Source organism: Streptomyces liliiviolaceus, assembly GCF_018070025.1.
GTDB classification, from domain to species: domain Bacteria; phylum Actinomycetota; class Actinomycetes; order Streptomycetales; family Streptomycetaceae; genus Streptomyces; species Streptomyces liliiviolaceus.
The window spans coordinates 1,657,447-1,715,117 of record NZ_JAGPYQ010000001.1; the positions used below are offsets into that span (position 1 = coordinate 1,657,447).

General features: G+C 71.6%; 47 protein-coding genes and 1 pseudogene (1 of these 48 running past the window's edge). 21 read left to right on the forward strand and 27 right to left on the reverse strand.

Going from position 1 to position 57,671, the window contains the following annotated elements:
- The 6 genes from J8N05_RS07315 to J8N05_RS07340 form a co-directional block, all read right to left on the reverse strand.
- Positions 1-1,651, reverse strand: the 5' portion of a protein-coding gene (locus tag J8N05_RS07315; protein WP_210881642.1) for a putative baseplate assembly protein. The gene continues 308 nt to the left of window position 1, outside the view; only the first 1,651 of its 1,959 coding nucleotides appear in the window; the start codon lies at positions 1,649-1,651; the stop codon falls past the left edge of the window.
- Positions 1,651-2,097, reverse strand: a complete 447-nt coding sequence (locus tag J8N05_RS07320; protein ID WP_210881643.1) for a GPW/gp25 family protein — start codon at positions 2,095-2,097, stop codon at positions 1,651-1,653. The genes J8N05_RS07315 and J8N05_RS07320 overlap by 1 nt, the downstream gene beginning before the upstream one ends.
- A 106-nt stretch (positions 2,098-2,203) precedes the next feature.
- The gene (locus J8N05_RS07325) at positions 2,204-4,105 is read right to left on the reverse strand and encodes a VgrG-related protein (RefSeq protein ID WP_210881644.1); all 1,902 of its coding nucleotides are present in this window, start codon (positions 4,103-4,105) and stop codon (positions 2,204-2,206) included.
- On the reverse strand, positions 4,105-4,827 hold the full coding sequence (locus J8N05_RS07330) for a CIS tube protein (RefSeq protein WP_210881645.1): 723 nt from the start codon (positions 4,825-4,827) through the stop codon (positions 4,105-4,107). Before J8N05_RS07330 ends, J8N05_RS07325 begins: the two co-directional genes overlap by 1 nt.
- Positions 4,828-4,843: 16 nt before the next feature.
- On the reverse strand, positions 4,844-5,266 hold the full coding sequence (locus tag J8N05_RS07335) for a phage tail protein (protein WP_107018038.1): 423 nt from the start codon (positions 5,264-5,266) through the stop codon (positions 4,844-4,846).
- 101 nt (positions 5,267-5,367) lie between these two features.
- Positions 5,368-6,231 (reverse strand): extensin, encoded by an 864-nt coding sequence (locus tag J8N05_RS07340; RefSeq protein ID WP_210881646.1) that lies wholly within the window; start codon positions 6,229-6,231, stop codon positions 5,368-5,370.
- A gap of 91 nt (positions 6,232-6,322) precedes the next feature.
- Here J8N05_RS07340 and J8N05_RS07345 point away from each other — a divergent pair, with 91 nt between their 5' ends.
- Positions 6,323-9,313 (forward strand): hypothetical protein, encoded by a 2,991-nt coding sequence (locus J8N05_RS07345; protein WP_210881647.1) that lies wholly within the window; start codon positions 6,323-6,325, stop codon positions 9,311-9,313.
- Here the strand turns inward: J8N05_RS07345 and J8N05_RS07350 are convergent.
- From J8N05_RS07350 to J8N05_RS07365, 4 genes are all read right to left on the reverse strand, one after another.
- On the reverse strand, positions 9,262-9,420 hold the full coding sequence (locus J8N05_RS07350) for a DUF6760 family protein (RefSeq protein WP_188114298.1): 159 nt from the start codon (positions 9,418-9,420) through the stop codon (positions 9,262-9,264). The two genes, J8N05_RS07345 and J8N05_RS07350, sit on opposite strands and share 52 nt — an antisense overlap.
- Positions 9,417-9,926, reverse strand: coding sequence for a hypothetical protein (locus J8N05_RS07355; protein WP_210881648.1), 510 nt, complete (start codon positions 9,924-9,926; stop codon positions 9,417-9,419). Before J8N05_RS07355 ends, J8N05_RS07350 begins: the two co-directional genes overlap by 4 nt.
- Positions 9,926-10,369 (reverse strand): phage tail protein, encoded by a 444-nt coding sequence (locus tag J8N05_RS07360; RefSeq protein WP_107018041.1) that lies wholly within the window; start codon positions 10,367-10,369, stop codon positions 9,926-9,928. Before J8N05_RS07360 ends, J8N05_RS07355 begins: the two co-directional genes overlap by 1 nt.
- A gap of 114 nt (positions 10,370-10,483) precedes the next feature.
- Entirely contained in the window at positions 10,484-12,085 is a 1,602-nt protein-coding gene (locus J8N05_RS07365) for a phage tail sheath subtilisin-like domain-containing protein (RefSeq protein WP_210881649.1), read from the reverse strand.
- Between the two features lie 234 nt (positions 12,086-12,319).
- On the opposite strand from J8N05_RS07365, the gene J8N05_RS07370 reads away from it, so the two are divergent.
- The 3 genes from J8N05_RS07370 to J8N05_RS07380 all read left to right on the forward strand — a co-directional run bounded on the left by J8N05_RS07370 (position 12,320) and on the right by J8N05_RS07380 (position 16,990).
- Positions 12,320-13,942 (forward strand): eCIS core domain-containing protein, encoded by a 1,623-nt coding sequence (locus J8N05_RS07370; RefSeq protein ID WP_210881650.1) that lies wholly within the window; start codon positions 12,320-12,322, stop codon positions 13,940-13,942.
- A gap of 84 nt (positions 13,943-14,026) precedes the next feature.
- Positions 14,027-15,460 (forward strand): RICIN domain-containing protein, encoded by a 1,434-nt coding sequence (locus tag J8N05_RS07375; protein ID WP_210881651.1) that lies wholly within the window; start codon positions 14,027-14,029, stop codon positions 15,458-15,460.
- A gap of 90 nt (positions 15,461-15,550) precedes the next feature.
- A complete protein-coding gene (locus J8N05_RS07380) occupies positions 15,551-16,990 on the forward strand; it encodes a hydrolase (RefSeq protein ID WP_210881652.1) in 1,440 nt (479 codons plus the stop codon).
- Between the two features lie 99 nt (positions 16,991-17,089).
- Here the strand turns inward: J8N05_RS07380 and J8N05_RS07385 are convergent, their stop codons facing one another.
- From J8N05_RS07385 to J8N05_RS07400, 4 genes are all read right to left on the reverse strand, one after another.
- A complete protein-coding gene (locus J8N05_RS07385) occupies positions 17,090-22,561 on the reverse strand; it encodes a hypothetical protein (protein WP_210881653.1) in 5,472 nt (1,823 codons plus the stop codon).
- 219 nt (positions 22,562-22,780) lie between these two features.
- Entirely contained in the window at positions 22,781-24,781 is a 2,001-nt protein-coding gene (locus J8N05_RS07390) for an ATP-binding protein (RefSeq protein ID WP_210881654.1), read from the reverse strand.
- The gene (locus J8N05_RS07395) at positions 24,778-25,497 is read right to left on the reverse strand and encodes a DUF4255 domain-containing protein (protein WP_210890054.1); all 720 of its coding nucleotides are present in this window, start codon (positions 25,495-25,497) and stop codon (positions 24,778-24,780) included. Before J8N05_RS07395 ends, J8N05_RS07390 begins: the two co-directional genes overlap by 4 nt.
- 245 nt (positions 25,498-25,742) lie before the next feature.
- Positions 25,743-26,411: a helix-turn-helix transcriptional regulator gene (locus tag J8N05_RS07400; protein ID WP_107018048.1), complete on the reverse strand. Its 669-nt coding sequence runs from the start codon at positions 26,409-26,411 to the stop codon at positions 25,743-25,745.
- 242 nt (positions 26,412-26,653) lie between these two features.
- On the opposite strand from J8N05_RS07400, the gene J8N05_RS07405 reads away from it, so the two are divergent.
- Positions 26,654-29,857: a helix-turn-helix transcriptional regulator gene (locus tag J8N05_RS07405; RefSeq protein WP_210881655.1), complete on the forward strand. Its 3,204-nt coding sequence runs from the start codon at positions 26,654-26,656 to the stop codon at positions 29,855-29,857.
- An 84-nt stretch (positions 29,858-29,941) separates the two neighbouring features.
- Positions 29,942-30,475: a GNAT family N-acetyltransferase gene (locus J8N05_RS07410; RefSeq protein ID WP_210881656.1), complete on the forward strand. Its 534-nt coding sequence runs from the start codon at positions 29,942-29,944 to the stop codon at positions 30,473-30,475.
- Between the two features lie 282 nt (positions 30,476-30,757).
- On the opposite strand, the gene J8N05_RS07415 is transcribed toward J8N05_RS07410, so the two are convergent.
- Complete coding sequence (locus tag J8N05_RS07415) at positions 30,758-33,046, reverse strand: heterodisulfide reductase-related iron-sulfur binding cluster (protein WP_210881657.1); 2,289 nt, start codon at positions 33,044-33,046, stop codon at positions 30,758-30,760.
- Positions 33,047-33,717: 671 nt separating this feature from the next.
- On the opposite strand from J8N05_RS07415, the gene dnaK reads away from it, so the two are divergent.
- The 5 genes from dnaK (at position 33,718) to J8N05_RS07440 (ending at position 38,785) form a co-directional block, all read left to right on the forward strand.
- Positions 33,718-35,583 carry a molecular chaperone DnaK gene (gene dnaK / locus J8N05_RS07420; RefSeq protein ID WP_107018051.1) on the forward strand — a complete coding sequence of 622 codons (1,866 nt, stop codon included), beginning with the start codon at positions 33,718-33,720 and terminating at the stop codon, positions 35,581-35,583.
- Entirely contained in the window at positions 35,580-36,263 is a 684-nt protein-coding gene (grpE, locus tag J8N05_RS07425) for a nucleotide exchange factor GrpE (protein WP_107018052.1), read from the forward strand. Before dnaK ends, grpE begins: the two co-directional genes overlap by 4 nt.
- 87 nt (positions 36,264-36,350) lie before the next feature.
- Entirely contained in the window at positions 36,351-37,553 is a 1,203-nt protein-coding gene (dnaJ, locus tag J8N05_RS07430; protein WP_210881658.1) for a molecular chaperone DnaJ, read from the forward strand.
- A gap of 7 nt (positions 37,554-37,560) precedes the next feature.
- The gene (locus J8N05_RS07435) at positions 37,561-38,034 is read left to right on the forward strand and encodes a heat shock protein transcriptional repressor HspR (RefSeq protein ID WP_107018054.1); all 474 of its coding nucleotides are present in this window, start codon (positions 37,561-37,563) and stop codon (positions 38,032-38,034) included.
- A gap of 178 nt (positions 38,035-38,212) precedes the next feature.
- A complete protein-coding gene (locus tag J8N05_RS07440; RefSeq protein WP_247706184.1) occupies positions 38,213-38,785 on the forward strand; it encodes a hypothetical protein in 573 nt (190 codons plus the stop codon).
- 10 nt (positions 38,786-38,795) lie between these two features.
- Here J8N05_RS07440 and J8N05_RS07445 read toward each other — a convergent pair whose 3' ends face one another.
- Positions 38,796-39,569, reverse strand: a complete 774-nt coding sequence (locus J8N05_RS07445; RefSeq protein WP_210881659.1) for a class I SAM-dependent methyltransferase — start codon at positions 39,567-39,569, stop codon at positions 38,796-38,798.
- Positions 39,570-39,836: 267 nt separating this feature from the next.
- On the opposite strand from J8N05_RS07445, the gene J8N05_RS07450 reads away from it, so the two are divergent.
- Positions 39,837-40,055, forward strand: a complete 219-nt coding sequence (locus tag J8N05_RS07450; RefSeq protein ID WP_210881660.1) for a DUF6243 family protein — start codon at positions 39,837-39,839, stop codon at positions 40,053-40,055.
- Between the two features lie 205 nt (positions 40,056-40,260).
- Positions 40,261-40,893 carry a Uma2 family endonuclease gene (locus J8N05_RS07455; protein WP_247706185.1) on the forward strand — a complete coding sequence of 211 codons (633 nt, stop codon included), beginning with the start codon at positions 40,261-40,263 and terminating at the stop codon, positions 40,891-40,893.
- Between the two features lie 25 nt (positions 40,894-40,918).
- Here the strand turns inward: J8N05_RS07455 and J8N05_RS07460 are convergent, their stop codons facing one another.
- From J8N05_RS07460 to J8N05_RS07475, 4 genes are all read right to left on the reverse strand, one after another.
- Complete coding sequence (locus J8N05_RS07460; RefSeq protein ID WP_210881661.1) at positions 40,919-41,173, reverse strand: hypothetical protein; 255 nt, start codon at positions 41,171-41,173, stop codon at positions 40,919-40,921.
- Between the two features lie 190 nt (positions 41,174-41,363).
- Positions 41,364-41,609, reverse strand: coding sequence for a helix-turn-helix domain-containing protein (locus tag J8N05_RS07465; protein WP_210881662.1), 246 nt, complete (start codon positions 41,607-41,609; stop codon positions 41,364-41,366).
- Complete coding sequence (locus J8N05_RS07470; RefSeq protein WP_210881663.1) at positions 41,606-42,118, reverse strand: hypothetical protein; 513 nt, start codon at positions 42,116-42,118, stop codon at positions 41,606-41,608. Before J8N05_RS07470 ends, J8N05_RS07465 begins: the two co-directional genes overlap by 4 nt.
- The gene (locus J8N05_RS07475; protein WP_210881664.1) at positions 42,115-42,264 is read right to left on the reverse strand and encodes a hypothetical protein; all 150 of its coding nucleotides are present in this window, start codon (positions 42,262-42,264) and stop codon (positions 42,115-42,117) included. Before J8N05_RS07475 ends, J8N05_RS07470 begins: the two co-directional genes overlap by 4 nt.
- A 243-nt stretch (positions 42,265-42,507) precedes the next feature.
- Here J8N05_RS07475 and J8N05_RS07480 point away from each other — a divergent pair, with 243 nt between their 5' ends.
- A complete protein-coding gene (locus J8N05_RS07480) occupies positions 42,508-42,957 on the forward strand; it encodes a helix-turn-helix domain-containing protein (protein WP_210881665.1) in 450 nt (149 codons plus the stop codon).
- A 23-nt stretch (positions 42,958-42,980) separates the two neighbouring features.
- Positions 42,981-43,286, forward strand: a complete 306-nt coding sequence (locus J8N05_RS07485) for a hypothetical protein (protein ID WP_210881666.1) — start codon at positions 42,981-42,983, stop codon at positions 43,284-43,286.
- Between the two features lie 31 nt (positions 43,287-43,317).
- Here J8N05_RS07485 and J8N05_RS07490 read toward each other — a convergent pair whose 3' ends face one another.
- Together J8N05_RS07490 and J8N05_RS07495 are read right to left on the reverse strand one after the other, a co-directional pair.
- Positions 43,318-43,917, reverse strand: a complete 600-nt coding sequence (locus tag J8N05_RS07490; protein ID WP_210881667.1) for a dihydrofolate reductase family protein — start codon at positions 43,915-43,917, stop codon at positions 43,318-43,320.
- 210 nt (positions 43,918-44,127) lie between these two features.
- On the reverse strand, positions 44,128-44,526 hold the full coding sequence (locus J8N05_RS07495) for a hypothetical protein (RefSeq protein ID WP_210881668.1): 399 nt from the start codon (positions 44,524-44,526) through the stop codon (positions 44,128-44,130).
- Between the two features lie 430 nt (positions 44,527-44,956).
- Between J8N05_RS07495 and J8N05_RS07500 the strand changes: the two genes are divergently transcribed.
- Together J8N05_RS07500 and J8N05_RS07505 are read left to right on the forward strand one after the other, a co-directional pair.
- Positions 44,957-46,027, forward strand: coding sequence for a substrate-binding domain-containing protein (locus J8N05_RS07500; protein WP_210890057.1), 1,071 nt, complete (start codon positions 44,957-44,959; stop codon positions 46,025-46,027).
- 460 nt (positions 46,028-46,487) lie between these two features.
- Entirely contained in the window at positions 46,488-47,525 is a 1,038-nt protein-coding gene (locus tag J8N05_RS07505) for a helix-turn-helix transcriptional regulator (RefSeq protein ID WP_210881669.1), read from the forward strand.
- Here the strand turns inward: J8N05_RS07505 and J8N05_RS07510 are convergent.
- Both J8N05_RS07510 and J8N05_RS07515 read right to left on the reverse strand, forming a co-directional pair.
- A complete protein-coding gene (locus tag J8N05_RS07510) occupies positions 47,485-48,468 on the reverse strand; it encodes a helix-turn-helix transcriptional regulator (RefSeq protein ID WP_210881670.1) in 984 nt (327 codons plus the stop codon). The genes J8N05_RS07505 and J8N05_RS07510 overlap by 41 nt on opposite strands.
- Positions 48,465-49,451 (reverse strand): helix-turn-helix domain-containing protein, encoded by a 987-nt coding sequence (locus J8N05_RS07515; protein WP_210881671.1) that lies wholly within the window; start codon positions 49,449-49,451, stop codon positions 48,465-48,467. Before J8N05_RS07515 ends, J8N05_RS07510 begins: the two co-directional genes overlap by 4 nt.
- Before the next feature lie 337 nt (positions 49,452-49,788).
- Between J8N05_RS07515 and J8N05_RS07520 the strand changes: the two genes are divergently transcribed.
- Entirely contained in the window at positions 49,789-50,124 is a 336-nt protein-coding gene (locus tag J8N05_RS07520) for a Rieske (2Fe-2S) protein (protein ID WP_189773067.1), read from the forward strand.
- A gap of 254 nt (positions 50,125-50,378) precedes the next feature.
- Here the strand turns inward: J8N05_RS07520 and J8N05_RS07525 are convergent, their stop codons facing one another.
- Positions 50,379-50,792 carry a pyridoxamine 5'-phosphate oxidase family protein gene (locus tag J8N05_RS07525; RefSeq protein WP_210881672.1) on the reverse strand — a complete coding sequence of 138 codons (414 nt, stop codon included), beginning with the start codon at positions 50,790-50,792 and terminating at the stop codon, positions 50,379-50,381.
- Between the two features lie 159 nt (positions 50,793-50,951).
- On the opposite strand from J8N05_RS07525, the pseudogene clpB reads away from it, so the two are divergent.
- Positions 50,952-53,537, forward strand: a pseudogene (gene clpB, locus J8N05_RS07530) (ATP-dependent chaperone ClpB); the annotation flags it as partial.
- 234 nt (positions 53,538-53,771) lie between these two features.
- A complete protein-coding gene (locus J8N05_RS07535) occupies positions 53,772-54,299 on the forward strand; it encodes a YbjN domain-containing protein (protein ID WP_210881673.1) in 528 nt (175 codons plus the stop codon).
- 26 nt (positions 54,300-54,325) lie between these two features.
- Here the strand turns inward: J8N05_RS07535 and J8N05_RS07540 are convergent, their stop codons facing one another.
- Together J8N05_RS07540 and J8N05_RS07545 are read right to left on the reverse strand one after the other, a co-directional pair.
- On the reverse strand, positions 54,326-55,522 hold the full coding sequence (locus tag J8N05_RS07540; RefSeq protein ID WP_384272208.1) for a hypothetical protein: 1,197 nt from the start codon (positions 55,520-55,522) through the stop codon (positions 54,326-54,328).
- Between the two features lie 151 nt (positions 55,523-55,673).
- Entirely contained in the window at positions 55,674-56,894 is a 1,221-nt protein-coding gene (locus J8N05_RS07545) for a pyridoxal phosphate-dependent aminotransferase (protein ID WP_210881674.1), read from the reverse strand.
- A 256-nt stretch (positions 56,895-57,150) separates the two neighbouring features.
- Between J8N05_RS07545 and J8N05_RS07550 the strand changes: the two genes are divergently transcribed.
- Complete coding sequence (locus J8N05_RS07550) at positions 57,151-57,447, forward strand: hypothetical protein (RefSeq protein WP_210881675.1); 297 nt, start codon at positions 57,151-57,153, stop codon at positions 57,445-57,447.
- Positions 57,448-57,671: the final 224 nt, after the last annotated feature.

Sequence of the window (57,671 nt, forward strand, 5' to 3'; positions counted from 1 at the left end):
CGTGCACCGTCGCGACCACCGTGATGCCCTGGTAGAACGGCGGGCCCACCGCCAGGCGCGTGCCGATCAGGCGCCGTTCGTCCAGGTGCCGGGTGATGCGGTGCAACAGCGCGTCGCCGGGCACCAGTTGCTCGAAGCGCAGCCGGCCACCGGGGTCCGGTACGGCCTGGGGGACCACCAGCACCCGTACCGCGTACGCCCCGTGCTCGCCCTCGTCGCCCTCCAGACAGGTGATGCGGGCCGTCTCGGGCGCGGCACGGCGGGCCAGCTCCTCGTAGTCGCGCAGGGTCACCGCCCGCTCCTGGGCGCGCAGCGTGATGGGCGCGCGCGTCTTCGCCTCCTCCACCGTCTCGCCGTCGACGCCGCCGCGCGCCGCCTCCCGGTTGACGACCTCGGAGACGTACGGGACGGAGGTGCGCAGCACCTGCACGGCGCCGCGCGCCACGTTCCCGGCCCGGCCGCCGCCCGTGCGGTAACGGCGGGCGCGGATGACGGCGCCCTTGGGTGCCACCGCCCCGTACTGGCGCAGGCTGCCGTCGGGCTCCCGTACCGCCGGGCCGAAGGCGATGTCGCCGGTCGCCGCGTCCAGGGTGATGTGCCGGTCGAGCGGGGTGGACGCCGAGAACGACGGGACGACCTCCCAGTCGGTCCAGCCCTCGTGCTCGGCGGTCTGCAGCAGCACCGGGGGCGTGTCGCCGACCACGGGGAAGTGGGCCAGCCGCAGCCGCTGCCCGGGCAGGCCGCTGGACTCGCCCAGCGCCTCGTCGGTCACGGTCTCGGCGTGCACGGTCGTGGTGGTGCCGCCCAGCGTGAACGCGTCCACGGAACGCACGGTCGGCGAGGTGGTGTAGAAGGGCTGGTCGGGCAGCGGCTCGGTGACGCGGCAGCGCAGCCAGCCGGCCTCCTGGCCGCCGGTGCGCGACAGGGTGTGCGCGCCGGGGATGTGCAGGACGACCTCGCCGGGCCGGTTGAGACCACCGGTGCCGTCCCGGTCGACCTCGCAGACGACCCAGCCGTCCTCGGTCCACGCCTCCCACAGCAGCGGGGGCTGCCGCGGGTCCACGCCGACACCGTCGACGCGGCTGTCCAGCTCCATCGCGACCGCGCAGTGCGGGACGGCGGTGTCCAGTCCGATCAGCATGCAGTCACCGGGCCGCGGGGACTCGGTGAAGCACATCAGGTCCTTGCCCTCGGCGAGGTCGGCGGTCCGGTCGGAGACGGGCTCGCCCTCGCGCTGCACCACGAGGTACCGCAACGAGCAGGGCACGATGGTCAGTTCGTCCTCGGTGGCGAAGACCGCGGCCTCCTCGCTCTCGGTGCGCGTGGTGGCGACCTCGGTGCCCACCGGCAGCAGCACCGGCTCGTCCTGCGGCGCGGACAGCCAGAACGTGACGTCCGTGCGCGCGGCGGAGGGCGGGAAGAGGGTGATGCCCACCAGGTCCAGGAACGCGAGGTGGTTCTTCTCCGGCACCCGGTTGAGCCGGTAGACGATCTGGTCGGCCATGTGGGCGACCGTTTCCACGAGGGTGACGCCCGGGTCGGAGACGTTGTGGTCGGTCCACTCCGGGGCCCGCTGCTGGATGTAGCGCTTGGCGTCGTCGACGAACTGCTGGAAGCGGCGGTCGTCGAGGTTCGGGGAGGGCAGTGCCATCAGCGGTCGCTTTCAGCGGAGTCGCCCGGGCCGGGGAGGTCGGGTTCCTCGTGGTAGGGGATGACGTAGAACGGGAAGACGAGGCTGCGCGGGTTGTTGGTGCCGCGGATCGAGTAGCGGACGTCGATGAAGAGCACGCCCTGCTCGGTGTCGGAGCCGGCGGTCACCTCGACGTCGCTCACCTCGATGCGCGGCTCCCAGCGGTCGAGGCTCGTGTACACCTCGTGCTGGATCCGGCCGGCGGTCGCCTCGTTGACCGGGGCGAACACCAGGTCGTGGATGGCGCAGCCGAACTCGGGGCGCATCGGCCGCTCGCCGGGCGCGGTCGACAGGACGAGCCGGATGGACTCCTCGATCTCGCGCTCCCCGCTGACCATGGCGATGCCCCCGGTGGGGCCGATGCGCAGCGGGAACGCCCAGCCTGATCCGACGAACTGCTCGGCCATCAGTGACCCACCCGCCTTCTCGTCCTCGTCGTCACGACCGTGGTGGTCACGGTCGTGACGGTCGTGTTCCTGTTCGTCACGGTCCTGGTTGTCACGGTCCTGGCCGTCACGGGATCGGGTACAGCTTCTTGTTGACCATCACGAGACCCGTGATGTCGATGTTGACGGCCCGCAGCGCCACCTGACCGATGGAGTTGACCTGCACGGTGCCGCCCGCGGTCAGCGTCGCGGCGCCGGACGCGACGAGGCGCAGGGCGCCCAGCGACTGCACGGTCGTCAGACCGCCGAGCGACTTGAGGCTGACGTTCCCGCGGCCCTCAAGGGTGAGCATGCCGCCGCTCTTGATGCTGATGTTCCGCCTGGCGTTCAGCTCCAGGTCGGTGCCCGCGTCGACGGACACCGAGGTGCCCCCCTTGATGCTGACGGCACCCTTGCTGTCCACGGTGATCTCGGTCTTGGTGCGGTCGAGATTGATGATCAGCTTGTCGTTGCCGCTGGCCACCCGGACGCCCTGCTTGCGGGCGCCGGTCTGCTGGCTGAGCAGGTCCACCCGGTTGCCGTCCCGGTCGGACAGGGTGTGCCGGATCGCCTTCTTCTTGACCGGGTCGTGCAGCGCGACGTCCTTCACGACGGTCGGCTTGTCGACGCCGTTGTAGAGGCCGCCGATGACGAAGGGGTGGTCGAGCGCGCCCCGGTCGAAGGCGACCAGCACCTCGTCCCCGACGTCCAGCGGGAAGATACCGCCACCCTTCTTGCCGCCCAGCTGCACGGTCCGCGTCCAGTCGCTGACGTAGGCGTCGTCCAGCCACGGGAACTGCAGCTTCACCCGGCCCTGCTTCAGCGGATCCTGTACGTCCGTGACGAGCGCGTTGGCCACGCTCGGCAGCCGGGGCGCCGACGCGCCGCCGCCGGACGTCAGCCCGAACAGGGAGCGCCACTGCCGGCCGCTCACGTTCACCAGCGTCTCGTAGTGACTGCCCGCGCCGAAGGTGTGCCGTACCGAGGTGACCGTGTACTTGCCCTCGAAGGGCACGCCCACGTCGGTGAGCGCGATGGCCACCCCGGGGCGCAGCACGGGGTTGCCGTGCACCGTGACCTCCAGCTCGGCGAACGACGAGGTGATGTCGTCCGCGAGGGAGGCGGCGGCGAACTTGACCTCCGGCCGGCGGTCGTACGGGGTGTCGGTCTCCACCAGCTTGGCGGCCTTGAAGGCGTTGGCCGCCTTCTGCGGAGTCGTCCCGATCGCGAAGCCGGAGTAGGTGCCCGCCTTCGTCAGTTCGACGATCTTCTTCTTGGTCGGGATGTCCCAGCCGCGCGCCTCGACCTTGTCGACCTGGTCGGCGGCGGTGACGGCGGCCCGGCAGCGCAGTACGTCGACGCGGCCCCGCAGCACCCGGGGGTTCGGGTCCTCGGGAGAGGTCGACAGGGGTGCCTTGGAGGCCGGGTCCGGCTCGGCGAACTCGAACTTCCCCTTGGCGTCCAGCGACATCACCATCTCGTTCTCGTCGGCGAGCCGCGCGAGAAAGTCCCAGTCCGTCACATTGGACTGGGAGATGAACTCGTAGACCGTCTTGGTCGTCTGGATCTTCCCGATCGCGACACCGTTCTGCGCGGCCAGCTTGCGCGCGATGTCGGAGGCGGTCTGGTTGCGGTACGCGGCCACCCGGCGCACCCGCATCAGCCGGTGGCCCGGGTCGTAGCCGCGGACGACACTGAACGTACCGGTGCCGTCGTAGTCGGTCTCCATACCGGTGACCTCGCCGGTGATCAGCGGGCTTCCCGCGCCCTGGCCGTCGGCGACGGGGGCGATGACCACCTTGGAGCCGAACCTGATGTTCAGCTTGCCGAGCACGTCCCGGTCCGGGTCGCGGAAGGTGAGCCGGAACTCGCCGGGCACGCCCGCGCCGAGGTCGGCCCAGCCGGCGACGAGCAGGTTGATGTAGTCGGGCGGGATCTTCTTGCTGTCGATGGTGACGTGGATGATGTTGGAGAAGGACGTCTTCGCCATCAGTGACGCACCTCCTCGGCGGAGGGGAGGACCAGTTCGATGCCGGTGGGCAGATGGGCGGGGTTGTCGATCCCGTTGGCCTCGGCGATCGCGCGCCAGGCGGACGCGTTGCCGTACTCGCGCCAGGCCAGCGACTGCAGGGAGTCGCCCGCGACGACCCGGTGCACCCGCTGCGCGGTGAGCGCGCCCGAGGTCGGGTTCTGGCCCTTCACCGTGCTGGGGATCTCGTGCAGCGCCACCTGGCAGGTGGCGCGGATCGGCACACCGGTCGTGCTGAACAGCGAGTAGGTGACGTCCACGGAGTTCACGTACGAGGTGAAGCGGGCGGTGGAGAACGAGCCCCACTGGAAGACCACCCAGGGCGGCGAGGGTTGCTTCGCGGCGATGCTCTTGGCCGTCACCTCGCAGCAGTCCAGCAGGGACTCCACGTTCTTCAGCACGGCGTTGCTGGTCGGCTTCGTGGACGAGTCCAGGAAGATCTCGACCGTCATCTCGCGGGGCTCGGGGCCCATGAACTCCGGGACCGTGCCGTCGCGCACGGCCGCGGCCGGCGTGGACTTCCACTGGGAGCGCCGGCTCAGCTGCAGCTGCGAGGGGTTGAAGTCGAAGTTGAACGTCTTGATGAGCCCGCCCGGGGTGGTGCTCGATCCGACGGGCGGCTCGTGAATGGCGATCGTGGCGCGTACGAGGCTCTTGCCCGCGCCCTTGCTTCCCTTGGCCATGGTGGTGTCCCGCCCCTCAGTCCGTGAACCCGTGGTGAGTGATCTCCAGGACCTCGGTCGCCACGCTCGGGTTGGCCGGGTCCAGGGAGGGCCCCTGCCAGCTCACCGGCAGCACGTCGATCAGCCCCCAGTGCGCCACCTCGGAGCCGTCCGCGCGCAGCGCGGCGATCTGCGCGGTCGGCCGCTTGATGCCCGTGGCCACGGACGAGATCCAGGCCGCGACCTTGGTGGTGTCGGGGGTCAGCGGCCGGGTCAGCCGGATGTTGGAGAAGGTGACACGGGACGGAAGCTGCCAGACGAACCCGTTGTTGCCGCCCTCCTGGCGTTGCTCGATCTCCACCGAGGACGAGAGTCCCTCGCACCCGTTGAAGTAACCGAGGCTCTCGCCGTCGATGGTCAGGGTGAAGAAGATGGTGGAGCCCGGGTCTTCGCGGGGCATCGGGGGCGGCCTTTCTGCGGACGTCGGTCATGCGGGGTGGTGCCGGATGGTGCGGGGCGGTGCGGTGCGGGCGCTGCGGGTCTCGGCCGGTCGGTGGCAGCTCAGCGACGTGGGTCGCGGAGCTTGCCGATCCGCTCCCGGTCGAGCCGCAGTTCGGTACGGATCAGCCGGGTGATCCGGCCGATCAGACGGTGCGTGAGCTCGTCGAGCTGGAAGTCGGTCAGGGAGCGGGGGTCGAACTGGCCCTTGGCGACCGCGGTGTACGCGGGCGGGGGGCCGCCCTGCTCGTAGGGCGGCGGATCGTCGCCGGAGCCCGACCCGGACGAGCCGCGCGACGAGGTTCCGTGTGCCGTGACCGTGGACACGGCGGTGGTGGCCCTCGCGGACGTCGGCAACAGGGCCTGCTGCGGGGCGCGTTGTACGGGGACGGGCGCGGGCGTGGGGAGCGGCGGGGGCGTCGGTGCCGGTGCGGGTGCCGCGGCCGTCCGGGGTGCGGCGACCGCCTGACGCTGGACGACCGCCGGCGCCGGGTACGCCTTCGGAACCGTCAGCGGCTGCGCGGGCGGAGCCGTACTGACGGGTCCGGTGGGCCCGGCGGGAGCGGCTGCGCCGGCCGCGAGGAGCGGCACGGCACGGCCCACGGGAGCACCGGGCGCGACGGCCCGCTGCACGACCGCCGGCCCGGACCGGCCGGGCGCGGACGCCGGGCGGCGCAGCGGCACGGGGGCCGGGGACACGGGGCGCTGCTGTGCGGGGGGTGCCGTGGGCGTGAGGGCCGGGGCGAGGGCACGGTCGGGGGTGAGGGCACGCATGGGCGCGGGTGCCGGCATCGGTGCGGGCGCCGACGCCGGTGCCTGTCCGCTGCTCACGGCTCTGCCGGCCGTGGCGGAGGGGACCACCGCGGAGGGCGCGGTCGCGGCGCGCTGCACGGAGAGGCCGTTGGCCGACGGGGCGGAGAGGGGCACGGCCGGGCGGCGCAGGGGTTGAGCCGGCGGTGCGGATACGGATGTGGGTGAAGGTGAGGGGGATGGTGCGGGCGCGGGGGCCTGTGCGGGTGTGGGTGCGGGTGCACGCTGCACGGAGGGCGGTCCGGCCGGGGCCGAACCGGCCGTGGACGTACGCCCGGAGAGGGGCCGCGCGTCCGCGGGCGGGGCGGAGAGGGGAGCGCCGAGCAGGGGCCGCTGCCGAGCGGCGGGCGGGGCGGGCGCGGCGGCGCGTTGGACCACCGGGGCGGACGCAGGAGCGACCGCCGCCGGGGTCGGGAGTGCCGGCGGCACGGCCGGGGTGTGCGGACGCTCGGCGGGACCGGTCGGCAGGGTCGAGGGCGGGGTGGCCGAGGTGACGGGAAGCTGCGCCGTCGGACCGGGGCGAGTGGCCGGTGCGCGGGTGACGGACGGGTCCCCCGCCGTCGGCGCGCCGAGCCCCATACGCCGTACGCCGGTGGAGGCACTGCGCTGCACCGGGTACGGGCCCGAGCCGGCCGGGGCGACCGGGGCGGTCTGGCCCGGCCCGGAAGCGGGCGGGTTCGCGGCGGCGGGGCCGGATGCCGACGGCGTCCCGTGCCCGGTGGGCCCGGCGGTCGCCCTCTGGACGACGGGTGCCGTGCCCGAAGGGGCGGTGGCCGCGGCGCTGTTGGCGGGAGCCGTGACACCGCTCGGACCGACCGGTGCCCCGGCGGACGCGCCCGCCGTACGGCTGGGAGAAGCTGCCGCCCTCTGGACGCGGACGGGGGCGCTGCCGGTAGCGGCGGGCGCGGGGGCAGGAGCGGGGGCAGAGGCGGGGCCTTGGGGGGCGGCCGTCTGCTGTCGGGCCTCTACCGCCGGGACGGGTCCGGCGGTAGCCCTCTGGACCGTGACGGGGGTGACCGCCGCCGCGGGGCCGGTGGCGGCCGAGGCCGATACCGAGGGCGTGTTCGTAGTGGGTGCGGGTGCGGGTGCGGGTGCGGGTGCGGAGGCGGGTGACGGGGCGGGCGCAGGCGCCGCGCCCCTCGAATTCGCCTGCGCACGGTGGACGTTGAGCGCGGGTCCGCTGGTACGGGTCACTGCGTGGCCGGGACCGGCAGGGGCGGCCGGGCTCTCCGTGCGGGCCGGTGTACCGGGCGAACCGGCCCTTGCCCGCTGGACGTTGAGCGCGGGCCCATGGGTACGGGTCACCGGGCTGGCGGGACCGGCTCCCGTACCCGCACCTGTACCTGCACCGGTCGTGGGCGCGGATGGGGATGCGGATGCGGGTCGTACGGGTCCTGTCGGGCTCGTCGCCGCGGCTCGCTGGACGTTGACCGCGGGTCCGCTGGTGGTGCGGGGCGCCGGGGTGGCGGGGTTGCCCTGCGTGCCGCCGGCGCCGGTCGCCGTAGCGCTGCTCGACGCGGATGCGGGGGGTACGGGACCGGGACCGGCCGGAGCCGGGTTGCCCGTGGGGGCGGGTGTTTCGGCGGGGCGGGTCGCGGGGGCTCGCTGGACATTGACTGCCGGTCCGCTGGTGGTACGGCTGCTGGAGCCGGTCGCCGCAGCTTCACCGGACGCCGATGAGGACCCGGGTCGTACGGGTCCGGTCGCGGTCGGGTTGCCCGTGGGGGCGGGTGTTTCGGTGGGGCGGGTCGCGGAGGCTCGCTGGACGTTGAGCGCCGGTCCGCTGGTGGTGCGGGGCGCCGGGGTGGCGGGGTTGCCCTGCGTGCCGCCGGCGCCGGTCGCCGTAGCGCTGCTCGACGCGGATGCCGGGGGTACGGGACCGGGACCGGCCGGAGCCGGGTTGCCCGTGCGGGCCGGTGTTTCGGCCGGGCGGGTCGCGGGGGCCCGCTGGACGTTGAGCGCCGGTCCGCTGGTCGAACGGGGCGCCGGGCTACCGGGGTTGCTTCCCGCGCCGCTGGTTCCGGCGGTACGGCTGCTGGAGCCGGTCGCCGCAGCCCCACCGGACGCCGATGGAGACGTCGACGCCGACGAGGGTGTCGACGAGGGCGCGGACGCGGGCCGTGCGGGTCCGGCCGGAGCCGGGTTGCCGGGACGGGCCGGGGTCGGTGTTCCGACCGGACCGGCCGCCGGGGCACGCTGGACATTGACCCCCGCACCCGCGGAGGGCGCCTTCACGGGTGCGCCCGCACTGGGCTCGGCGGCGCGCGACGCCGTGGAACCCGACCGCGTGACCCCCGCCGCCGGAGCACCCGACGAGACGGGACCCGACGAAGCCGGAGCCGACGGGGCGGGACCCGGCTGGGCGAGGTCAGACGAAGCGGGACCTGACGGAGCGGGACCTGACGGAGCGGGACCTGGCGAAGCTGGACCTGACGAAGAGGCACCCGACGAACTGGGCCCGGACGGAAGGGGTCCGGGCGAAGTGGCGGCGGCAGGGGCCGGAGCCGGAGCCGATGCCCGCGTGGCGGGCGCGGCCGGGCGCTGGGCCACCGGCAGAGCCCGCCGCTGTACTGCGGGCGTGGCGGGCGCCCTGGTCAGCTGGCTCTGCCGGTGGGGCCTCGGGGGTGCCGCGGTCACCCGGGGACCCGTCGGGCGGGACGCCGTGACGGGCAGGGACGCGCGCTGTACCGGTGTCGCCGCGCCGGCCGCCGGGGACGGTGCGTCCTCGGGCACGTCGGGCCCCGCCACCGGCAGGACGCGCGAGGGCGGTTCGAGTCCGGAGACGGGCCCGGCCGACGTGGTGAGCGCGTTCCTGATCAGCCCGCCCGGCGCCGCGTCGAGGACGGCGTGGGACAGGGTCCCGGTGAGGGACGGGTTCTGCCAGGTGCTCAGCCGGCCGCCGAACCCGGAGTCGGCGACCCCGGTGGGGCCCAGGGCGGACCGCTGGATCGGCGGCAGCCCCGTCCAGCCGACCACCGCGGCCGGTACCGCCCCCGCGGAGGCCGTGGCCGCGGCGGACGTACCGGTAACGGCCGCAGCGGGTACGGCACCAGCACCCGTACCCGTGTCCGTATGCGCTCCCGTGGGAGCGGGCCGTGCGGCCGATGCCGCCGTGCCGCCCCTCAGTCGGTCGAGGAACCCCACCGATCAGCCCTCCGCCCCGCCCCGGGTCACCAGGGACGCGATCTGTTCCGTATAGCGGCGCCGGTCCTGGTGTTCGAGATCCAGGATCGTCTCCAGGCTCCAGTGGAAGTGGTAGGCGACGTACGCGATCTCCTCGTGCAGCCGGTCGGTCGCGTACGTCACGATTCCCCCAGGCGGCTCCCGCCGAGTTCGACCTCGAAGGGCTCCGAGCAGTGGGGGCACTCCACGGAGGCGCGGGTGTGGCCCTCGGCGTTGACCTGCCGGTAGAAGTCCTGCAGGAACGCGAGGTCGGAGGCGAACATGTTCTCCACGATGCCGTCGTGGACCATCGCCAGTGTGCCGAGGCGGGTGATGACCCGGCCCAGCAGGACCACCGACAGATAGGCGGGGTTCTCCTGGACACGGACGTCCCGCAGCGGGATCAACTCGTCGCGGGCGGTGGCCAGACGCATCACGCCGTCCCGGTGCACCGTGCCCGCGTCGTCGACGTAGCCGCGCGGAAGCTCGAAGGGGAACTCCGTGCGCAGCGGTTGTGCCACCGGCGCGGGCGCCGGCGCCGGAGCGGCGGCGGGCGCCGGAGCAGAGAACTGCTCCGGCGCCGCCACCGGCTCCGGTACCGGTGCGTCCACGACCGGGCCCGCGCCCGCCCTGGCAGCAGTACGGCGCATTACTCGATGACCAGTTCTTCGAAGACGATGGTCACGGTCTCGGTGAGCGCCTGGGCCTCGCCGGCCTTCAGCGCGCTGGCGTCGATCTTGGAACACCAGGCGTTGCGCATGTTGTAACGCTTCACCGGGTTGTTCTGGTAATCCATCATGATGATCGACGCGTTCTTGCGGGCCGTGCTCATCTGGCCCGTGATCGAGTCGTTGATCCAGGTCGTGAAGGCCGGCGACTGCGTCATGCCGCGCACGACGGTGCACTGCCCGTCCTTCTGCACGCCGGGCATCAGGCTGACCTCGGGCCGGCCCTGCGCCGAGTTCGACAGGTGCTTGATGACGTCCTGTTCGATGCTGAGGCCGTTGACCTCGGCGAGGTACTCGACCATCACGCCGTCGATCTGGAGACCGAAATTATGTGAAGTGAGGGCGTCACCCGGGCTGAGACTCATCTGTTCTCTGTCCTTCTGAGGATTCTTGTCGTTGTCGTACGGGTCGGTGCCGTACGAGGAGGAGCAGGGGGCCGCGTGCCGGGAGGCACGCGGCCACTAGGGAGTGGGCGGTGCCTACTCCTCCAGCTCGCCGCTGCCGCTGGAGAACTGGGCCAGGCGGAAGATCACGAACTCGGCGGGCTTCACGGGCGCGATGCCGATCTCGCAGATCACGCGGCCGAGGTCGACCGACTCCGGGGTGTTGGTCTCCTCGTCGCACTTGACGTAGAACGCCTCTTCCGGCCGCTGGCCGAAGAGGGCGCCGCTGCGCCACTCGTTGACGAGGAACGCCGAGACGTTGCGCCGGATCCGGGCCCACAGGTTGTGGTCGTTCGGCTCGAACACCACCCACTGGGTGCCGAGCAGGATCGACTCCTCCAGGTAGTTGAAGTACCGGCGGACGTTCAGGTAGCGCCAGGCCGGGTCCGAGGACATGGTGCGGGCGCCCCAGACGCGGATGCCGCGGCCCGGGAAGGCGCGGATGCAGTTGACGCCGATGGGGTTGAGCAGGTCCTGCTCGCCGCGGGTGATCTGCAGCTCCAGGTCCACCGCGCCGCGCACGACCTCGTTGGCGGGCGCCTTGTGCACACCGCGCTCGAAGTCGTTGCGGGCCCAGATGCCGGCGACGTGACCGCTCGGCGGGGTCAGCCGGGACTGGCCGGACGCCGGGTCGAAGACCTTCACCCAGGGGTAGTACAGGGCCGCGTACTTGGAGTCGTAACCGGCGGTCTCCTGACGCCAGACACGGATCTCACGGGCGTTCAGGCTGGGCGGCGGGTCGATGACGGCGACGCGGTCGCCCATCAGCTCGCAGTGCGCGATCAGACCGAGCTGGACGGCCTTGACGGCCTCCAGGTCGATCGCGCCGCGCTGGTAGGCGGCCATCAGGTCGGGGACGGCGACCATGGAGATCTCGTCCACGGCCTCCAGGCCGCCGAAGCCGGTGCGGTCGGCGGAGTCGCCGAGGTACTGGGCCGGGCCCGGGTGCGATTCGTCCGACCCGGCCGGTACGGCGGGGGAGTTGGACGGGGCGGCCGACGGGGCGACCAGGGCCACCGTCTGGTTCTCGGGGCGGGCCAGCTGCGCGGTGGGCGCCGCCTCCTGCACGGTGATGAGCTTGGAGCGCTCCTTCACCTGTGTGACGACGTAGTTGCGGCCGCCCTTCTTGGCGGTCACGTCGAAGGACTCGACGGGCTTGTCGCCGTCCTTGACGATCAGCTTGAAGCGCTCGGCGGGGCCCTCGCCCTCGGGGTCCGCGACCTCGACGCTGAGCGAGCCGCCCGCGACCGCGGTCACGCTGAAGGTGCCGAGCTGCTTCGGCTCGCCGGCCGTGAGCTCGGCGCGGGCCGCGGAACCGGAGACGGCCGCCGGGGCGCCGTTCGCGGACACGCCGTTCTCCGCGGCGCCGTCGGAGGCGCCGCCGACGCGTACGACGTACGCGGCGCTGCCGCCGTTGTTGAAGAACCCGTACACGGAGTGCGCGAGGTAGTAGCCGTCGGTGAAGGCACCGAAGGCCGCGACGTACTGCGACCAGTTGGTCACCAGCGTCGGCTCGTTCAGCGGGCCGTGCGGGGCGAGCCCCACGAAGGCTGCCACCGACGTGCCCACTCCCTCGATGGGACGCGAGCCGCTGGCCACCTCCTCGACGTAAACGCCGGGCGACAGGTAGGACGGCATGCTCTGCTCTCCTCGGGGTACGAGACAGGTCTGTTCCGACTCTCACGCGCGCGGGCGTTCGTTGAAACGTCCTGCGGTACCTGATCGGGGGCAGACCACCTGCCCGCAAGGGCAGCACGAGACCCCCGTGTGCCCCCCGATCCCGTCGCCCTGCCCCTATGGGTGCCCGTACCGCTCTCCCCGCGCGGGGCCCTGTCGGGTAAAGCTGGAGGATCAGCCGTGGAGGGGAACGTCATGCGCGCGCAGGAAGCCCAGGCCGAGAAGGCCGGTGGTGATCAGGTCAAGATCCGCCCGATGACGGACCGTGGCACCACCGCGGACCGGATCCTGGCGATGCAGAGCGCGGCGGGCAACGCGGCGGTGACCCAGGCCGTGCAGCGCAGACAGCACCAGCACGGCGCGGGCTGCGGACACACCCCGGACGAGCAGCGCGAGCTGGTGGACCAGGTCGTGAAGTCCCCGGGCAGCCGGATGAACGGCTCGCTGCTCCAGGAGACGGCGAGCTGGTTCCAGGGCGAGGACTTCAGCACCGTGAAGCTGCACACGGACACGGTCGCCCTGCAGTCCGCCAAGGCGATCGGTGCCCGCGCGTACACCGCCGGCGAGAACGTGGTCTGGGACGGCAGGGACAAGCCGACGCTCATCCACGAGCTGCAGCACGTCAAGGACCAGCGCAGGGGTGCCGTCCCCGGCACCGACAACGGCTCGGGGCTGAAGGTCTCCAGCCAGGGCGACTGGGGCGAGAAGCGCGCGGAGGCGGTCGAGGCACAGGCGAGGAGCGGGCCGCCGCCGGTGCAGCGCGCGGCCGCCCCCGAGAACGCCACCGAGGGGTCCGGCGCGAGGCACGCCTCCGGCGGGTACGCGATCCAGCGCGCGATCTGGACGTTCAACGGCAGCACCCGGACGCACCACGTCGGGGGCCAGAACTCGGGTATGTGGTTCGACAGCAACGGCCAGACCAGGACCACCGCCGACCTGCAGGTCGACTCCACCTCCCTGAAACACGGCGACAAGTACGACGACGTCACCCGGCAACTGCACAGCAGCGGCGCCGTCGGCATCTCCAAGCGCGGGACCATCGCCGACCACAAGTACCCGCAGCGCGAGAACAGGACCCGCAAGGCGGTCGTCGAGGCGCAGGAGAAGATGGCCACCGCGCAGGCCCTGCTGGGCTCGGCGGGCGCCGCGCCGAGCGGTCTGCTGCTGCAGGCACTGAAGTCCGCGTTCCCGCTCTTCCAGACGGCGACCCCGCAGCAGATCGGCGAGCTCGTGCCGCGGATCTCCGAGGTGCTGCGACGGGTGCAGGTGGGCCTGAACTCCCAGGGTGCGCAGATCGCCCTGGTCGGCGAGCCGTCGATGTTCGACATCAGTGCCAAGGGGGCGACCGCGTCCGGCGCGGCCGGCTGGGTCGACCCGAGCACCAAGGACTACACCAGCAGGCTGAATCCGGACTACATGAAGAGCGAAGAGCTGCCCTCCATGGACTCGGGGCGCACCGGCCCGATCAACCTCCGCGAGGAGGGCGAGGTGGCCTGGTACGTCATCCACGAGGCGACGCACCGCTTCGCCGGAACGCTGGACTACCAGTACAGCTCGTACGACCACGAGTTGTCGGAGGACGCCGCTCAGGCGGGTCTGGCCTCGGTCCTCGACCCGGCCACCGCCGCCACGCAGGACGCCGCGATGCTCGGCAGGCGGGTCGCCCGCGACCCGTCCACCTACACGGGCGACAACGAGACACAGCGTCCGCAGAGGCAGGAGAACTGGTACGCCATGGGCCGGCGCGCACTGATGAACGCCGACTCCTACGCGCACTTCGTGATGACGGCGACCGGTTCGCCGATCCCCAGGAGCTGACGGCCCCGGCCGTGGGCCTTTCGGGCAACAGGGCGTGCACCTGGGTCTGCTGCCCACGGCCCATCCGACGGCTAGCGTTTCCGTGTGAGCCTTTGGACTTCCCTCGAACCCGCCTCCGCGACCGTGGACCCGGGTGGCAGTACGACGGTGCGGCTGCGTCTGCGCAACACCGGTGATGTGGTGGACGAGTACCGCTTCGAGGCGGTCGGTCCGCTCGCGCCGTGGGCGAGGGTCGAGCCACAGGTCCTTCGGCTCTATCCGGGGACGACGGGTTCCGTGGACATCGCGTTCGCGCCGCCGCGGACGCCGGATGCGACGGCGGGTCCGAATCCGTACGCGGTGCGGATCACGCCGACCGAGCATCCCGAGGCGACGACGGTCCCGGAGGGGAACCTCACCATCACCCCCTTCACGGAGGTGCGGGCGGAGTTGGTGCCGCCGACCGTGAAGGGGCGTTTCCGGGGGCGGCCGAAGCTGGCCGTGGACAACCTGGGCAATACGAAGCTGACGGCGTCGGTGAGTGGCAGCGACAACGGCGATCAGTTGTCCTACGACATCTACCCGTCGAACGTGCAGATCGAGCCGGGTCGTGCCGCGTTCGTGAAGACGACGCTCAAGCCGCGCCAGATCATCTGGTTCGGATCGAAGGAGTCCCGGCCCTACACCCTGGCCGTGCAGCGGTCCGGTGTGGACCCGCTGGACGTCGAGGGCACGTACGTCCAGAAGGGGTTCCTGCCGCGCTGGCTCGCGACCTTCCTCGGCATCTTCATGGCGCTCGCCCTCACCTTCGTGCTGCTGTGGATCGCCTACAAGCCCCAGGTCCGCAGCTCCGCCACGGAGAAACTGCAGGAAGCCGGCATCAGCACCCTGGCACCCTCCCCCTCACTCACCCCCGAGGCGCCGAAGGCCCCGTCGGTCGAGCCGGTGGCCTCCGAGCCCGCCGCTCCGACGACGTCCGGCGACGGCGACGGCGGTGGTGGCGGAGGCGGAGGCGGGGGAAGCCCGTCGCCGAAGCCGACGAAGAAGAGCGTCGTCCCCGCGACCGAGATCCTCCTGCGGAACCCGACCACCAAGATGTGCGCCGACCTCCCCGGCCGTGACAAGGGCAAGGCGACCGGCCGCGTACAGCAGGCCACCTGCACCGAGAACACGGATGAGGACAACCAGCTCTGGAACCTTGAGGTGCGCCAGCCGAAGGGCGGCCCCGGCGGCTCCGCCCTCTTCGTGATCCGCAACGTCAAGGACCAGCTCTGCATGGACCTGCCGAACGCCGGGGCGCAGCCCGTGCAGGTGGGGATATTCGAGTCCCCGTGCGACGGCACGACGGCCGACAACGACCTGTGGTGGATCGACAAGCAGGAGAGCGGCGCCTACTGGATCCGCAACTTCGCCAGCAACAACAAGTGCCTGGACGTCGCCGGGTTCAGCACCGGCACGGTCGACACGAACCTGACGCTGTATCACTGCTCCAACACCGATGACCAGGAGTGGCTCATCATTCATCCCAACAGGGGCTGAAACACGGGGCAGTTGGTGCCGCCTGTTCGGGCACGCATCCTGCCCCGCCGCTTCCTGACCCGGCACCGGATCCGCGTTTAAATTCTCAGAGTGAGCCTTTGGACTTCCTTGGAGCCCGCCTCCGCGACCGTGGACCCGGGTGGCAGTACGACGGTGCGGCTGCGTCTGCGTAACACCGGTGATGTGGTGGACGAGTACCGCTTCGAGGCGGTGGGTCCGCTGGCGCCGTGGGCGAGGGTGGAGCCGCAGGTGTTGCGGTTGTATCCGGGGACGACGGGTTCGGTGGACATCGCGTTCGCGCCGCCGCGGACGCCGGATGCGACGGCGGGTCCGAATCCGTACGCGGTCCGGATCACGCCGACCGAGCACCCCGAGGCGACGACGGTTCCCGAGGGGAATCTGACGATCACTCCGTTCACGGAGGTGCGGGCGGAGTTGGTGCCGCCGACCGTGAAGGGGCGGTTTCGGGGGCGGCCGAAGCTGGCCGTGGACAACCTCGGCAATACGAAGCTGACCGCGTCCGTGAGCGGCAGTGACAACGGTGACCAGCTCTCGTACGACATCCATCCGTCGAATGTGCAGATCGAGCCGGGGCGTGCGGCGTTCGTGAAGACGACGCTGAAGCCGCGGCAGATCATCTGGTTCGGGTCGAAGGAGTCCCGGCCGTACACCCTGGCCGTGCAGCGGTCGGGTGTGGATCCGCTGGGTGTGGAAGGGACGTACGTTCAGAAGGGGTTCCTGCCTCGCTGGCTCGCGACCTTCCTCGGCATTTTCATGGCGCTCGCCCTCACCTTCGTGCTGCTGTGGATCGCCTACAAGCCGCAGGTCCGCAGTACCGCCACGGAGAAGCTGCAGGAAGCCGGCATCAGCACGCTGCCGCCCAGCAGTCCCACGGCGTCTCCGCCCATACCGACCACTCCCACCGTCGCTCCCACGACTCCCCCGGCCGTTGCGGAGACGCAGGCCGCCGGTGGGGCCGCCGCCGGAGCGGGGGGCGGTGGTTCCGACGAGGAGAAGGAGACCAAGGCCCCGGAGCGGACCGCGGCGACCGCCGTCCAGGAACTGGCCGCCGAGGAACCCGACAAGAAGCACATCTGCTACCGGGCCTTCGTGAAGGACAAGGGCTGGACCGAAGCGGTCTGCGACGGCGAGACGGCGGGCACGGTGGGGGAGAACACGCCGCTGAAGAGCCTCAACATCGCCGTGTCGGGGACCAAGGGGACGGCCAGCGCGGCGTTCGTCAACGACCCCGAGACGACGAACGGGCAGGGGCACTACATCGCGCCCTGGTCGGGTGCGGCGGACGGGATCGACAACTACATCGGCAGTACGAAGAAGGACGCGCCGGATCTGCTGGGGTTCACCATCAACGTCGACAACGGGGGTGGGGCCGTGTGCCAGAACGCGCACGTGCACGACGGGGGTTGGCTGGGCCTCGGCTGCGACAAGCCGGGGGAGGGTGAAGGGTTCATCTTCGGCGGGTCGCTGGACAACAACCGCTGGTTGGAAGCGGTGAAGTTCACGGTGTGACCCACTTTGTGGGTCGGCTTGTGTGCCGGGTGCGGGCCGGTGGGGACTGACCCAAAGGATTGCGCAGTTCCCCGCGCCCCTGAAGGGGCGCGGGTTCGTTCAGGCCGTCGCTGCCGCGTTCGCCTTCTTTTCTGTCAAGTGGCCCTGAGGGTCGGTCATTTTGGACGCGTTCGCCGGGTCACGGAGCATGCGGCGGACCGCCGGTGCCGGCATCCGGACCACCACCGGTCGGGGGAGGGTGAACTCCCGTACGCCGACCGACCGCCGCCCACCCGGACCGCGTTCCGCGACCCGCGCCACCACCCGCACGTCCAGCGTGAACTGCACCAGCACCGACTCGAACTTCGGCTTGTGCAGCGGCATCGACCCGGCGGCGTTCGCATGCGCGTCCGTCACGCTGCCGCTCCCGTCGGCATTGCCGAGCAACTGGTTCATCCGGAACTCCGTGGCGTTGAGAACCCCCGCCCCGACGATCCCCCGCGCGGACTTCCCGTGCTCGGCGGACTGCTGGCTGTCCACCCCGGTGGGCCGCGGCGCGTCCAGACCGCTCTGCGCCACCGTCTCGAACGTCATCTTGTCGCCGACCCCCAGCACCCGACCGCCCCGCAGCCGCGCGTGCAGCGAGGTGCGCAGGTCCTGGCCCCGCAGACCGCTCGCGTGCACGGGCGGCAGATCCACCCCGGCGGAGGTCAGCAGGGGGAGCGCCGAGATGAGCCACTCCGTGGACACCGCCTCGCGCTGGACGTGGGCGGCGGCGTCGCCCTGCTTGCCGTACCGCTTGCTGCCGCCTGCCTCCCGCACGGTGTCGTCGATGAGTTTCCGGATGTCCGGCGCCCCCTGGAAGCCGTTGACCTGCGCCTCCATCGGCAGCGTCACCCCGCCCTCGTGCCAGGGCCCCATCCGGTCGGCACGGGCGTCCTCGCGGCCGGGCGGGGTCGGCCGCCCCGCCCCCTGCTGCCCTTGCTGCTGCTGATCCTGCTGGACCGGCTCCAGTCGGTTCAGGGCCGTGAGGTCGTTCTGCAGGATGCGGTGGGTCAGCTGCCGGCCGCTCAGCTGCGCCAGCCCCAACCGGCCCTTGGACGAGTGCAGTTCGAGCGACGCCGTGATCGGTACGTTCATGCGCACCGAGCGCGCCGAGGCCTCGGCGACGGTCTTGACGCCTAGCTGGGCACGGCCGACGGACGCGGTCTTCTGGGCGTCGCTGTACCCGAGGCCGAACCCCGCCGCGCCGCCGACGTTCTTCAGCTGGCCACCGCCGTTCTCGGGCTTCGCCGCCCCGGCGAAGACGGCCTCGACCCCGCGTGCGTCGCTCTTCTCCCGGCCGTTCGCCCGCTGCGCCGAGGCCGAGGTGATGTACTCCATGTCCCCGGGGCCCTCGTTCAGCGTCTCGGCATGGGTGCCCGGCCCGTTGCGGCTGACCTTGAACACCGCCCAGTACGGCGTCCTGCGCCCGTCCAGCAGCTCCACCGTGACGCCGCCGTCCATGGCGCCGGAGAGCAGCCCGGCGGCCCCGTCCTTGTCGAGGACCCGCAGCAACCGCTGCACGTTGTCGTTGCGGTCCTTGAGCTGCTGCCTGGGCAGCAGGTTCTCGGCCAGGCTCCTGTCCCGGCGGCCGAGGCTGCCGCGGAGCTGTTCCAGGAGGGGGACGAAGTCGGGCAGGTCCTCGATCGCGCCGAAGCCGAGGGGGAGGTCCCGGGACAGCTGGGGCCGCGGGGCCGGGGCGCCGCTCTCCCGGCCGCCCTGCTGGTCCTGCCCGTCACCGGCGGCCACTTTCCCCGAAGCCTTCTCCTGCGCCTTCTCCTGAGCCTTCGCCCCTGCTTTCGCCCCTGCCTTCTCAGGCGTCCTCTCCGGTGCCTTCTCCGCCGCCTTCTCGCCCGGTACGCGCAGCTTCGACGCCCTCAGCTGGTCCGCGGTGAGCCACACGGCCGCCGCCCCCGGCAGCGTCCGCTCGGACTTCGAGACGTACGGGCCGCCGCCGGTCACCCCCACCTCGGCGACCATCCGGACCACCAGATCGCAGTGGACCAGGTACAGGGGCCGGCTGCGCGAGGTGTGGGCGTTGCGCTCGACCGTGCCGGCCAGCGTCGACGCCGTGGACGAGCCCTCGCTCAGGGTGCGGCCCGCCGAGACGCCCTCACCGGCCCGCCAGTCGGCGCCGTTCTGCATGCCCACGACCCCGGCCTGCACCGACGTACTCGTACTCTCGGACTCCTGCCCGCTGGCCTGGTGGCCGCCGAGGACGAAGCTCTCCGTGCCCGGACCCGTGGCCTGATGCACGACCTTCGGGTTGGCCAGCGCGAACCGCGTACCCACCGCGCCGGTGAGCCCGGCGGTCCGGCGCGGGTAGCGCAGGTTCTTCACGACCCAGCCGGAGGACACCGCCTGCCGCAGCGCCGCGGTGACCGCCTGCGGGCTGAACCGCTCCTCGATCGCGAGCCGCGGCGCCAGGCCCTCGGTGGCCAGGGCCTTGTCCTCGCGCAATGCCTTGTTGCGGGCGGCGGCCCCGGCCAGCAGCTCGAACGCGAGGTCCCGGATCGGCTGCCCGTCGCCGAGGGTCTCCACCAGCGTCCAGTCCCGTACCCGCCGGGAGGCCATCGCCCTCGGCTCCATGCCCGCGAGGTCGCCGATGCCCTCGGCGGCGAAGGTCCGCCGCGGCGGCCCGTGCCCGGCGGTCCGGGCCGCGACGGAGGCGTCCAGCCGCTGCTTCTCCTCGGTGTCCATGGCGAACCCGGCCGGGGTGAGCAGGCGTACGTCCTGGTCCTCCAGCTCCACCGAGCCGATGTGCCTCGCCTCGGGCACGTCCCGGCCCGGCAGCCCCGGCGTCAGGGTGCGCTTGGCCTTGCGCTCCCTGGTCGTCATGGTGACGTCCACGTCGAGGTGCAGCGAGCCGTCGAACGCGGCGGCGTCCTCGGAGCCGTTGGTCAGGATGTCCGAGCGGGTCGTCGGACCGCCCTGGCCGCGCCGCGCGCCGGTCTTCGTCCGGTCGGCCCGCACGGAGGCGTTCAGCGCGGAGGGGATGATCCGGAACTGGCCGAGCACCATCCCGCCCACCGACCGCGAACTGGACCGTCCGCTCTGGACGTTGCTGGTGACACCGGAGTGGCTGCGGACGAGCCAGTCCTTGACGTCACCGGCATAGGTGGTGTCGCCGAGCCTGCCGGTGACCTTGATCTGCACGTCGTGCGCGTGCATCCGGGACTTGCGCCGCATCCGTACGCGGATACCGCTGGAGAGCAACTGGTCCTTGTTGACGGCCAGGTTGGTGTCGGACAGGACGGTCATCAGCTCGCGGTAGTTGCCCCGCTGCGCCTCGGCCTCCTCCGGACTCGTCTTCCCGGGCTCCCGTCCGGCGCCGAAGGCGGGCAGGTACCCGGCCAGCTGCGGGTCGGTGGCGAACAGCCGCTGGACGCCGGCGAGCAGCGGACCGGTGTCCAGCTGGCTGATCGCGACGCTCGATCCCATGGCCCCGAAGGGCAGATGGCGCTCGACGTCCGGCGCGGCCTCCCCGGACCCGGAGCCGGACCCGGAGCCGGACCCGGACCCGGACCCGGACGTAACGTCGGAGGCCCGCGCCTTGCCCTTGTCCTTGCCCTTGCCCTTGTCCCCGCCGGGGTCGGACTCGGAGTCCGTGCCGGAGCCCGTTCCCCCGGCGGGGGTCGCCTTCGGCTTCTTCACCATCTCGTCCGCGACGACGCCCGACGGCAGCGGCAGACCGAGGGCCTGCGCCTCGTCGGCCCGCAGGCTCAGCCACACGTCCATCGAGTGGGTCGCCGTCCGGTTCCCCATCCGGGCCTTCATCGCGGGCGAGAGCGGACCGGTCCCCTCGACGGTGAGCAGCACCGTGCCCCGGTAGAGCACCTTGTCGCCGCGGACCTCGGCGCCCTGCCGGCTGGAGACCGTCTGCTCCGACACGGTGAAGCGCGCGCTCTTCGCCCCGAACGTCGGCATGGCCGTGGCGCGGACCGCCGCGGCGTTCGCCAGCACCCCGACCCCGATCGCGGGGCCCACGCCGAACGTGCCGCCGCGTCCCTTGCCCGCGGTGTCCGTCACCGAGTGCTGCGCCTGCTGATGCGTACGCAGCTGGGTCTTGCCGATCTTCCACGCGGGCGTCATCGAACCGATCGCGGCCCGCATCCGGTACGTACCCACCGCGCTGCCGTCCTTGGCGGTCAGGTCCTCGCCGACGACCTCCTGGCGCAGCAGCCGGGGCATGTCCTCCAGGACGGTGGCGGTGGAGGTGGCGTCGTACAGCCGGGCGCGGCCGGGGGCGCCGGGCGAGGTCAGCGAGGGGTGCAGCACCGAACGGACCTTGTCGAACAGGCCGTTGCCGCCCTCGTGCGGGGCCGCGGAGTCGGTGACCGCGACCGGGGCCAGGCTGTCGGCGCGGGCGACCTTCCGCGCGGTGCGCGTGGACAGCCTCGCCGCCCGCGGGGGCGTACCGCCGGAGGCCGAAGCGGCGACGGAGGCGGGGACCAGGTGCTCGGTGGGGACGCGCATGGTGAGCGTGCCCGTCCCGCTGAACGACTTCACGTCGGGCGCGTCCTGCTTCTTGATCCGTACGCCGTACCGGACCTGGCGGAGCAGTTCGACGGAGCCCTTGTCGCTGCGCAGGACGCGTGGTTCGGCGACGCTCTTCTGGGTGCGTGACTCGCGTGCGGACTGGAACGGCTGGGCGTTCGCCGTGACCGCGCCGCCGAGCCAGACGCCCGGCACGACCGGCGCGAGACCGAAGGCCGTCAGACCGGCGCCGCGGCTCGCGGAGTTGCCCGCGGTGTGGCCCACCGTGGCCTGGGTGTTGTGCTGGACGTCCACCTTGGTGGCCGCGCCCTCGGCCTCGCGGGCCAGCGCGGCCCGTGCCGCCGCCCGGTCGCCGGCCCGTCCGGCCGTCTCCGCGCGCGCCTTCAGGACCGCCGCGGAGACGAAGGTCTCGGGCCGGTCCTCGGGGGCGGGGGAGATCGTGACGGTGACGTCGTACCAGTCCTTGCCGTTCGGGCCCGCCACGGAGAAGGCGCGGCCCTGCCCGTAGAAGCTCTCCGGTCGGCCCGCCAGTTCCTCCTTGATCTCGGCGACCGTTCCCTCGGAGTGGCCGATGGCGGTGGCCAGCGCGGTGCCCACGATCTCGTGGCCGGTCGGCTGCCGGGCGGTGGACAGTCCGGCCGCGGTCAGGTCCCGCAGATACGGCGGCAGGCCCAGCGGCTCCGGTTCGGGGGCGCCCTCCTCGCCCTCCGCGATGGTGGGCAGCACGGACCGCAGCCGGGTGGCGGGGGCGTGTTCGGGCAGCTCCTCGATGGACGAAAGACCGGTGGACCCGGGCGCCCGCGCGGTGGATCCGGGCGTCTGCGCGGTGCGCGAGGGGCCCGCGACGGACCGGCCGGCCTCGCCGGGCGGGGTGCCGAGCAGACGGGTCCGGTGCGGGTTCCTGCCGTGCAGTGCCTTGGACGCCGCCGCGTTCCCCGCGCTCTGCTGCAGCGCGAGCATCGCGCGCGGCTCCGGGCCGCCCGGTACGGAGGACTTCGCCGCCGTCTCGGGCGCCTTGCCCTGGTCGTTCGACGCCTGCCGCTGTCGGCGCACCGCGAGCCGTCCCCACCACGGGGGCACCCCCGCACGTCTGCCGTTCCGGATCCGTCCGAGAGGCAGCGTAACCAGAGTGATGGGTGGGAAAGGGCAGGTCACATGGGGTGTCAGCTGATCGAGGCCCCCGGCTCACCGGGTGGTCGGCCGTAGTTCACCGGGGCGTCACGAGAGGGCTCGGACGACTGTCCGTCACGTGTCGTACGAGCCTTTGTGCGCCTACCAGTTGCCCTCTCCGGGGACCAGCCGGCCCGCCTTGCGGTACTCGCGCTCCGCGCCCTCGCGCAGATCCGCCGTCGTGACCGGGGCGCCGCGTCCGGCGGCCGCGTAGGCGGCGGTGACGACCGCGCTGCGGATCGAGCCGCCCGCCAGCTCGAAGGCCTCGGCGACCGCCGACGGGTCGGTGCCCTCCTCGCACGGCACCGCGGAGAGGCTGTGCCGCCACAGGGCGAGGCGCTGCCCGGGGTCGGGGAACGGGAAGTCGATCACCAGGTCGAGGCGCCGGGTGAACGCCTCGTCGATGTTGGCGCGCAGGTTGGTGGTGAGCAGGGCGATGCCGTCGAAGGACTCCAGGCGCTGGAGCAGGTAGGCGCTCTCCATGTTGGCGTACTTGTCGTGGGAGTCCTTGACCTCGGAGCGCTTGCCGAAGACCGCGTCCGCCTCGTCGAAGAGCAGTACCGCGTCCGTGCGGTCGGCCTCGGTGAAGATCCGCTCCAGGTTCTTCTCGGTCTCGCCCACGTACTTGTCGACGATCGAGGAGAGCTGCACCACGTACAGGTCCAGGCCGAGTTCGGCGGCGACGACCTCGGCCGACAGGGTCTTGCCGGTACCGGACTCGCCCGCGAAGAGACCGAGGACCCCGCGGCCCCGGCCGCCGCCCGCGCTGAGCCGCCAGTCACCGAGGACCTGGTCGCGGTGGCGGGCGCGCAGGGCCAGTTCGTGCAGCTGCACGAGGGGCTTGTCGGGCAGGACCAGGTCCCCCCAGTCCACGTCTGGCCTGATCCGCCGGGCATGCTGCTCAAGCCCCGAGGCGGACTGCTGCCGTGCGGCGAGCCGCAGATGCGCGGCGGTCACCGGCGTGCCGTCGAAGCCGGCGAGGCTCTGGGCGGCCTGCGCGGCCCGCAGGATGCGGTCGCCGCCGAGCCGGTAGGGGGCCACCGTGGCGGCGAGGTCGAAGCCGGGCTCGTCCCGCAGGGCGGCCGACCAGACGTCCACCGCGCCGGCCCGCTGCCGGGGCGCGTCGAGGACCAGCGGGTCGTGCTCGCACCACTGCGGGTCGTACGGCCGCGACCCGGTGAGCAGCACGGGCACCCCGGAGTGGGCCAGCGCCCGCACCAGCGGCCCGGGTTTCTCCGGCAGGGCGGACGCGACGACGGCGGCGTCGCGCAGCCGGGCCTCACGCAGGAGTTCGGGTACGCGGTCCTCCGGGCCCGTGAAGTGCAGGGCCTCGTACCCCGCGGTCCGCAGGGCGGCGGCGGCACCGGCGAGCCCGTCGCCCTCGCGGTGCTCGCGCAGATAGACGGTCAGGGGCGCGGCGCTCAGCCGGGCGGCGAGCTTGTCGGCGAACCCGTCGTCGTGCGAGGGCGCGGCGGTCGCCAGCGGGTGGACGTGGCCGACGAGCGCGGGGTCCAGGGTGTCGTCGCCGAGCAGATGCGCGATGAGCCGGTCGGGTACGCGCAACGCCCGGCTGAGGAAGGGGCGTTCGGGATCCTCGACGCTCAGCAGACCGAGCGCGGTCAGCGGGGCCGAGGGATGGAAACGGGCCCGTGCCCCGGCGAAGTGCACGGGCAGCCCGCACAGGTCGAGGGCGAGCCCGGTGGTGGCCCGGCGCCTGCTGACGTCGTCGTTGAGATACCCGTACAGCGACTCGAAGGAGCGCTCCAGGTCGGGGGCGAGGGCGATCAGCAGGATCCGCAGGTCCAGCTCGGTGAGCCCGAGCCGCACCGCGAGCAGTTCCAGCCGGTCCGCGCCGCCGCCCTCGTACGCCGCCCCGTCCCCGTCCCGGCCGCCCGGCTCGTCCTCGAAGGCGGAGGGGTACGAGGTCGTCGTGGGCCCGAGCAGATGCCGTACGGCCTCGTCGGAGAGGTACAGGCCGCGCAGCGGATCGCCCGCCGTGGGGTCCTGGGCGGTGCGCTCGTCGACCAACTCGCCGACGCGGTCGCGCAGTCGGGCCAACCGGAGCAGGAGCGTGTCGGACGTGAGCGGGGCGTGGGCGGTCACTTCTGCCGTTCTCCGGTGTTCTGCCGGTCACCGGTGCTGCCGTGCTGACCAGGACCGTCGTTCTCGCGGGTACCGGTGCCCAGGGGCGAGGACTTGAGGTGCCGCGGCCGGTGCCGGCGTTCCTCCGAACCCTCCAGCGAGCCGTCGATGCCGCGGATGCGCACGCCCGCGCCCTCCGTGACCGGGGGACCGGCGTCGTACTCGGGGAAGGCCGGGAAGGGCGCGGTGACGACGAGGTCCAGGGACGGCTTCAGTTCGCCGCCCATCGCGGACCAGATCTCCGCCAGCGACCGCGACTCGGTGTGCAGTCCGGCCACCGTGAGCGGGATGGACAGGCCCAGCGCGCCGAGGGGGCCGGGCAGTTCGCTCGCGGGGATCAGCTCGTGCGGCAGCAGGGTCGCCAACGCCGCGGAGAGCAGCCGGTGTTCGTCCAGCGGCTGCTTGGTCCACGCGGTGACCAGGTAGGACAGCCGGAACCAGCGGGGCGGCTGGCGGCGGCGTACGACGATGTCGCGGTCGTCGCGGACGGCGGTGTGGCCGCGCTGGCGCCGGGAGACGTCCTCGCGGATGTCGTACAGGTAGGTGTTGATGGTCGGCGCGTTGCGCCGGGCCGCCCAGTCGCGGGTCGGGGCCTCGAAGGAGACGTCGATGCCGGAGCCGGCCAGCGCACCACCCCCGAGCAGCCGCTTGAGGACCTCGTCCACCTCGTGGATCACCGTCGCGCTCCCGCCCTGCCGTGCCGTGCCCTGCCGTACCGCCACCGGATGACGGCGCGGCTGTTTCGCGGCGACACCGCAACCGCTGTCGTGGACCGCTGCTGTCACCGCTCGACGGCTGTCGTGACCGATGACCGGTGTCGTAACCGATCGTGCCTGGGAAGGCTCCGTCTCCGCAGGCACGCCGGGGACGGCCGGCGGGCACAGAATGCTGCCCCCGCGTCCGCCTTCGGCTGCCCGTTCGATCAGATGTAGCCTTCCCGGAGGGCATGTGCCACCGCGTGCGCCCGGTTGCGCAGATGCAGCCGGGTGGTGAGCCCGTGCATCACGTTCTTGACGGTTCGTTCGGAGTAGGACAGCTTGCTGGCGATCTCCCCGGTGTCGAGCCCCTCGGCGACGAGCCTCAGCACGTCCACCTCGCGCGGCGCGAGTCCCGAGGACGGGGCCCCGGGATGGCTGCTCGCCGTGCGGTGCAGCGAACCCACCTGGCTGATCAGCCGGCCGAGCAGATCCGCGGGCAGATCTCCGTCGCCCCGGGAGGCCGCGACGACCGCCTGCACCAGCCGGTGCGCGGTGGCCTCGTGGCGCCACACGATGGCGCCGACCCCGCACTCGATGACATCGAGCAGTTCGGTCTCGCGGATCATGCTCACCACGAGGACGGCACGGGCACCCTCGCTGCGCACCAGTCTGCGCAGCCGGGAGAGCGCGGCCTCGTCCAGCGTCTCGCTGATCAGCAGGGCGACGGTGTCGGGGCCGGTCTCGGTCTCCTCGCGGAGGTCGATCACCGGGTGCTGTCTCAGCTGGCTGAGTGCTCCCTCCCGGGTGATCGGGTCCGAGGCGTGTACCGCCACCGGTATTCGGGACTCGGGCTCTGCCGTGCCCGGAGCCGCGGTCCCAAACGAGCTGCGCAACTCACTCCCCTATGTTCACGAGCCCGTCACCTCTGTGGCGTCCGTGACAGGCGTGCGGTCATCACACTTCTGGGGGCCGTGTGTTCGGCGCAATCGTGGAGCACCACGAGACACACCACGAGATCGGGAACCAGATCGGAAACGACGTTGCGTATATGACAGTGGGTCATCTCAGGCAACGGGAGCCACCCGTTCCGCCGTCCCACACAGTGGGCCGCACCACGGCCGCGAGGGAGGCAGGGATGTACGTACCACTGCTTGAGCGTCGTCAAACCCTGGAACTGGTGGCCGCCGAGGCCGCGCGCGCCCGCGCCGGGACCGGGCGGCTGGTGCTGCTGCGCGGTGCCACCGGTACGGGCCGTTCCGCGCTCCTCGAAGCCGCCGCCGAGCAGGCGGAGTCGGCCGGGATGCGGGTGCTGCGGGCCCGCTGCTCGCCCGACGACACGGCGCTGCCCTTCTCGGCCGTACGCCAACTGCTGGGCCCGAAAGCGGAGTTCGCCGAGTCCCGGGTGATACCGGACGAACGGGCCCGGGGGGCCTGGCTGTGGCGGCTGCTGCGGTCGTTCACGGCCGGGCCGCCGCTCCTGGTGACCGTGGACGACGTCCACCTCGCGGACGACGCCTCACGGCGGTGGCTCGTCGACGCCGCCCGACGGGTGGACCGCTTACCGGTGCTGCTGGTGGCGACCGAGCGCAGTCAGTACGACATCGACGCACCGTCGGCGGGCCTGGCCCACACGCTCTCCCCCGCACTGGTCCGCACGCTCACCCTCGCTCCGCTCGGGGCCGACTCCACGGCACAGCTGGTCCGTTCGGACTTCGGCTCGGTCCCGCCGTCGTGGGTGGAGGACTGCGTACGGGCGAGCGCGGGCAGCCCGCTGCTGCTGCGCGCCCTGCTGGACGACCTGCGCGGCACGCTGCCGGCCACGGTGCCGAGGGCGAGCGCCGCGCTGTACCCGGGCGCGTACCAGGCCGCGGTCTCCTGGTGGCTCGACAGCGCGGGCCCCGCCACGACGGAGGTGGCCCGCGCGCTGGCCACCCTGGACGCCACCTTCCCTGGCCCTCGGCCCCGGACACCGTTCGATGCGCCGAACGATCCGAACGTTCCGAGCGTTCCGAACAGCACGAACGGCACGCCGGTCGACGCCGGTTCCCTGGGCGGGGGCGAGGAGGGTGGGGCCGGCTCCCCGGCTGTTGCTGCCGCTTCCGCGGATGCCGGTGCCGTTGCCGGAGGCGAAGGGGCAGGCGTGCCCGTCGCGAGCCGGACCGGCGGCGGTGCGGACTGCCCGGACGCGGGCGATCCCGCCCACGGCGAACCGGCGGAGGACGGCGGGGCCCGGCCTTCGCAGACGGCCCGGCCCGCCGACGACGCCTCCATCGACGACGCCTCCATCGACGACGCCTCCATCGACGACGCCTCCATCGACGACGGCTCCATCGGCGACGGCTCCTCCGGTGACGGGTCGGTGGCGGCGGGGGTGTTCGCGACGGGGTCCCCGGACGACACCGCCGTGCACGAGCTCGCCGACCTGCTCGGTGGGGTCACCGACGCCGATCCCGCCCGGGTGGCGGGGTGGCTGACCGCCATGGCGCGGCTGGGGGTACTGCGGGTCGGGGCCGACGGGCGGCCCCGCTATGCCCATCCCCTGCTGCGCGACGCGGTGCTCAGCGGCTGGCCCGTGGCCGGGCGCCGCGCCGCGCACCGCAGGGCCGCCGAGGTCATGCTGCGGCGCGGCGAACGCGCCGAGGTCGTCGCGGGCCAGTTGCTGCGGGCCGACGCCGTCGGCGAGCCCTGGGTCACCGGCGTCCTGCTGGACGCCTCCGCCGTCGCCGTCCACGACGGCCGCACCGCCGACGCCCTCCCCTATCTGCGCCGCGCCCTGGACGAACCGCTCCCCGACGACCACCGGCAGCGGCTCCTCACCGAACTGGGCTCCCTGGAGTACGCCACCGTCCGCTCCTCGGCCGGCATACCCCGCCTCGCCGAAGCGGTACGCCTGCCCGGCGTCCCGCAGGACCGGGTGCGCGCGGCCGTCGCCCTGGGCACCGCACTGGCCGGCCGGGGCGAGGCCCGCGCCGCCGTCGACGTCCTGCGGTCGCTGGACTCGCAGCTCACGGGCCACCCCGACCTGGCCCGCACCGTGCAGATCGCCTCCGCGCTCCTCGCCGACCAGGACCACGAGATCAGGCAGGAGCTCTACCGCCGGCTGCGGGAGAGCGCCGACCGCTCACCGCGCCTGATCGGCACCGCGGGCCAGGCACTGCTCGTACGGTACGAGGCCACGGCGGGCCTGCTCTCGGCGGACGCCGCCATGAAACGCGTACGGGCCCTCCTCGCGGAGGCCGTCGAACCGCTCGCGGAGCCCTTCCTGCTGGGTACGGCCGCCGCCGTCGCCCAGTGGGCCGACGAACTGGACGAGGCCGAGCGGCTCGTCGGACGCGGCCTCGCCAGACAGCGCCCGTCCCTGCTGCACCCGATGCACCGCGCCCTGCTGAACGTCCGCGCCGACCTCGCCGCCGCCCGCGGCGACTACGCGCGCCTGCTCGCCGGCCCCGAGGCCCGCCCGTCGTCCGGCATCCGGCTGGGCCCCGGCAACGGCCAGGCGCACGCCGTGATCGCGCTCGTCGAGACCGGCCGGGTGGTGGAGGCCCGCAGACTCGCGGGCGGCTTCGACCTGCGGGAGGCGAAGGACTCCTGGGAGGTGAACCGGTTCCTGTACGCCCGGGGAGTGCTGCGGGCCGCCGGCCAGGACCCGGCGGGCGCCCTCGACGACTTCCTCGAATGCGGGCGCCGTCAGTCGGCGCGCGACGTGGTGAGCCCGGTCGTCACTCCCTGGCGGACCGCCGCGGCGGAGTGCCGGCTGGCCCTCGGCCGCCCCCGGGAGGCGCTGGAACTGGCCGAGGAGGAACTGCGCCTGGCCCAGGTGTGGAACACCCCGCGGCCGGTCGGCCGCGCCCTGCGGGTCCTCGGCACGGCGACCGGCGGCCGGCGCGGCCTGGAACTCGCCGACCAGGCCGTACGCGTCCTGCGGGACGGCTCCGCGGACGTCCCGCTCTACACGGAACTGATCCCCGCGCTGATCGCGCAGGGACGCCAGCTCACCGCCGCCGGAGAGAGGTCCCGCGCCCGCGACTGTCTGCGGGAGGCGGCCGAACGCGCCGAACGGCTGGGCGCGGTACGGCTGCGGGCCACCGCCGAGCAGGCCCTGCGCGAGGGCGGCGCCCGCCGTACTACGACGGCGCTCACCGGCTCGGGCGCGCTCACCGGCAGCGAGCGCCGGATAGCGGAGCTGGCCGCCGACGGCCGTACGAACACGGAGATCGCGGAACTGCTGCACCTCGCGCGCCGCACCGTGGAGACCCATCTGACCAGCACCTACCGCAAGCTGGGCATCCGCCGCCGGGCCGAACTGACGACCGCGCTCGGCGGGCCGCGGGGCGGCTGACGGCACAGGCGGCTGACGGCACGGGCGGCCACGCGGCCGGATATCTCTTTGCGGTGCCCCGCCGCCGCCTCCCACACTGACCCGGTGCTGACACGACGTGAGACCCCCGCCGACGTATCCGCCGCCCGTGCCGTGATCGCGGCGGCCTTCGCCAAGCCGGACACGGACACGGACGCCTCGGATCCGGTGGAGGCCACCCTGCTCGACGCACTGCGCACCTGCGAGGGCTGGCTGCCCGAGCTGTCGTACGTGGCGATCGGAGAGGGCGGCGGGAACGAGGTCGTCGGACACGTCGTCTGTACGCGCGGACACGTCGACGGCGTACCCGCCCTCGGACTCGGTCCGATCGGCGTGCGCCCCGACGCGCAGCACCTCGGCACCGGTCTCGCCCTGATGCACGCGGTCCTCGGCGCGGCGGACGCCCTCGGCGAACCGCTCGTCGCCCTGCTCGGCAGCCCCGCCTACTACGGCCGCTTCGGCTTCCGCCCCGGCACCGACCTCGGCATCCTGCCGCCCGACCCGGCCTGGGGCGCGTACTTCCAGATCCGCCCCCTGACGACGTACGACCCGAGCCTGCGCGGCACATTCAACTACGCGAAACCGTTCGCCGACGTCTGACGACATCTGACCGGCAGCGCGCCGCTTTCAGCCCCGCGAAACCGCCCGACGACATCTGACCGGCGCCCCGCCGCTTTTAGGGGCGCGGGGAACTGCGCGAACGGCCCCCACCGGCGGTCGGCCGCTTTTGGGCCCGTGAGACCGCCCGAGGACATCTGACCGGCAGCCAGCCGCTTTTAGGGGCGCGGGGAACTGCGCGAACGGCCCCCACCGGCGGTCGGCCGAGAACGAAACGAGCGGCCCCCCGCCATCTCCCGGCAGGGGACCGCTCGTTCCGGATCGCTACTTGACCGGTTCCGGCTGCGGCTCGCTCTCCGCCTCGGCCGCACCCGCCGGAGGCTCCTCCGGGAGGGTCTTGACCGAGTCGAGCAGCAGCTGGGCCACGTCCACGACCTGCACGGACTCCTTGGCCTTGCCGTCGTTCTTCTTGCCGTTGACCGAGTCGGTCAGCATGACGAGGCAGAACGGGCAGGCGGTCGAGACGATGTCGGGGTTGAGGGACAGCGCCTCATCCACACGCTCGTTGTTGATGCGCTTGCCGATCCGCTCCTCCATCCACATCCGCGCACCACCCGCGCCGCAGCAGAAGCCGCGCTCCTTGTGGCGGTGCATCTCCTGCTGGCGCAGGCCGGGGACGGCGGACATGATCTCGCGCGGGGGCGTGTAGATCTTGTTGTGCCGGCCCAGGTAGCACGGGTCGTGGTAGGTGATGAGGCCGTCGACCGGCGTCACCGGCACCAGCTTGCCCTCGTCGATCAGGTGCTGGAGCAGCTGGGTGTGGTGGATGACCTCGTAGTCGCCGCCGAGCTGCGGGTACTCGTTGCCGAGGGTGTTGAGGCAGTGCGGGCAGGTCGCGACGATCTTCTTCGCGGACTTCGGCTTCCTCGACTCCGCGGTGACCTTGCCGTCGTCGTCCATCTCCTCACCGAAGGCGGCGTTGAGGGACATGACGTTCTCCATGCCGAGTTCCTGGAACAGGGGCTCGTTGCCGAGGCGGCGGGCGGAGTCACCGGTGCACTTCTCGTCGCCGCCCATGATGGCGAACTTCACGCCCGCCATGTGCAGCAGCTCGGCGAAGGCCTTGGTGGTCTTCTTGGCCCGGTCCTCCAGGGCGCCGGCGCAGCCGACCCAGTACAGGTACTCGACCTCGGCCAGATCCTCGATGTCCCGTCCGACGACGGGGATCTCGAAGTCGACCTCCTTGGTCCACTCCAGGCGCTGCTTCTTGGCGAGCCCCCAGGGGTTGCCCTTCTTCTCCAGGTTCTTGAGCATCGTCCCGGCCTCGGACGGGAACGCGCTCTCGATCATCACCTGGTAGCGGCGCATGTCGACGATGTGGTCGATGTGCTCGATGTCGACGGGGCACTGCTCGACGCAGGCGCCGCAGGTGGTGCAGGACCACAGGACGTCGGGGTCGATGACCCCGTTCTCCTCAAGGGTCCCGATGAGCGGCCGCTCGGCTTCCGCGAGAGCGGCGGCGGGCACGTCCTTCAACTGCTCCGCGGTCGCTTTCTCCTCGCCCTCCATGTCCTTGCCGCCACCGGCCAGCAGGTAGGGGGCCTTGGCGTGCGCGTGGTCGCGCAGCGACATGATCAGCAGCTTCGGGGAGAGCGGCTTGCCGGTGTTCCAGGCGGGGCACTGCGACTGGCAGCGGCCGCACTCGGTGCAGGTGGAGAAGTCCAGCAGGCCCTTCCAGGAGAACTGCTCCACCTGGCTGACACCGAAGACGTCGTCGTCACCGGGGTCGGTGAAGTCGATCGGCTTGCCGCCGGAGGTCATGGGCTGGAGGCCGCCCAGGGCGGTGCCACCGTCCGCCTCCCGCTTGAACCAGATGTTCGGGAAGGCGAGGAAGCGGTGCCAGGCGACACCCATGTTGGTGTTGAGCGAGACGACGATCATCCACACGAAGGACGTGCCGATCTTGATCGTCGCGACGAGGTAGACCAGGTTCTGCAGCGTGCTCAGGCCGAGGCCCTTGAAGGCCAGCACCAGCGGGTACGAGGCGAAGTACGCGGCCTCGTAGCCCTCCACGTGGTGGATCGCGCCCTCCAGGCCGCGCAGCACGTAGATGGCGAGGCCGATGGTGAGGATGACGTACTCGACGAAGTAGGCCTGGCCCGACTTGGAGCCCGCGAAACGGGACTTGCGGCCGGCCCGGGAGGGCAGGCTCAGCAGCCGGATCGCCATGAGGACGGCGATGCCCAGGATCGTCATCACGCCGATGAACTCGATGTAGAGCTCGAACGGCAGGAACCCGCCGATGATCGGCAGCACCCAGTCGGCCTGGAAGAGCTGGCCGAAGGCCTGGACGAGGGTGGGCGGCAGCGTCAGGAAGCCGATGGCCACGAACCAGTGGGCGAAGCCGACGATGCCCCACCGGTTCATCCGGGTGTGACCGAGGAATTCCTTCACCAGCGTGACACTGCGCTGGTACGGATTGTCGGTGCGGGTTCCGGCGGGTACCGGCTGGCCGAGCTTGAAGTACCGGACGAACTGGCCGATGGCGCGTGCGATGAGCGCGACGCCGACCACGGTCAGGACCAGCGACACGATGATCGCGGCGAGTTGCATTTCGGGGCTCCTCGGGCCTGCGAGGGTCATTACTGAGCGGTAGCTTACGCAGTCCTACGAGACTACCCATTCCTATGACCGCACTGTAGTCAGCAGCACGGTGATCTGCGTCGCTGAGGCATACCTGGGTACGCGTGGCGGGGCGGCCGGGCTCGTCTGTCGGGTGCGGCCCCGGTGGGGGCGGGCCGCGCAGTTCCCCGCGCCCCCAAAAGACGAAAAGCAGGGGCGCAGCCCCGCTTTTCAGGGGCGCGGGGAACTGCGCGCTCAGCCCCCACGCACCCGCACCCAACCACGGCGGGACGCAGTTTTCGGGGGCGCGGGGAACTGCGCGCTCAGCCCCCACGCACCCGCACCCAACCACGGCGGGACGCAGTTTTCGGGGGCGCGGGGAACTGCGCGCTCAGCCCCCACGCACCCGCACCCAACCACGGCGGGACGCAGTTTTCGGGGGCGCGGGGAACTGCGCGCTCAGCCCCCACGCACCCGCACCCAACCACGGCGGGACGCAGTTTCAAGGGCCGTCACAGCCGAGCGGACCGCAGGTCAGAGGGCAATGTGCGCGTAAGCAAGAGATAAGAGTTGAGCCCCCACGACTCACCTCTGTTGACCACGCGGCAAGCGTCATGCACACTTGAGTCCGTTCCACTCAAGTCATTGCTGGAGGAATTGAAATGGCACGTGCGGTCGGCATCGACCTGGGCACGACTAACTCCGTCGTCAGCGTTCTGGAGGGCGGTGAGCCCACCGTCATCACCAACGCCGAGGGCGCCAGGACCACGCCGTCCGTCGTCGCCTTCGCCAAGAACGGCGAGGTGCTCGTCGGCGAGGTCGCGAAGCGCCAGGCGGTCACGAACGTGGACCGGACCATCAGGTCGGTCAAGCGTCACATGGGCACGGACTGGAAGATCGAGCTCGACGGCAAGCACTTCAACCCGCAGCAGATGAGCGCCTTCATCCTGCAGAAGCTGAAGCGCGACGCCGAGGCGTACCTGGGCGAGAAGGTGGCCGACGCGGTCATCACCGTCCCGGCGTACTTCAACGACTCCGAGCGCCAGGCGACGAAGGAGGCCGGCGAGATCGCGGGCCTGAACGTCCTGCGCATCGTGAACGAGCCGACCGCCGCGGCCCTGGCGTACGGCCTCGACAAGGACGACCAGACGATCCTCGTCTTCGACCTCGGTGGCGGCACGTTCGACGTGTCCCTCCTGGAGATCGGCGACGGCGTCGTCGAGGTGAAGGCCACCAACGGCGACAACCACCTCGGTGGTGACGACTGGGACCAGCGGGTCGTCGACTACCTGGTGAAGCAGTTCGCGTCCGGCCACGGTGTGGACCTGGGCAAGGACAAGATGGCCCTCCAGCGTCTCCGCGAGGCCGCCGAGAAGGCCAAGATCGAGCTGTCCTCCTCCACGGAGACCTCGATCAACCTGCCCTACATCACGGCCTCCGCCGAGGGCCCGCTGCACCTGGACGAGAAGCTCACGCGCGCCCAGTTCCAGCAGCTCACGGCCGACCTGCTGGAGCGCTGCAAGACGCCGTTCCACAACGTCATCAAGGACGCCGGCATCCAGCTGTCCGAGATCGACCACGTCGTCCTCGTCGGTGGCTCCACCCGTATGCCCGCCGTGGCCGAGCTCGTCAAGGAGCTCACCGGCGGCCAGGACGCCAACAAGGGCGTCAACCCGGACGAGGTCGTCGCCATCGGCGCCGCCCTGCAGGCCGGTGTCCTCAAGGGTGAGGTCAAGGACGTCCTGCTCCTCGACGTGACCCCGCTGTCCCTCGGTATCGAGACCAAGGGAGGGATCATGACCAAGCTCATCGAGCGCAACACCACGATCCCGACCAAGCGGTCCGAGATCTTCACGACGGCCGAGGACAACCAGCCGTCCGTCCAGATCCAGGTCTACCAGGGCGAGCGCGAGATCGCGGCGTACAACAAGAAGCTCGGGATGTTCGAGCTGACCGGTCTGCCGCCGGCCCCGCGCGGCGTGCCGCAGATCGAGGTCGCGTTCGACATCGACGCCAACGGCATCATGCACGTGACCGCGAAGGACCTCGGCACGGGCAAGGAGCAGAAGATGACCGTCACCGGCGGCTCCTCGCTGCCGAAGGACGAGGTCGACCGCATGCGCCAGGAGGCCGAGCAGTACGCGGACGAGGACCACCGCCGCCGCGAGGCGGCCGAGGCCCGCAACCAGGGCGAGCAGCTCGTCTACCAGACGGAGAAGTTCCTCAAGGACAACGAGGACAAGGTCCCCGGCGACGTCAAGACCGAGGTCGAGACGAGCGTCGAGGAGCTGAAGGCCGCGCTCAAGGGCGAGGACACCGCCGAGATCCGTACGGCCACCGAGAAGGTCGCCGCCGTCTCCCAGAAGCTGGGCCAGGCGATGTACGCCGACGCCCAGGCCGCTCAGGGTGGAGCCGGTGCCGAGGCCCCGGGCGCCGGCCCGGACGCCGGTGCCAAGGCCGCCGACGACGACGTCGTCGACGCCGAGATCGTCGACGAGGACCGTGACCGCAAGGACGGTGCCGCGTGACGGAGGAGACCCCGGGCTTCGACGAGCAGCCCGACGTCCCCTCCGGCGCCACCCCTGAAGACGCCGAGCCGAAGGCCGCCCCCTCCTCCGCGGAGGACGGGGCGGCCCCGGCCGGGGACACGGCAGCAGCTCAGTCAGCAGCCCAGATCGCAGGCCTGACGGCCCAGCTGGACCAGGTGCGTACGGCGCTCAACGAACGTACGGCGGACGTCCAGCGGCTCCAGGCCGAGTACCAGAACTACCGCCGCCGGGTCGAGCGCGACCGGATCGCGGTCAAGGAACTCGCCATCGCGAGCCTCCTGACCGAGCTCCTGCCCGTGCTTGACGACATCGGCCGCGCGCGGGAACACGGCGAACTGCTCGGCGGTTTCAAGTCGGTGGCCGAGTCGCTGGAGACCGTCGCGGCCAAGATGGGCCTGCAGCAGTTCGGCAAGGAGGGCGAGCCCTTCGACCCGATGATCCACGAGGCCCTGATGCACTCGTACGCGCCGGACGTCACGGAGACGACGTGCGTGGCGATTCTGCAGCCGGGGTATCGCTTCGGCGAGCGCACCATCCGCCCCGCGCGGGTGGCGGTCGCCGAGCCGCAGCCGGGAGCGCAGCCCGTCAAGGGCGACGAGACGGATGCGGGGACCGCGGCGGCCGACGACAAGGAGAGCGGTGGCCCGGACGAGGGCTGACGTGAAACAGGGCGTACGCGCGCCCCTTGGCACGGAGAACGTCGAGCGCGTACGTGACGGTGGCGTACGGAAGGAGGGGCGTCGAGGATGAGCACCAAGGACTTCATCGAGAAGGACTACTACAAGGTCCTCGGCGTCCCCAAGGACGCCACCGAGGCCGAGATCAAGAAGGCGTACCGCAAACTCGCCCGCGAGTTCCACCCGGACGCCAACAAGGGGAACGCGCGCGCCGAGGAGCGCTTCAAGGAGATCTCCGAGGCGAACGACATCCTCGGGGACCCCAAGAAGCGCAAGGAGTACGACGAGGCCCGCACCCTCTTCGGCAACGGCGGCTTCCGTCCCGGCCCGGGCGGTTCGGGCGGCTCCTTCAACTTCGACCTGGGGGACCTCTTCGGAGGCGGCCCCCAGGGCGGAGCGGGCGGTGCCGGTCCGCAGGGCGGGGCCGGCGGCTTCGGCGGCGGCATAGGGGACGTCTTCGGCGGACTCTTCAACCGCGGCGGTGCGGGCCCCGGTGCCCGGACGCAGCCGCGGCGCGGCCAGGACATCGACACCGAGGTCACGCTCAGCTTCACGGAGGCCGTGGACGGGGCGACCGTCCCGCTGCGGATGACCTCGCAGTCGCCCTGCAAGGCCTGTTCGGGCACCGGCGACAAGAACGGCACACCGCGCGTGTGCCCGACCTGCGTCGGCACCGGCCAGGTGGCGCGCGGTTCGGGCGGCGGGTTCTCGCTGACCGACCCGTGCCCCGACTGCAAGGGCCGCGGCCTGATCGCGGAGCACGCCTGCGCGGTCTGCAGTGGCTCGGGACGCGCCAAGTCGTCCCGGACCATGCAGGTCCGTATCCCCGCCGGGGTGTCGGACAGCCAGCGCATCCGGCTCCGCGGCAAGGGCGCGCCGGGCGAACGGGGCGGCCCGTCGGGCGACCTGTACGTCACGGTGCACGTGGACACACATCCGGTCTTCGGCCGCAAGGGCGACAACCTCACCGTCACCGTGCCCGTCACCTTCACGGAGGCGGCACTGGGCGGCGAGGTCCGCGTGCCCACGCTCGGGGGGCCTCCGGTCACCCTGAAGCTGCCGCCGGGCACCCCCAACGGCCGTACGATGCGGGCCCGCGGCAAGGGCGCGGTCCGCAAGGACGGCTCGCGCGGGGACCTGTTGGTCACCGTCGAGGTGAGTGTCCCGGCGGACCTGACGGGGAAGGCTCGTGACGCGCTGGAGGCGTATCGCGAGGCGACCGCGGAGGAGGATCCGCGGGCTGAGCTGTTCCAGGCCGCGAAGGGAGCATGAGGACACCATGGACGCACCCGGACGCCGTCGGCAGAACTCCTTCACCGGCAGGGCCTACGAGCTGACGGAAGAGACACCGGTGTACGTCATCTCGGTGGCCGCCCAGCTCTCCGGTCTGCACCCGCAGACGCTGCGTCAGTACGACCGCCTCGGCCTGGTCTCCCCGGACCGCACGGCCGGGCGCGGCCGGCGCTACTCGGCCCGCGACATCGAACTGCTGCGCACCGTCCAGCAGTTGTCGCAGGACGAGGGCATCAACCTCGCCGGCATCAAACGCATCATCGAGCTGGAGAACCAGGTCGCCGCACTCCAGTCCCGGGTCGCGGAACTGTCGTCGGCCCTGGAGGGCGCGGCGGCGACCATGCAGCAGCGCGAGGCCGCGGTGCACGCCTCGTACCGCCGCGACCTGGTTCCGTACCAGGAGGTCCAGCAGACGAGCGCGCTGGTGGTGTGGCGCCCCAAGCGCCCGCCGACGGACTGAGCCGGACGCGCAGTCATGCACGCCGAGGGGCCCGGAGGTTCACCACGAACCTCCGGGCCCCTTCGCCTTCTCCCGAGAAGCGGCCAACCGGGCCGGTTCTCGGTGCGCCCCGGGATGGCTGCGGGGCGCCGGGGCCGGATGCCTGGACGCTGGGGATCGCCCGAGCGAGGAGATCCCCGTGGACCATCCCGACCACCGTCCCGAAGCCGCCCAGGACGCCGCCGGCCGGGCGGGAACGGCCGGCATCGGCCTCTCCGCGGTCCTGGCCTTCGCGCTCGCGCAGGGCTCCTGGCAGTGGTTCGCCACGTACATCGGGGTGACGCTCCTCGCGGTGATCGTCTCCTCCTGCCGCCCGCCGACGCGAACAGCGGGCCCCCGATCCGCGTATCTGCGCGACCTGACGGCGTACTCCCTGGTCATCGGCCTGTGCGCGGCGATCGCACTGGCCCCGATGCTGCAACGCTGGAAGTGGCTGCTCCCGATGCCGGGCACCCGCGCCGGCTGTCCCGCGCTGGGCACGTACGAGAGCATGCGCACGGAAGCGGCACTGGCCGACCTGGCGGCCCGCGACACGGCGTCCCTGTCCCAGGCCCGGCACACCCGCAGCCACGAGGCCGTGGCCGACTGCCTGTCCGCGACGACGACCCTGTGGCTACCGGTGTACGCGGTGGGGGTGGCGGCGCTGGTGGGGCTGGGCGTGTGGGGCTTCGGCCGGTACCGGTCGCGGAGGGGGACGACCGAGCCGGCCTGATGGCCCGAGGTCAGGAGTCCGCTTCCGGCCGCTGCGCGACGAAGACGAACTCGCGGCCCGGCCGGTCGGGGGCGTCGCGGACGTCCCGTACGACATAACCCTGGGCCCGCAGATCCGACTCGATCTCCCGCCGTTCGCGGAAGCGCAGCGTCGAATCGGACGTCAGCTCCTGCCCGTCCTCGGCGAACACATAGGTGTGCCGGAAGGACACCAACTGCCCACTGACCTCGCCCAATTGGACCCAGCTCTCGACCGCGCCGACGCCCGGGATCTCCGTCACGGCGTACGTGGCCTCGCGGTTCCACTCCTCCCAGGCGCGCCGGGCCGGGTCCCGGGTCTCGAAGACGAGATGCCCGCCGGGCCGCAGGGCATCGTGGGCGCCCCGCAGGGTGCCCTGCCACGCCTGGTCGTCGACGATCTGCTGGGCCACGTTCGCCGTCATCGTCGCGAGGTCGACGCGCAGGGGCGGGAGCGTGGTGGCGTCCCCGTGGAGCCAGCGCACCTGCCCGCCGCCGGGTTTCGCGCGGGCCACGTCGAGGGACGCCCGCGCCGGATCGACCCCGACGACCTCGATCCCGCGCCCGGCGAGCAGCAGCGCGAACACACCGGTCCCGCACCCGATGTCGAGCACGCGGCGCGCCCCGAACTCCGCGACGACACGGACGTACGCGTCGAGGTCGCCGCGATCGGGATCGAGCGGGTCGTAGACGGCGGCGAGGCGGGGGTGCGCGAAGGCCTCGTCGGCACCGCCGAAGGACTGCTTCCGCCGGTCGGGCTCGGGCACGTGTGCCTCCCTGGAGGGTGTGGAGGAGACGCTGGACGAGGGACCGACGATACGTCGACGGGGCGTGAGGCCCCCGTCGTGCCCGTCGGGGCGGTGAAAATCCTGGTGTGCGGGGCCGACGGGACCGGGTAACGTCCTCGGCATGTTCTTCCAGACGCCGATTTACGAGTGAGAGCGTGACGGGCCCCCGCTGACGTCCTTCGATGTCGCCGCCCGTCCCCCACCGACGAATCCGTAGATCACCTCACATCAGCACCGGGAGAACCCGTGACCGTCAGCAAGAACATCAACAACCCCGTGGGCCAGGGCGGCGGCCAGCGCAAGAAGCAGTCCCGCACCGAACGGGCGAACAACGGCCCGTACCGCAACCTCGACCGGCAGGGCGCGGCCGAGCAGAAGGCGGAGCTGGTGCGCAAGATGCGCGAGAAGGCAGCCGCGGCCGAGGCCGCCCGCACGTCGGACGACGACGACAGCGCACAGAGCTGACGCAGCTCGGACGGACGGACAGGTAGACGGACGGACAGGTAGACGGACAGACAGCAGGGTCCGGGCCGCGCATCGCGGTCCGGGCCCTGCTGTCGTGTCAGGTCGTGTCAGGGCTCGGCCGCGGTGTGTCGTTTCTGCTTCGCCGGTTCGGGTGAATCGACGGCGTTTTCCCAGGTGAGACCGTATTCGCGAGACACTTGTGATCATGACCGAGACCAGGACCGAGCCTCCCTGCCCGCCCGAGAACGGGGCCGGCCTCGACGAGGTCCGGTGGCAGGCATGGGAGGCCATGGAACTCCCCGAGGGCTACCGGGCCGAGATCGTCGAAGGAGCCATCGAAGTGTCACCCACGGGCCGCTACGCGCACAGCCAGACCGTCTTCCTCCTCAAGGAGGCGCTGGGAGGCTTTCTGAAGGGCGGGGACTTCGCCGCCCGGAACGACACGAACGTCGTGCACGCGGGCTGCGTATGGGTACCGGACCTGTTCATCGTCCCCAGGGACACGGAGCGGTACGTCACCGCCGACGGCGTGGGCATCACCGCGGCCGCCGTCCGGCTGGTCGCGGGCGTCGTCTCCCCGGACGGGCCCCGCCAGGAGCGCGACCGCGTCAGGAAGCGCCGCGAGTACGCCCGCGCCGCCATCCCCGTGTACGTCGTCATCGACGCCCACGACGACCAGGGCACCGTGACCGTCCTCACCGAACCCCGCCCCGACCGGGCCGACTGGGTGGGAGTCCACCGCGTGCCCTTCGGCACCGAACTCACCGTCCCCGAGGGCCCCGCCAAGGGCTTCGTCATCACGGAAGCGATCACGGGACCTCCGCGGGCCAAGCAGTGACCGGCCGGCCGCGGCCAGGAGGTGGTCAGCGGCCCGTCGTCTGCCACACCGTGAGCGCCAGGGCCAGGCACGACGTGGCCGCCGCCAGGGACGGCAGCGGCCAGCGCGTGCGTTCCAGGGCCTCGATCCGGGCCTCGTGTTCGGCGAGGGCCTTGTCGGTCTGCTCGACGCGGTGGAGCAGGAGCGCGAGGTCGCCCCGGGTGGTGGCGAAGCCGACGTCGACCGCACGACGCAGGCGCTCCAGCTCCAGGACGACCTCCTCGGTCTCGGTCGTCGTCATCGGGTACCTCCGGTGTTCGTCGTACGTCAGGGGGGAAGGGGGGCAGGAGCCAGGGGGCACGGGTCAGGGCCGGATGTCAGGGGACCGGAGTCTCCGGGCAACACGAAGCGGCAGGTCCGCCGCCCGTCCGCCGGGCGCAGCTCTGCCGCTGCGTCCAATGTGACACCGGCGGGCGGAACGTGCAACCGGCTTATGCCAAAGGCCTGTTCGGGCCTGCGGGGCGCCGGGCGCGGTACGTCGTCCGCTCGGCCGCGAAGACGTCCTCCAGGCGGAAGAGGTGTCGCCGCCCCTGGCTGCCCGCGGACCGCAGATGCCCGCGCTGCACCCACTTGCGGATGGTCGCGGTCGTGACACCGGCCTCGTCGGCGGCCAACTCGGTCGTGATCAAAGCGGTGTTCGGAGTGCTGTGCCGGGTGCTGCGCGGCGTTCCGTTCATGAGTGCTCGGCCCCCAGCACCCGCCCGCACGCGGGATTGACGCATCTGATCTCGGCCCGTTCCGGGAGCGCCCGCAGAGAGACGCAGTCGCACACGGGGCAGCGGCCGGGCAGCCGTACGAGCTGCTCCGGATCGCCGAGCGCGCGGGCGCAGCGTGCGGCCATCCGCCGGGTCTCGTCCTCGACGTGCGGCGCCAGCAGCGGGTCGGCGGCGATGCGGTCCAGCAGCCCGGCGATACGCCGCAGCCGTACCGGTACGGGAGCCGGTGACACCGGGCGCAGACCGAGCCGTTCGCGCACGGCCTCCTCCAGCTCGACGACCCCGTCGGTGATGTCCCGTACGGCGTCCGAGACATGGAGACGGACCGGAGCGGTCGTACCGCCGACGGGTCCGCCGCCGTGCCGTTCCCGCAGTGCGTCGCGGCCCGCGGGGGACAACTCGTCGATGAGATCCGGCCACCGGCGGACGAGCGAGGCGATCCACACGGCCCCGGCCTGGTCCCCGCTCATCGGGTGACCTCGCGTCCGTCGCGCCACAGGCGGCCACCGCCGATCCCCGAGCGGGCGCGGGCGGCCCCTCTGCGCCGGTCCGGCGGTCCGGGTGTGCCGGATGTGCCGGGTGCGGTGACGGTGGCCTCGGACGATGGGTTGTGCACGTGCAACCCCTCCTCATGTATGGGAACATGTGTTCGACAGTTGCGAGCGAGCGGACAGGGTTGCATGTTGCGAGCGCGTACGCAAGTGATTACGTTCCGTGGGGGTCTGGTGTGCTGACAGCGCCTCAAGCGCGTTTACGTGACGCAGAGTTGCGAAATCTCCACAGTTACGCGCGAGCGCGCACACGTCCTGGTGCGTGTGCGATCGATACGCTGCCCCGGCGACGAGGGGAGAGCCGACACATGGCTTCGAGCGCGCGGGCCGGGGCCCGTACGGATCAGACGTACCGGGCCGCGGGGCTGCGGGAGTTCGCCGGCTGGATCGAGGAGCTGCTGCGCGCCCGGGGCTACGACATCGACAGCCCGCGCGGCGGCGGCCGTTCGAAACTGGCCGACGACGCCGGGGTGCACCGGGCCGCCGTGAGCAGGCTGCTCCAGCGGCAGTCCATGCCCGACCTGGAGACGATGCGGCGCATCGCGGCCGTACTCGGCGTCCCCCTGCGGGAGATGCTCATCCGCTCGGGCCGGCTGACCGAGGACGATCTGCCGCTCACGGGCGCGGGCCGCCCCGTGGACGGGGAGGAGTCCTTGTGGCTCAGCCCCGAGGAGGCGGCCTGCCGGATGGGGGTCCCGCCCGAACTGCGGGAACTGTTCGCCAGGGTGGCACGGCAGTTCCTGCCGGAGGGCGCTTGACGGCGGAGGGAACGGAGCACGACATGGGTGAACCGGGAGGCGGCCGTGGGGCCGAGGCCGAGAGCGTCGCCGACGTCGTGGAGACCGTGGGCGAACTCCTCGGCGTACTGGCCGAAAAGGTGCGGGCCGCGGGCCCGGACGGCGTCCGCGTGCTCACCGAGGAGGAGTTGCAGCGGCATCAGCTGAGCTGGTTCCGCGCGGGCTGGGAGGAACACGCCAGGGCGTCCGGACAGGAGGACCTGGTGGGCCCGGACCGGCCACCGGCCCGCCTCCTCCCCTTCCCCGAACGCCCGCGGGGCCACGAACACCCCTCGGACGAGGGCGGTTGAGGACGACCCGGGGCGGCTGAGGGGAGTCGGCTCAGACGGACTCCGCCCGTGTCCGCGCGGCCCGTTCCGCGCCCTCGCGCGTGTAGTGCAGCAGCACCACCCCGTTGTCGAAGCTGCGGGACTCGACCAGGCGCAGGTGAGCGAGCGCGTCGGTGTCGCGGAAGAGGGGGCGGCCGTGTCCGAGGAGCACCGGGTGTACGTAGATCAGGTACTCGTCGATCAGGTCGTGGCGCCGGAACTCCGCCGCCAGTTCCGCCCCGCCGACCGCGAGGTCCCCGCCCGGCTGCTCCTTGAGCGCCCTGATGACATCGGGCGCCACCTCCCGTACGACGGTCGCGTTCCAGTCGGCCTTGTCCAGCGTGCGTGAGTAGACGATCTTCGGCATGGTCCGCCAGATCTCGGCGAACGCGCGGACGGGCTCCGGGGCGTCGGGGTCCTGGTCGGCGGTGGGCCAGTACTCCGCCATCAGTTCGTGGGAGACGCGGCCGGTCAGGAAGCCGCCCAGGGTGCCGATGCGTTCGTTGAGGTGCCGGTGCAGTTCGTCGCTGATCAGATGCCAGTCGATCTCGCGGTTCGGGCCCTCGAAGAAACCGTCGAGGGAGACGGACATGCTCAGGACGATCTTTCGCATCGCGGACCTCACCTGGAGCGGGGGCGGGGGAACGGGAGCGGGCTGGGACAGACGGTAGCCCAAGCCCCCTCCCGCAGCCCCCTTCCGCGACGGTCCGCCGGCCCAGGTGGGATTCGAGGATTCGAGAATCCGTATTCTCGGAATGCGAGAAGGCCCGAGAACGTGCGAGAAGCTGCGAGAAGGCTTTATCGCAGCGTCACGGAGTTCGGATCACGGAGTTCGCGTCACGGAGTCCGACGGCCGGCATGCCGTGGGCTCCTGGAAGAGTTCGGCCAGATCGCAGGACAGGTTGGTCGCCCAATTCCCGGAGTCGGCCCCCGTCCAGTCCTCCTTTTCCTGCCCCTGTTCCTGCTGCTCTGCGGGCGGTTTCGGCGGGGTCTGGAGCCAGCTGTCGAGGTCGCGTTCCGTATAGGCCTCGACGCAGGCGACGATCGCCTCCTGCAGGGTGCCGGTGCCCGTGATCCCGGCCAGCTCGGCCCAGTCGACGGCGCAGGCGGCAGGGACCGGATCGGGCGCGGGCCGGGGGGCGGCCGCCGCGGACGTGCCTGCCGTCAGGGCGAGGCAGCCCGCGGCCAGCGCAGTTATGAGGGACCGGGAGAAAGCGCGCATGAGAACTCCGTGGTGAAGGAGGAGACGGTCGGAACGTGGTCGGAACGGGTTGTCTGGTCCCAGCAAGATCCGGGAGCCGTCCCACCGCAATCCGTGCGCCGCCGATCAGGTACTCATGCTGACCCGGACGTGGTGTTCTGCCATCTTTCACCCTCATTCAAGAGCTTCTGTCGCGTCTGTCGTGCGAGGGGGCGAACGCGCCACGAAGGGGGGAGTGAGGGAAGTGCGCGGGTGGTGTGGATTCTCACTCCACGCATCCGCCCGACTTCGGCCCCGTCTCTTCACAGGCTTCTGTTGCGAGGTCGTTAGCAGTTACTCCTTGACGCCCCGAGAACCCCCGCGTTGGCTTTTTGTCACCTGGGCCCGCACTGTCGCCCTCGTACGGAAGGCACCTGAAGTGAAACGCGCCACACGTCGTACCGCCCTGGCCATGACCGTCTGCTCCATGACCCTGACCCTCGCCGCGTGCGGGAGCGGTGACGACGGAGCCGAAGCGAGCCCCACCAAGGGCGACGACATCACGGTGGGCCTGCTGCTGCCGGAGAAGGCGAACTCCCGTTACGAGAAGTTCGACTACCCCATCATCAAGAAGAAGGTCGGCACGCTCACGGACGGCAAGGGGAAGGTCGTCTACGCGAATGCCGAGCAGGACGCCTCCGAACAGAGCCGGCAACTGCAGAAAATGGTGGACGACAAGGTCGACGTGCTGATGGTGGACGCCGTGGACTCCAATGCGATCGCCGCCGGTGTGAGAAAGGCCAAGAAAGCCGGAATTCCCGTCATCGCGTACGACCGGCTGGCCGAGGGCCCGATCGACGCGTACATCTCGTTCGACAACGAGGAGGTCGGGCAGGTGCAGGGCCGGGCGCTCGCCGACCGGCTGGACGGCGACAAGACCCAGAAGATCGTCATGATGAACGGCGCGGTGACGGACCCGAACGCCGCCCAGTTCAAGTCGGCCGCCCTCAGCGAGCTGAGGAACAAGGTCACCATCGCCAAGACGTACGACACGAAGGACTGGAAGCCGGCCAACGCGCGCGCCAACATGATGGCGGCCATCTCGTCCATCGGCATCGACAACATCGCCGGGGTGTACTCCGCCAACGACGGCATGGCGGGCGGCATCATCTCCGCGCTCAAGGCCGCGGGCGCCACCAAGCTGCCGCCCATCACCGGCCAGGACGCCGAACTGGACGCGGTGCAGCGCGTCCTCGCCGGCGAGCAGTTCATGAGCGTCTACAAGCCGTACCCCGAGGAGGCGGAGGCCGCCGCCGAGATCGCCGTGGCCCGTGTCCGCGGCTACGGCATCGAGTTCGACTCGCTCACCCCCGACCGGGTCTCCAGCCCCACCGACAAGAGCATCCCCGCCAGCCTCGTCCAGGTCACTTCCCTGACCCGCAACACCATCGAGTCGACGGTCGTCGAGGACGGCATCTACTCGGTGGAGGAGATCTGCACGGCGAAGTACCGCGCGGCGTGCGAGGAACTCGGCATCAAGTAGCCCGCGCTCCCGCTTCCGGCGGCCCCACCGTGCGGACCGACCGCCCCCACCTCGCGGACCGGCCGAATTTCGGCCGGTTCCGTCGGTTGCGGCGCGGCGGACGCCTGCCCCCGGACCGCCCCGGCCCCGCCGGGTGCTCCGGCGTCCCGCCCCGCGCACCGGGCAACGTGTACGAGCCACACCGGTTTTCCGTGCCCCGGCGCGCGCCCTGACGTCGGACGCTGCCCGCGACCCGGCGCCCGCCCGACGGTTTCCGGCAGCTCACGCGGGCAACGTCCCTTGTGAAGGGGGTGCGCGCCACCGCCTTCTTCAGCTTGTCGCAACGAGTCACACGGCCGTGTGCGCAAACGCGGATCAAGTGGTGCGATGGGGGGCATGGAAGCGGGGGAGCCGTGTTGCGGAGGCGGGGGACGCCGCGCATAGTTGCGCTCCGAAGAGGCTGGAACCGGGGGTTGGGGAGATGGCCGGGCACACGACGGAAGCGCATCCACACGGTGCTGACCGCCTGTGCGATGCCGGAGACCGGGTCTACTCCCGTGCGGTGCGGCGCGGCCGGGTGTCCCGGAAGGACGCCGAGTCGGTGCCCTGCCTGGTCGAACTGGCCCTGCTGCACCCCGACCCCGACGACATGGGCTGGCTGGTTCCGACCTCGCCGCAGGAGGTCATGACGCGGCTGCTGCGGGAGATGCACGAGCACGTCGTCGCGACTCAGTCGCGCATGGGCGAGGCGGTGTCCGCCTTCGAGTGGTACGCGGCCCTCGGCGGCGACGCCCGCGCGTCCGCCGGGGGAGTGGCGATCCGGGTGCTCGACGGGCTGCCCCGCATCCGGGCCGCCATGGACGAGGCGACCGAGGCGTGCACCTCCGAGGTGCTGGCCGTCCAGCCGGGCGGCATCCGCCGCGAGGACGAACTCTCCGAGGGGCTGCACCGGGCGCTCGCGCTGCGCCGCCGCGGGGTGCGCATGCGCGACCTGTACACGCACGTGGCCCGGCACGGCCAGGGCCTGCGGAACTACATGGAGCTGATGGAGGAGGCGGCGGAGGCCCGCACGCTCGACGAGGTCACCGAGCGGCTCATCGTCTTCGACCGCACGGTCGCGTTCATCCCCGCGAGCCCCGACCGCACCATGGCCCTGGAACTGCGCCACCCGGCGCTGGTGGGCTACCTGGTCACCGTCTTCGAACGGCTCTGGCGGCTGGCGATCCCCCTCACCGCGCCCCTCCCGGACACCGGCATCGAGGGCATCACCCACCGCGAACGCTCCATCGCGGCGCTGCTCGCCGAGGGCCACCAGGACGCGGTGGTCGCGGAGCGCCTCGGCATCAGCGTCCGTACGTGCCGGGCGCACATCGCCCGGCTCTCGGAGACGCTGGGGGCCGCCAGCCGTACGCAGTTGGGGGTGCGGATAGCCCAGGCCGGCCTGGACGGCCCGCCGCGCGCCGCGGAACTCCAGCCGCTCACCGTTCCCGATCGTCCAGGATCCCCGAGCGACCGATGAGATAGCCGAGCTGGGCGCGGCTCTCGCTGCCCAGGGTTTCGGCGAGTTTGGCGATGTGCGCCCTGGCGGTGCGTACGTTCAGGCCGAGCCGTTCGGCGACGGCCGCGTCGGTGTGCCCCTCGACGAGGAGGGTGGCGATGGCCCGCTGACGTGGGGTGACGCCTTTGAGCGAGGGCCGCCGGACGGCTTCGGGGTACATGGGCGTGGCCAGGCGCCAGAGACGGTCGAAGGTGGTGACGAAGTAGCCCACCAGCGCCGGGTGGCGGACTTCCAGGGCGAGGCTGCCGTCCTTGTCCGCGGGGATGAAGGCGACGGTGCGGTCGGTGACGATGAGCCGGTCCGTGAGTTCGTCGAGGGAGCGGGCCTCGACGTCGCCCTTCAACTGCTCGTACCGGGCGAGAACGGTGGGCGAGTGGCGCACGGTGTGCTGGTACAGGGTCCGGATGCGGGCGCCGCGGTCCAGCAGGGCCTGGTCACGGTCCATGGCGATGGCCTCGGCCTGGTAGCGGCGCTCGCCGGTGTGGGTGTGGGGCTGGACGGTGAGGAGTTCGCCCGACGCGAGGGCCATGGCCTCGGTGATGGCCTGGTTGATCCGCTTCGAACCGCTGAGGACGCTGATCATCGGCATGTCCGCGCCCGCCGCCCGGCCGTCGACCCGCATCAGCGGCTCGAACGCCGCGGCCAGCCGGGCCTCGCGCCGTCGCTCGTCGGCTATGCGTTCCCCGGATCCGCGCAGCAGCCGGTGGAGGACGACGACCGGCGCGACGGGTTCCAGCAGGACCGGATCCTCAAGAGCCGGCTGCAGCAGCCCGAAGTCGACGAGACAGGGCACACCTTCGGCCTCCCCGCTGGGCACGCGCCCCTCACGCAGGGCCCGTTCGTACAACTGCGAGCCGGCCGCGCACAGTTCCTCCACACTGTGTGCGAGGTGCGGAGCCGTCACTCCGCGGCGTCCTGCTTCAGGATCCCCGACTCGGCGATGAGGTAGCCGAGTTGTGCCCGGCTGCCGCTGCCCAGGGCCGTGGCCAGCTTCGCTATGTGCGCGCGGCACGTTCGTACGTTCATGCCGAGCCGACGGGCTATCGCCTCGTCGACATGGCCCTCCACCAGGAGTTTGGCGATCGAGTGCTGGATGTTCGTGATGCCGTCGGAAGCGGTCTCGTACGGGGCGCCGGCGCTCAGCGGGACGGCCCGGCCCCAGACGAACTCGAAGACCTTGATCAGGTAGCGCACGAGGCCCGGGTGGCGCAGCTCCAGGGCGACCTGCTGGTCGTCGCGCGTGGGGATGAACGCGACCGTCTCGTCGCAGATGATGAGACGTTCCACCAGCTCGTCGATGGTGCGGTACTCGACCTTGCCGTTGGAGAGCTGGTCCACGTAGGCCAGCTTCTCCTGGCTGTAGCGCGCCGTGTGCTGGTACAGGGTCCTGATCCGGACACCCCGTTCGGTCAGCGGTCTGTCGCGTTCCAGCCCGTGCATGAGGTTGCGTTCGGAGATGCGGTTGCTCGGCTGGATGGTGAGGACCTCGGTCTGGCACTGGGCCGTGGCCAGGTTGAGTGCAGCGTTGATCCGGTCGCTGCCCTCCAGCACCGTGATGGAGTGGGTGGGCGCCGTCGCCTGGGCGCTGAGCGTCATGAACGGCTCGAAAGCATCGGTCAGTTCGATCGACATCCGCCGGTGCGCCGTGATTTCGCGCTCTATGGGGTTGAGTCGCTGGGCCAGGGCGACCGTCGGAGGTACCGGGCGCAACCAGCTCGCGTCGTCCGGATCGGGGTGAAGAAGGTCGAACTCCATCAAGCAGGGAGCGGACTCGACTTCCTCACGGGCGATACGTCCCGTGCGGAGTGCATTCGCATAGAGACGGCCGCCTTCCTCGCACAGCTCGGTCACCGCGTGAGGATGTGTCGGTTTATGCCTGTTCGCCATCAAATCTCCACCCCCCAGGGTCCTGAACGTGCAGGAACATGATGCATCGATTATGTGGCCATGATGTGCCCGAATGAGCCATCGTCGTATCCGACGGGGGAGAGGGACCTTCAAGTGAGGACGAAGCCGACTATGGGTAAGAAAATGCTTCGCTCGGTGCTTGTCGCCGTCTTCTCCGCCGTTGTGGCCTTCGGAGCACTGGATGGCCTCTCCGACGCGAAGGGTGACGTTCGAGCGGACACGAGCTGGCCGTCGGCCGGCCAGAGCGGTGAGGCTGCTGTCCCCCCTGACACCAGCTGGCCCGTGGCACCGATAGACGGCAGCATCGGAGGCTGACATGAGCACTCCTCCCGATGACCGGTCATTCCGCAGAGAAATGGCCACGGCCTACCGCTCCGGCTGGCACTTCATCGACCTGGCCACCGCCATCCCCCACAGCGGTGACTCGTTGATGGTGACCGTCTTCGGAGAGCCGGTCGTGGTGACCCGGGACGACGAGGACGACGTACGGGCGTACCGGTGTCTGCGGCGGCCTCGGGGGGCGCCGCAGCCGGTCCGGTGTGCCATTCGGTACGGAATGATCTTTGTGAACCTCGATCAGCGCGACCATCGGCTGGACGAGCCGGAGGCCCCGGACGTACGAACCATCGCAGCCACCCCCCGCAGTGCCTGAAGCGATTCCCCCGTCGTTGTAAATCGCTCAGGCGCTTCCCCCCCGCAGCGGCGTCACCGTGACCTGAACACGGTGACGCCGCTGCAGTTTTCAGGCAAGTTCCGGCAGACATGTTTCAGCAGGCATGCTTCATGCCTCCCCCGGGCCTCCACAAGGGTGAAAACCGGCCTCGTGCCGCGGCGTCGCCCTCGGAGTGCCCTCCGCGCGCCCCCGGAGTGCCTTCGCGTGCCCGCCGGGACTTCCTGCTGCCCACGTCAGCAGTTGCCCATCCCGGCCGTCAGGGCGATCTCGATGACCACCCGGGCCGGATTGGGCGACGGCGTCCTGCTGTAGCGCTCGGCATAGCGGCGCTCCGCCTCCGCGACCCGCTCCGGGTCCCCGGACACCGTCGCGCGCCCCTCCAGCGTCGCCCACCGCCGCCCCTGGAACTGGCAGACGGCGACCCGCATCCCGTCGGGCCCCGCGGCCAGTACGTTGCGTACCTTCTTGCTGGACTTGGAGGCGATGACCCGAGCCAGACCGGCCTCGGGATCGTATGTAACGCCGACGGGCACCACGTGCGGGGTGCCGTCGGGACGGAAGGTGCTCAGGGTGCACACATGGCGTTCCCGCCAGAAGGCGAGATAGGAGTCGCCGGGATCGCGCGGGTTCACGGGGTACGAGGCCATGGACCGGAACCTAACCCGTCGAAGGCTCTGCGGCCCCCGGAGCCCCCCGAGCCTCCTTGAGTGGAATAGACTCAACTTTGTGTACGTTGGTTGGGTCAGCCAACACCGCACGGGTACGAGCGTGAGTACGAGCCTGAGCACGAGGAGGAGAACGCGAACGTGGACGCCGAGCTGACCAACAGGAGCCGGGACGCCATCAACGCGGCCAGCAGCAGGGCCGTGTCCGAAGGTCACCCCGACCTCACCCCCGCGCACCTGCTGCTCGCGCTGCTGGCCGGGCAGGAGAACGAGAACATCACCGACCTGCTGGCCGCGGTCGAGGCCGACCAGGCCGCCGTACGGGCCGGCGCCGAGCGCGTCCTCGCCGCGCTGCCCAGCGTGACCGGCTCCACCGTCGCCCCGCCGCAGCCCAACCGCGAGCTGCTGGCGGTCATCGCCGACGCGAGCGAGCGGGCCAAGGAGCTGGGGGACGAGTACCTCTCCACCGAGCACATCCTGATCGCGATCGCCGCCAAGGGCGGCCAGGTCGGCGACATACTCTCCCAGCAGGGGGCCAGCGCCAAGAAGCTGCTGGACGCGTTCGAGAAGAGCAGGGGAGGGCGCCGGGTGACCACCCCGGATCCCGAGGGCCAGTACAAGGCACTCGAAAAGTTCGGTACCGACTTCACCGCCGCGGCCCGGGACGGCAAGCTCGACCCGGTCATCGGCCGCGACCAGGAGATCCGCCGCGTCGTACAGGTCCTGTCGCGGCGCACCAAGAACAACCCCGTCCTCATCGGGGAGCCCGGCGTCGGCAAGACCGCCGTGGTGGAGGGCCTCGCCCAGCGGATCGTCAAGGGCGATGTGCCCGAGTCGCTCAAGAACAAGCGGCTGGTCTCGCTCGACCTCGGCGCGATGGTGGCCGGGGCCAAGTACCGCGGTGAGTTCGAGGAGCGCCTGAAGACCGTCCTGGCCGAGATCAAGGACTCCGACGGCCAGATCATCACCTTCATCGACGAGCTGCACACCGTCGTCGGCGCGGGCGCGGGCGGTGACTCGGCCATGGACGCCGGGAACATGCTCAAGCCCATGCTGGCCCGCGGCGAACTGCGCATGGTCGGCGCCACCACCCTCGACGAGTACCGCGAGCGGATCGAGAAGGACCCGGCGCTGGAGCGGCGCTTCCAGCAGGTGCTGGTCGCCGAGCCGAGCGTCGAGGACACCATCGCCATCCTGCGCGGACTCAAGGGCCGCTACGAGGCCCACCACAAGGTGGTCATCGCGGACAGCGCGCTGGTCGCCGCCGCGACCCTCTCCGACCGGTACATCACCTCCCGCTTCCTGCCCGACAAGGCCATCGACCTCGTCGACGAGTCCGCGTCCCGGCTGCGGATGGAGATCGACTCCTCGCCCGTCGAGATCGACGAGCTGCAGCGGGTCGTCGACCGGCTGCGCATGGAGGAGCTGGCGCTCGACAAGGAGACCGACGCGGCCTCCAAGCAGCGGCTGGACAAGCTGCGCCGCGACCTCGCCGACAAGGAGGAGGAGCTGCGCGGCCTCACCGCCCGCTGGGACAAGGAGAAGCAGTCCCTCAACCGCGTCGGTGAGCTGAAGGAGCGGCTCGACGGACTGCGCGGCCAGGCCGAGCGGGCGCAGCGCGACGGCGACTTCGACACCGCCTCCAAGCTCCTGTACGGCGAGATCCCCACCCTGGAGAGGGACCTGGAGGAGGCCTCCGAGGCCGAGGTGGAGGCCGCCAAGGGCACGATGGTGAAGGAGGAGGTGGGCCCCGACGACATCGCGGACGTGGTCGGCGCCTGGACCGGCATCCCCGCCGGCCGCCTCCTGGAGGGCGAGACGCAGAAGCTGCTGCGCATGGAGGAGGAGCTGGGCCGCCGCCTGATCGGCCAGAGCGAGGCCGTACAGGCCGTCTCCGACGCCGTACGCCGTACGCGCGCCGGGATCGCCGACCCGGACCGGCCCACCGGTTCGTTCCTCTTCCTCGGCCCCACCGGTGTCGGCAAGACCGAGCTGGCCAAGGCCCTCGCGGACTTCCTCTTCGACGACGAGCGGGCCATGATCCGCATCGACATGTCGGAGTACGGCGAGAAGCACAGCGTGGCCCGCCTCGTCGGCGCGCCTCCCGGCTACGTCGGCTACGAGGAGGGCGGCCAGCTCACCGAGGCGGTGCGCAGGCGCCCGTACAGCGTCGTGCTCCTCGACGAGGTGGAGAAGGCGCACCCGGAGGTCTTCGACGTCCTGCTCCAGGTCCTGGACGACGGGCGGCTCACCGACGGGCAGGGCCGGACGGTCGACTTCCGCAACACCATCCTGGTCCTCACCTCGAACCTGGGCAGCCACTTCCTGGTCGACCCCGTCACGAGCGAGCAGCAGAAGAAGGAACAGGTCATGGAGGTGGTGAGGGCTTCTTTCAAGCCGGAATTCCTCAACAGGCTCGACGACCTCGTGGTCTTCTCGGCGCTGAACAAGGCGGAACTGGAACGCATCGCCAAGCTCCAGGTCGGCCGTCTCGCGAAGCGGCTCGCCGAGCGCCGGCTCACCCTGGAGATCACCGACGAGGCGCTGGCCTGGCTCGCGGACGAGGGCAACGACCCGGCGTACGGGGCCCGGCCGCTGCGCCGGCTCGTCCAGACCGCCATCGGTGACCGGCTCGCCAAGGAGATCCTCTCCGGCGAGGTCAAGGACGGCGACACGGTCCGCGTGGACGCCTTCGGCGACGGCCTGATCGTCGGCCCCGCGACGGGGCCCGTGACGGTCGCGGCGGAGGGCCCGGCGACGGGTGCCGCCGAGGGCCCGGCGAGCGGTCCCGCGGACGGTCCCGCGGACGGTCCTGCGAGCGGTCCGGCGGGCGGCCCGGCGGGCGGCCCGGCGTCGGGCAAAACGCTCTGAGCGGAATTCCGTCACCGGCGCGGGCGGGGGTTGCGGGCCCCCGCCCCGCATGGGGGAGGATGGCGGAATCCGTACGAAGGGAAAATCACGGTGAGCATCGACCCGTCCTCGATTCCGAACTTCGGGGGCCAGCCAGAGCCGAACCCCGGCGGACCGGCGGGCCCCGTCGTCCCGGATCAGGACCTTGTGAAGCAGCTCCTGGACCAGATGGAGCTGAAGTATGTCGTCGACGACGAGGGAGACCTCGCGGCGCCGTGGGAGCAGTTCCGTACGTACTTCATGTTCCGCGGTGAGGACGACCAGCAGGTCTTCTCGGTGCGGACGTTCTACGACCGGCCGCACCAGATCGACGAGAAGCACCAGCTGCTCGAATCGATCGACGACTGGAACCGGCGCACGCTGTGGCCCAAGGTCTACAGCCACACGCACGACGACGGCACCGTCCGCCTGATCGGCGAGGCGCAGATGCTGATCGGCACGGGCGTCAGCCTGGAGCACTTCGTGTCGTCGACGGTCAGCTGGGTGCGGGCCGCCATCGAGTTCGACAAGTGGCTCGTCGAGCAGCTCGGCCTGGAGCAGGAGATCGACGACGCCGAGAAGCCGCAAGAGGACGAGTAGTCGTCACGGCGGCTGACGCGTAGTCGTCACAGCGGCTTGTGGGCCAGTACGACCAGATACGCCCCGTACGCGAACGAGAGCCCGGCCAGGGCACCGACCACCAGGGTCGCGTGCCACGGCCGGGCTCTCGCCGTCCGTACCAGCGCGCACGCGAGCGGCAGCAGCAGCGGGAACGCCGGCAGCAGGAACCGCGGCTTGCACTCGAAGAACCCGGCGCCGCCGGCCGCCACGAACAGCAGCACGCCCGCGTAGACCAGCAGCGGCACGGGCGCGCGGTCCGCGAGCAGCAGCCCGTACAGCAGCAGCGCCGCCGCGACGATCACCATCGACATCGGGAAGACGAGCAGGTCGCCCTCCAGCAGCAGATGCCGTACGAAGCGCAGCGCGTCCAGGCCGAAGTCGAAGCGCGAGCCCCACAGCCGCTGCACCTCGAAGTACCCGCCGAGCGGATCGCCCTGCCGCCGCCCCACCCACAGCACGTACCCCAGCCAGCCGAGCGGGGCGAGCGCCGCGCCCGTCCACAGCCTGTGGGTAACTTTTCCGCGCCGCCGGTACAGCTCGTACGCCGCCGCCGCGAGGACCGCTGCGGCGACCGCGAACCCGTTCGGCCGGGCCAGCCCCGCGCCCGCCGCGAGGACGCCCGCCCACACCCACCGGCCGGTGAGGACGGCGTACAGCGACCAGGCCGCGAAGGCGGTCAGGACCGGCTCCGTGTACGCCATCGACAGCACGACGGAGTGCGGCAGCAGGGCCCACAGGAGGACGAGGGCGGTGGCGACGGCCCGGTCGTGCAGCCGGGCCCCGATCGCGTAGATCCCGCAGGCGGCGACCCCGGCGGCCGTCCAGGACACCAGCAGCCCGGCGGCGGGCCCGCTGAGCGGTGTCAGCTCGGTGACGGCCCGCAGCAGCCCCGGATAGAGCGGGAAGAACGCCAGGTCGCTGTGGACGACGTCGGGGTGGAACCGCAGGCTGCGGCCGTAGCCGTCCCCGGCGATCCGCAGATACCAGATGGAGTCCCAGGACCGCCCGAGCAGCAGCACGGGGTGCTCGCCGACCGCCCACGCGGCCAGGGCCACGGCCGCGGCACCCAGCAGCCGGGCGGCCATGAACAGTCCGAGGGCGGTACCCATCGTGGCGGCCAGGACCGGGCGACGGCGCGGCGGACGCCCGGTCCCGGCGGGTGGCGTGACGGGGGAGGGCGCGAGGGTTTGTGCGAGGGTCACATCCGAAGATTGATCCCAATTCACACCTTTTGCGAGCAACGCGCGGCCGAGCGGGTCCGATTCACCCCGACATCAGTCCGCCACGGCGCGCCGCCGTGACAACGGGCCTCACGACAGCCCGGGGCCGGGGGCTCGGCCGGTGAGCGTCTGCTCAACCGGCGAGCGTCTTGAGGCGGCTCACCGCCTCCTCCAGTACCGACGTCTGCTTGCAGAACGCGAAGCGGACGAAGGGTGCGCCGGCGTCCCGGTGGTCGTAGAAGACCGCGTTCGGGATCGCGACGACCCCGGCGCGCTCCGGCAGCGCGCGGCAGAACGCGAAGCCGTCGCTCTCGCCCAGCGGCCGGATGTCGGTGGTGACGAAGTACGTCCCGGCGGGCGTGAAGACCCCGAAGCCGGCCTCCGCGAGCCCCGCGCTCAGCAGGTCCCGCTTGGCCAGCATGTCCGCGCGGAACGCCTCGAAGTACGTGTCGGGCAGAGCCAGCGCCTCGGCGACCGCGTACTGGAAGGGCCCGGAGGACACGTACGTGAGGAACTGCTTCGCCGAGCGGACCGCCGTCACCAGTTCGGGTGAGGCGGTCACCCAGCCGACCTTCCAGCCGGTGAACGAGAACGTCTTGCCGGCGCTCCCGATGGTGACCGTGCGCCCGCGCATCCCGGGCAGGGTCGCGAGCGGTACGTGCTCGGCCTCGTCGAAGACCAGGTGCTCGTACACCTCGTCGGTGACGACCAGCAGATCCCGCTCGACGGCCAGCTCGGCGATCGCGGTCAGCTCCTCGCGGGTGAGGACCGTGCCGGTCGGGTTGTGCGGGGTGTTGATCAGCAGCAGCCGGGTGTTGTCCGTGACCGCGTCGCGCAGCTCGTCGAGGTCCAGCCGGAACCGTCGCCGCACGGTCCCGTCGTCCCCGGTCTCCTCGTGCGGCCGCAGGGTGACCGGCACGCGCGTACCGCCCGCCATCGCGATGCAGGCCGCGTACGAGTCGTAGTACGGCTCCAGGGCGATCACCTCGTCGCCGGGCTCCACCAGGGCCAGCAGGGTGGCCGCGATGGCCTCGGTCGCGCCCGCCGTGACGAGGACCTCGGTGCCGGGGTCGCAGGTGAGCCCGTACCGGCGCTCCTGGTGCGCGGCGATCGCCGCACGCAGCTCGGGGACGCCCGGCCCCGGCGGGTACTGGTTCCCGCGCCCGTCGCGCAGCGCCCGCACGGCCGCCTCCCGGACCTCCTCGGGTCCGTCCGTGTCGGGGAAGCCCTGACCGAGATTGATCGACCCGGTACTCAGGGCGAGGGCCGACATCTCGGCGAAGATCGTCGTACCGAACTCGGCGAGACGGCGGTTGAGGAGGGGGCGGCGTGAACTGGAGGTCATGACGGCCATCCTGCGCTCAACCTCTGGAGTTGCTCAACTCTGCTTTGGTCCGTGAGACGAGAGGGCATCCCCCTCCCACGCGAGAAGCCCACCCGGGTGTGCGGCAGGAATCGCAGCAGTGGTCACAGCAATAGCCACTGCAATAGCCACTGCAATAGCCACAGCAGTAGTCACAGCAAGGATCACGGCAGGAAACAGGCAGCAGACAGACGAGAAGCAGAGCCCACGGGGGGCCGCTTCGGGGGAACGGAAGGAGGGTGGCGCCATGGTCATCGGCATCATCCTGGTGTTGTTCGTCGTGGGGTTCGTGGTCGTCATGGTCGCGCGGAGCGCATCCGGCGGCCGGGGGCGCGGTCGTGGCCGGGGGCGTTCGCGCCGCGGCAGCGGTAACGCCGGCGGCAGCTGGTGGGCCGGCGGTGCGGCGGGCGGGGTCGACGGTGGCTCCTCCTGTTCGTCGGGCTCGTCGGGTCACCACTCCTCGTGCGGCGGCGGGGGTTCGTCCTGCGGCGGCGGCTCGTCCTGCGGGGGCGGCGGCGGAGGCGGCTGCGGCGGAGGCAGCTGACACGGGGCGGCCGAGCTCCGTGCGGCGGCCGGGTCGCGGGTGGCGATCCGGCCCCGGGCGACCGCGTCCGGTCGTATGAGCGCCCCTCGGGAGACATCTCCCGAGGGGCGCTCCGTCGTTGTGGGGGCGTGAAGCTTTTTGCGAGCCCCCCAGGGGCGCACTTTCTGGTTGAACAGTTGAGCTGTGGAGCCCTCGGGGGGATGGAAACCCTACGAAGTTGGGTA

Coding starts and splice junctions, on each gene's coding strand:
- J8N05_RS07470 (WP_210881663.1), bottom strand. CDS start 42,118: ATGAGCGGGGACCAGGCCGGGGCCGTGTGGATCGCCTCGCTCGTCCGC.
- J8N05_RS07365 (WP_210881649.1), bottom strand. CDS start 12,085: ATGCCGTCCTACCTGTCGCCCGGCGTTTACGTCGAGGAGGTGGCCAGC.
- J8N05_RS07325 (WP_210881644.1), bottom strand. CDS start 4,105: ATGGCGAAGACGTCCTTCTCCAACATCATCCACGTCACCATCGACAGC.
- J8N05_RS07460 (WP_210881661.1), bottom strand. CDS start 41,173: ATGACGACGACCGAGACCGAGGAGGTCGTCCTGGAGCTGGAGCGCCTG.
- J8N05_RS07360 (WP_107018041.1), bottom strand. CDS start 10,369: ATGAGTCTCAGCCCGGGTGACGCCCTCACTTCACATAATTTCGGTCTC.
- J8N05_RS07465 (WP_210881662.1), bottom strand. CDS start 41,609: ATGAACGGAACGCCGCGCAGCACCCGGCACAGCACTCCGAACACCGCT.
- J8N05_RS07545 (WP_210881674.1), bottom strand. CDS start 56,894: ATGGCCGTCATGACCTCCAGTTCACGCCGCCCCCTCCTCAACCGCCGT.
- J8N05_RS07520 (WP_189773067.1), top strand. CDS start 49,789: ATGAGCACTCCTCCCGATGACCGGTCATTCCGCAGAGAAATGGCCACG.
- J8N05_RS07405 (WP_210881655.1), top strand. CDS start 26,654: ATGTACGTACCACTGCTTGAGCGTCGTCAAACCCTGGAACTGGTGGCC.
- J8N05_RS07355 (WP_210881648.1), bottom strand. CDS start 9,926: ATGCGCCGTACTGCTGCCAGGGCGGGCGCGGGCCCGGTCGTGGACGCA.
- J8N05_RS07525 (WP_210881672.1), bottom strand. CDS start 50,792: ATGGCCTCGTACCCCGTGAACCCGCGCGATCCCGGCGACTCCTATCTC.
- J8N05_RS07330 (WP_210881645.1), bottom strand. CDS start 4,827: ATGGCCAAGGGAAGCAAGGGCGCGGGCAAGAGCCTCGTACGCGCCACG.
- J8N05_RS07550 (WP_210881675.1), top strand. CDS start 57,151: ATGGTCATCGGCATCATCCTGGTGTTGTTCGTCGTGGGGTTCGTGGTC.
- J8N05_RS07455 (WP_247706185.1), top strand. CDS start 40,261: ATGACCGAGACCAGGACCGAGCCTCCCTGCCCGCCCGAGAACGGGGCC.
- dnaJ (WP_210881658.1), top strand. CDS start 36,351: ATGAGCACCAAGGACTTCATCGAGAAGGACTACTACAAGGTCCTCGGC.
- J8N05_RS07320 (WP_210881643.1), bottom strand. CDS start 2,097: ATGGCCGAGCAGTTCGTCGGATCAGGCTGGGCGTTCCCGCTGCGCATC.
- J8N05_RS07515 (WP_210881671.1), bottom strand. CDS start 49,451: ATGGCGAACAGGCATAAACCGACACATCCTCACGCGGTGACCGAGCTG.
- J8N05_RS07505 (WP_210881669.1), top strand. CDS start 46,488: ATGGCCGGGCACACGACGGAAGCGCATCCACACGGTGCTGACCGCCTG.
- J8N05_RS07480 (WP_210881665.1), top strand. CDS start 42,508: ATGGCTTCGAGCGCGCGGGCCGGGGCCCGTACGGATCAGACGTACCGG.
- dnaK (WP_107018051.1), top strand. CDS start 33,718: ATGGCACGTGCGGTCGGCATCGACCTGGGCACGACTAACTCCGTCGTC.
- J8N05_RS07500 (WP_210890057.1), top strand. CDS start 44,957: ATGACCGTCTGCTCCATGACCCTGACCCTCGCCGCGTGCGGGAGCGGT.
- J8N05_RS07335 (WP_107018038.1), bottom strand. CDS start 5,266: ATGCCCCGCGAAGACCCGGGCTCCACCATCTTCTTCACCCTGACCATC.
- J8N05_RS07490 (WP_210881667.1), bottom strand. CDS start 43,917: ATGCGAAAGATCGTCCTGAGCATGTCCGTCTCCCTCGACGGTTTCTTC.
- J8N05_RS07485 (WP_210881666.1), top strand. CDS start 42,981: ATGGGTGAACCGGGAGGCGGCCGTGGGGCCGAGGCCGAGAGCGTCGCC.
- J8N05_RS07495 (WP_210881668.1), bottom strand. CDS start 44,526: ATGCGCGCTTTCTCCCGGTCCCTCATAACTGCGCTGGCCGCGGGCTGC.
- J8N05_RS07435 (WP_107018054.1), top strand. CDS start 37,561: ATGGACGCACCCGGACGCCGTCGGCAGAACTCCTTCACCGGCAGGGCC.
- J8N05_RS07415 (WP_210881657.1), bottom strand. CDS start 33,046: ATGCAACTCGCCGCGATCATCGTGTCGCTGGTCCTGACCGTGGTCGGC.
- J8N05_RS07370 (WP_210881650.1), top strand. CDS start 12,320: ATGCGCGCGCAGGAAGCCCAGGCCGAGAAGGCCGGTGGTGATCAGGTC.